Annotated in this window: 55 protein-coding genes (1 of these 55 cut by a window edge); 29 read left to right on the forward strand and 26 right to left on the reverse strand. The window is 61.3% G+C overall.

Annotated features, from left to right (window positions below):
- Window positions 1–315, forward strand: a 315-nt coding sequence (locus BLT65_RS35890; protein ID WP_143036547.1) for an integrase core domain-containing protein, incomplete at its 5' end; no start/stop codon positions are given.
- Between the two features lie 169 nt (window positions 316–484).
- Here the strand turns inward: BLT65_RS35890 and BLT65_RS35895 are convergent.
- Window positions 485–1,222, reverse strand: a complete 738-nt coding sequence (locus BLT65_RS35895) for a FadR/GntR family transcriptional regulator (protein ID WP_091787263.1) — start codon at window positions 1,220–1,222, stop codon at window positions 485–487.
- Window positions 1,223–1,418: 196 nt separating this feature from the next.
- Between BLT65_RS35895 and lhpH the strand changes: the two genes are divergently transcribed.
- The 3 genes from lhpH (at window position 1,419) to zwf (ending at window position 5,060) form a co-directional block, all read left to right on the forward strand.
- Window positions 1,419–2,426, forward strand: coding sequence for a trans-3-hydroxy-L-proline dehydratase (gene lhpH / locus BLT65_RS35900; protein WP_091787267.1), 1,008 nt, complete (start codon window positions 1,419–1,421; stop codon window positions 2,424–2,426).
- A gap of 22 nt (window positions 2,427–2,448) precedes the next feature.
- Window positions 2,449–3,366 carry a bifunctional Delta(1)-pyrroline-2-carboxylate/Delta(1)-piperideine-2-carboxylate reductase gene (gene lhpI / locus BLT65_RS35905; RefSeq protein WP_091787270.1) on the forward strand — a complete coding sequence of 306 codons (918 nt, stop codon included), beginning with the start codon at window positions 2,449–2,451 and terminating at the stop codon, window positions 3,364–3,366.
- Window positions 3,367–3,575: 209 nt separating this feature from the next.
- Window positions 3,576–5,060 (forward strand): glucose-6-phosphate dehydrogenase, encoded by a 1,485-nt coding sequence (zwf, locus tag BLT65_RS35910; RefSeq protein WP_042313903.1) that lies wholly within the window; start codon window positions 3,576–3,578, stop codon window positions 5,058–5,060.
- Window positions 5,061–5,216: 156 nt separating this feature from the next.
- On the opposite strand, the gene BLT65_RS35915 is transcribed toward zwf, so the two are convergent.
- From BLT65_RS35915 to BLT65_RS35930, 4 genes are all read right to left on the reverse strand, one after another.
- Window positions 5,217–5,549 carry a low molecular weight protein tyrosine phosphatase family protein gene (locus tag BLT65_RS35915; protein ID WP_091787273.1) on the reverse strand — a complete coding sequence of 111 codons (333 nt, stop codon included), beginning with the start codon at window positions 5,547–5,549 and terminating at the stop codon, window positions 5,217–5,219.
- A 68-nt stretch (window positions 5,550–5,617) separates the two neighbouring features.
- Window positions 5,618–5,986 (reverse strand): hypothetical protein, encoded by a 369-nt coding sequence (locus tag BLT65_RS35920; protein ID WP_143036622.1) that lies wholly within the window; start codon window positions 5,984–5,986, stop codon window positions 5,618–5,620.
- Between the two features lie 196 nt (window positions 5,987–6,182).
- Window positions 6,183–7,268: a GlxA family transcriptional regulator gene (locus tag BLT65_RS35925; protein WP_091787278.1), complete on the reverse strand. Its 1,086-nt coding sequence runs from the start codon at window positions 7,266–7,268 to the stop codon at window positions 6,183–6,185.
- Between the two features lie 28 nt (window positions 7,269–7,296).
- Window positions 7,297–7,533: a hypothetical protein gene (locus BLT65_RS35930; RefSeq protein WP_091787281.1), complete on the reverse strand. Its 237-nt coding sequence runs from the start codon at window positions 7,531–7,533 to the stop codon at window positions 7,297–7,299.
- A 106-nt stretch (window positions 7,534–7,639) separates the two neighbouring features.
- On the opposite strand from BLT65_RS35930, the gene BLT65_RS35935 reads away from it, so the two are divergent.
- The 7 genes from BLT65_RS35935 to BLT65_RS48140 are packed head-to-tail and all read left to right on the forward strand — an operon-like array spanning window position 7,640 to window position 15,023.
- Complete coding sequence (locus BLT65_RS35935; RefSeq protein WP_091787284.1) at window positions 7,640–9,028, forward strand: L-serine ammonia-lyase; 1,389 nt, start codon at window positions 7,640–7,642, stop codon at window positions 9,026–9,028.
- A gap of 28 nt (window positions 9,029–9,056) precedes the next feature.
- Complete coding sequence (locus BLT65_RS35940; protein WP_042313915.1) at window positions 9,057–10,301, forward strand: sarcosine oxidase subunit beta family protein; 1,245 nt, start codon at window positions 9,057–9,059, stop codon at window positions 10,299–10,301.
- Window positions 10,302–10,323: 22 nt separating this feature from the next.
- On the forward strand, window positions 10,324–10,623 hold the full coding sequence (locus BLT65_RS35945) for a sarcosine oxidase subunit delta (protein WP_042313995.1): 300 nt from the start codon (window positions 10,324–10,326) through the stop codon (window positions 10,621–10,623).
- Window positions 10,620–13,619, forward strand: a complete 3,000-nt coding sequence (locus BLT65_RS35950; RefSeq protein WP_091787287.1) for a sarcosine oxidase subunit alpha family protein — start codon at window positions 10,620–10,622, stop codon at window positions 13,617–13,619. Before BLT65_RS35945 ends, BLT65_RS35950 begins: the two co-directional genes overlap by 4 nt.
- Entirely contained in the window at window positions 13,609–14,259 is a 651-nt protein-coding gene (locus tag BLT65_RS35955; RefSeq protein WP_091787291.1) for a sarcosine oxidase subunit gamma, read from the forward strand. Before BLT65_RS35950 ends, BLT65_RS35955 begins: the two co-directional genes overlap by 11 nt.
- Window positions 14,256–14,723 (forward strand): dihydroneopterin aldolase, encoded by a 468-nt coding sequence (locus tag BLT65_RS35960; RefSeq protein WP_425273189.1) that lies wholly within the window; start codon window positions 14,256–14,258, stop codon window positions 14,721–14,723. Before BLT65_RS35955 ends, BLT65_RS35960 begins: the two co-directional genes overlap by 4 nt.
- Before the next feature lie 9 nt (window positions 14,724–14,732).
- Window positions 14,733–15,023 (forward strand): hypothetical protein, encoded by a 291-nt coding sequence (locus BLT65_RS48140; protein ID WP_042313919.1) that lies wholly within the window; start codon window positions 14,733–14,735, stop codon window positions 15,021–15,023.
- Window positions 15,024–15,093: 70 nt separating this feature from the next.
- Here the strand turns inward: BLT65_RS48140 and BLT65_RS35970 are convergent, their stop codons facing one another.
- The 5 genes from BLT65_RS35970 to BLT65_RS35990 all read right to left on the reverse strand — a co-directional run bounded on the left by BLT65_RS35970 (window position 15,094) and on the right by BLT65_RS35990 (window position 18,654).
- Window positions 15,094–15,381, reverse strand: coding sequence for a hypothetical protein (locus BLT65_RS35970; RefSeq protein WP_091787294.1), 288 nt, complete (start codon window positions 15,379–15,381; stop codon window positions 15,094–15,096).
- Window positions 15,378–15,860, reverse strand: a complete 483-nt coding sequence (locus tag BLT65_RS35975; protein ID WP_091787297.1) for a DUF2778 domain-containing protein — start codon at window positions 15,858–15,860, stop codon at window positions 15,378–15,380. Before BLT65_RS35975 ends, BLT65_RS35970 begins: the two co-directional genes overlap by 4 nt.
- A 13-nt stretch (window positions 15,861–15,873) precedes the next feature.
- Window positions 15,874–16,356 (reverse strand): type VI secretion system tube protein TssD, encoded by a 483-nt coding sequence (gene tssD / locus BLT65_RS35980; RefSeq protein WP_042313927.1) that lies wholly within the window; start codon window positions 16,354–16,356, stop codon window positions 15,874–15,876.
- Between the two features lie 96 nt (window positions 16,357–16,452).
- On the reverse strand, window positions 16,453–17,412 hold the full coding sequence (locus BLT65_RS35985) for a LysR family transcriptional regulator (RefSeq protein ID WP_091787300.1): 960 nt from the start codon (window positions 17,410–17,412) through the stop codon (window positions 16,453–16,455).
- A gap of 189 nt (window positions 17,413–17,601) precedes the next feature.
- Window positions 17,602–18,654, reverse strand: a complete 1,053-nt coding sequence (locus BLT65_RS35990) for an NAD(P)-dependent alcohol dehydrogenase (protein WP_091787303.1) — start codon at window positions 18,652–18,654, stop codon at window positions 17,602–17,604.
- Window positions 18,655–19,022: 368 nt separating this feature from the next.
- On the opposite strand from BLT65_RS35990, the gene BLT65_RS35995 reads away from it, so the two are divergent.
- Window positions 19,023–20,003: an AraC family transcriptional regulator gene (locus BLT65_RS35995; protein ID WP_091787482.1), complete on the forward strand. Its 981-nt coding sequence runs from the start codon at window positions 19,023–19,025 to the stop codon at window positions 20,001–20,003.
- A 22-nt stretch (window positions 20,004–20,025) separates the two neighbouring features.
- On the opposite strand, the gene BLT65_RS36000 is transcribed toward BLT65_RS35995, so the two are convergent.
- Window positions 20,026–20,418: a VOC family protein gene (locus tag BLT65_RS36000; protein ID WP_091787306.1), complete on the reverse strand. Its 393-nt coding sequence runs from the start codon at window positions 20,416–20,418 to the stop codon at window positions 20,026–20,028.
- 141 nt (window positions 20,419–20,559) lie between these two features.
- Here BLT65_RS36000 and BLT65_RS36005 point away from each other — a divergent pair, with 141 nt between their 5' ends.
- Window positions 20,560–20,874, forward strand: a complete 315-nt coding sequence (locus BLT65_RS36005; RefSeq protein WP_091787309.1) for a VOC family protein — start codon at window positions 20,560–20,562, stop codon at window positions 20,872–20,874.
- A 22-nt stretch (window positions 20,875–20,896) separates the two neighbouring features.
- On the opposite strand, the gene BLT65_RS36010 is transcribed toward BLT65_RS36005, so the two are convergent.
- Window positions 20,897–22,369 (reverse strand): sensor domain-containing diguanylate cyclase, encoded by a 1,473-nt coding sequence (locus BLT65_RS36010; protein WP_091787312.1) that lies wholly within the window; start codon window positions 22,367–22,369, stop codon window positions 20,897–20,899.
- Window positions 22,370–22,536: 167 nt separating this feature from the next.
- Window positions 22,537–23,727, reverse strand: coding sequence for a polysaccharide pyruvyl transferase family protein (locus BLT65_RS36015; RefSeq protein ID WP_167306605.1), 1,191 nt, complete (start codon window positions 23,725–23,727; stop codon window positions 22,537–22,539).
- 339 nt (window positions 23,728–24,066) lie between these two features.
- Between BLT65_RS36015 and BLT65_RS46755 the strand changes: the two genes are divergently transcribed.
- The 3 genes from BLT65_RS46755 to BLT65_RS36030 all read left to right on the forward strand — a co-directional run bounded on the left by BLT65_RS46755 (window position 24,067) and on the right by BLT65_RS36030 (window position 25,694).
- The gene (locus BLT65_RS46755) at window positions 24,067–24,267 is read left to right on the forward strand and encodes a hypothetical protein (RefSeq protein ID WP_143036623.1); all 201 of its coding nucleotides are present in this window, start codon (window positions 24,067–24,069) and stop codon (window positions 24,265–24,267) included.
- A 229-nt stretch (window positions 24,268–24,496) separates the two neighbouring features.
- Window positions 24,497–25,318, forward strand: coding sequence for an alpha/beta fold hydrolase (locus BLT65_RS36025; RefSeq protein WP_091787317.1), 822 nt, complete (start codon window positions 24,497–24,499; stop codon window positions 25,316–25,318).
- 112 nt (window positions 25,319–25,430) lie between these two features.
- Window positions 25,431–25,694, forward strand: coding sequence for a DUF2164 domain-containing protein (locus BLT65_RS36030; RefSeq protein WP_091787320.1), 264 nt, complete (start codon window positions 25,431–25,433; stop codon window positions 25,692–25,694).
- 16 nt (window positions 25,695–25,710) lie between these two features.
- Here the strand turns inward: BLT65_RS36030 and BLT65_RS36035 are convergent, their stop codons facing one another.
- Complete coding sequence (locus BLT65_RS36035; protein ID WP_091787323.1) at window positions 25,711–26,622, reverse strand: LysR family transcriptional regulator; 912 nt, start codon at window positions 26,620–26,622, stop codon at window positions 25,711–25,713.
- 154 nt (window positions 26,623–26,776) lie between these two features.
- On the opposite strand from BLT65_RS36035, the gene BLT65_RS36040 reads away from it, so the two are divergent.
- From BLT65_RS36040 to BLT65_RS36065, 6 genes are all read left to right on the forward strand, one after another.
- The gene (locus tag BLT65_RS36040) at window positions 26,777–27,790 is read left to right on the forward strand and encodes an aldo/keto reductase (protein WP_091787326.1); all 1,014 of its coding nucleotides are present in this window, start codon (window positions 26,777–26,779) and stop codon (window positions 27,788–27,790) included.
- Window positions 27,791–27,866: 76 nt separating this feature from the next.
- Entirely contained in the window at window positions 27,867–28,379 is a 513-nt protein-coding gene (locus BLT65_RS36045; RefSeq protein WP_091787329.1) for a DUF1697 domain-containing protein, read from the forward strand.
- A gap of 93 nt (window positions 28,380–28,472) precedes the next feature.
- On the forward strand, window positions 28,473–29,405 hold the full coding sequence (locus BLT65_RS36050) for a 2-hydroxyacid dehydrogenase (protein WP_091787332.1): 933 nt from the start codon (window positions 28,473–28,475) through the stop codon (window positions 29,403–29,405).
- A 28-nt stretch (window positions 29,406–29,433) separates the two neighbouring features.
- Window positions 29,434–29,913 carry an OsmC family protein gene (locus BLT65_RS36055; RefSeq protein WP_091787335.1) on the forward strand — a complete coding sequence of 160 codons (480 nt, stop codon included), beginning with the start codon at window positions 29,434–29,436 and terminating at the stop codon, window positions 29,911–29,913.
- 608 nt (window positions 29,914–30,521) lie between these two features.
- Window positions 30,522–31,865, forward strand: coding sequence for a sigma-54-dependent transcriptional regulator (locus BLT65_RS36060; protein ID WP_091787338.1), 1,344 nt, complete (start codon window positions 30,522–30,524; stop codon window positions 31,863–31,865).
- A gap of 244 nt (window positions 31,866–32,109) precedes the next feature.
- Window positions 32,110–33,255: a metallophosphoesterase gene (locus BLT65_RS36065; RefSeq protein WP_091787341.1), complete on the forward strand. Its 1,146-nt coding sequence runs from the start codon at window positions 32,110–32,112 to the stop codon at window positions 33,253–33,255.
- 6 nt (window positions 33,256–33,261) lie between these two features.
- Here the strand turns inward: BLT65_RS36065 and BLT65_RS36070 are convergent, their stop codons facing one another.
- From BLT65_RS36070 to betI, 5 genes are all read right to left on the reverse strand, one after another.
- Complete coding sequence (locus tag BLT65_RS36070) at window positions 33,262–33,480, reverse strand: hypothetical protein (RefSeq protein WP_091787344.1); 219 nt, start codon at window positions 33,478–33,480, stop codon at window positions 33,262–33,264.
- Window positions 33,481–33,734: 254 nt separating this feature from the next.
- On the reverse strand, window positions 33,735–35,150 hold the full coding sequence (locus BLT65_RS36075) for an MFS transporter (protein ID WP_091787346.1): 1,416 nt from the start codon (window positions 35,148–35,150) through the stop codon (window positions 33,735–33,737).
- A 162-nt stretch (window positions 35,151–35,312) separates the two neighbouring features.
- Entirely contained in the window at window positions 35,313–37,031 is a 1,719-nt protein-coding gene (betA, locus tag BLT65_RS36080; RefSeq protein ID WP_091787349.1) for a choline dehydrogenase, read from the reverse strand.
- Window positions 37,032–37,042: 11 nt separating this feature from the next.
- Complete coding sequence (betB, locus tag BLT65_RS36085) at window positions 37,043–38,512, reverse strand: betaine-aldehyde dehydrogenase (protein WP_091787351.1); 1,470 nt, start codon at window positions 38,510–38,512, stop codon at window positions 37,043–37,045.
- Between the two features lie 41 nt (window positions 38,513–38,553).
- Entirely contained in the window at window positions 38,554–39,144 is a 591-nt protein-coding gene (betI, locus tag BLT65_RS36090) for a transcriptional regulator BetI (RefSeq protein WP_091787354.1), read from the reverse strand.
- A gap of 197 nt (window positions 39,145–39,341) precedes the next feature.
- On the opposite strand from betI, the gene fdhA reads away from it, so the two are divergent.
- Window positions 39,342–40,541, forward strand: a complete 1,200-nt coding sequence (fdhA, locus tag BLT65_RS36095; RefSeq protein ID WP_042313979.1) for a formaldehyde dehydrogenase, glutathione-independent — start codon at window positions 39,342–39,344, stop codon at window positions 40,539–40,541.
- 133 nt (window positions 40,542–40,674) lie between these two features.
- Here fdhA and BLT65_RS36100 read toward each other — a convergent pair whose 3' ends face one another.
- The 3 genes from BLT65_RS36100 to BLT65_RS36110 all read right to left on the reverse strand — a co-directional run bounded on the left by BLT65_RS36100 (window position 40,675) and on the right by BLT65_RS36110 (window position 42,992).
- Window positions 40,675–41,172 carry a hypothetical protein gene (locus BLT65_RS36100; RefSeq protein ID WP_244186895.1) on the reverse strand — a complete coding sequence of 166 codons (498 nt, stop codon included), beginning with the start codon at window positions 41,170–41,172 and terminating at the stop codon, window positions 40,675–40,677.
- 328 nt (window positions 41,173–41,500) lie between these two features.
- A complete protein-coding gene (locus BLT65_RS36105) occupies window positions 41,501–42,616 on the reverse strand; it encodes a TadG family pilus assembly protein (protein WP_091787360.1) in 1,116 nt (371 codons plus the stop codon).
- A gap of 10 nt (window positions 42,617–42,626) precedes the next feature.
- Complete coding sequence (locus BLT65_RS36110; protein WP_229514539.1) at window positions 42,627–42,992, reverse strand: TadE/TadG family type IV pilus assembly protein; 366 nt, start codon at window positions 42,990–42,992, stop codon at window positions 42,627–42,629.
- A 728-nt stretch (window positions 42,993–43,720) separates the two neighbouring features.
- Here BLT65_RS36110 and BLT65_RS36115 point away from each other — a divergent pair.
- Window positions 43,721–44,089 carry a hypothetical protein gene (locus BLT65_RS36115; RefSeq protein WP_042314009.1) on the forward strand — a complete coding sequence of 123 codons (369 nt, stop codon included), beginning with the start codon at window positions 43,721–43,723 and terminating at the stop codon, window positions 44,087–44,089.
- 319 nt (window positions 44,090–44,408) lie between these two features.
- Here BLT65_RS36115 and BLT65_RS36120 read toward each other — a convergent pair whose 3' ends face one another.
- The 4 genes from BLT65_RS36120 to BLT65_RS36140 form a co-directional block, all read right to left on the reverse strand.
- Window positions 44,409–44,627, reverse strand: coding sequence for a hypothetical protein (locus BLT65_RS36120; protein ID WP_091787365.1), 219 nt, complete (start codon window positions 44,625–44,627; stop codon window positions 44,409–44,411).
- A 50-nt stretch (window positions 44,628–44,677) separates the two neighbouring features.
- A complete protein-coding gene (locus BLT65_RS48145) occupies window positions 44,678–45,076 on the reverse strand; it encodes a hypothetical protein (RefSeq protein ID WP_091787368.1) in 399 nt (132 codons plus the stop codon).
- 631 nt (window positions 45,077–45,707) lie between these two features.
- Window positions 45,708–48,284, reverse strand: a complete 2,577-nt coding sequence (locus BLT65_RS36135) for an adenosylcobalamin-dependent ribonucleoside-diphosphate reductase (protein ID WP_244186897.1) — start codon at window positions 48,282–48,284, stop codon at window positions 45,708–45,710.
- A 927-nt stretch (window positions 48,285–49,211) separates the two neighbouring features.
- Window positions 49,212–50,231, reverse strand: coding sequence for a GlxA family transcriptional regulator (locus tag BLT65_RS36140; RefSeq protein WP_091787374.1), 1,020 nt, complete (start codon window positions 50,229–50,231; stop codon window positions 49,212–49,214).
- A gap of 534 nt (window positions 50,232–50,765) precedes the next feature.
- Here BLT65_RS36140 and BLT65_RS36145 point away from each other — a divergent pair.
- From BLT65_RS36145 to BLT65_RS36165, 5 genes are all read left to right on the forward strand, one after another.
- Window positions 50,766–52,040, forward strand: coding sequence for a serine hydroxymethyltransferase (locus tag BLT65_RS36145; RefSeq protein ID WP_091787376.1), 1,275 nt, complete (start codon window positions 50,766–50,768; stop codon window positions 52,038–52,040).
- Between the two features lie 43 nt (window positions 52,041–52,083).
- Window positions 52,084–53,055 carry a dipeptidase gene (locus tag BLT65_RS36150; RefSeq protein WP_042314023.1) on the forward strand — a complete coding sequence of 324 codons (972 nt, stop codon included), beginning with the start codon at window positions 52,084–52,086 and terminating at the stop codon, window positions 53,053–53,055.
- A gap of 31 nt (window positions 53,056–53,086) precedes the next feature.
- Window positions 53,087–53,632: a DUF5943 domain-containing protein gene (locus BLT65_RS36155; protein ID WP_042314027.1), complete on the forward strand. Its 546-nt coding sequence runs from the start codon at window positions 53,087–53,089 to the stop codon at window positions 53,630–53,632.
- Window positions 53,633–53,716: 84 nt separating this feature from the next.
- Window positions 53,717–55,780: an NADH:flavin oxidoreductase gene (locus tag BLT65_RS36160; RefSeq protein ID WP_042314030.1), complete on the forward strand. Its 2,064-nt coding sequence runs from the start codon at window positions 53,717–53,719 to the stop codon at window positions 55,778–55,780.
- Between the two features lie 2 nt (window positions 55,781–55,782).
- On the forward strand, window positions 55,783–56,263 hold the beginning of the coding sequence (locus BLT65_RS36165; protein WP_091787378.1) for a (Fe-S)-binding protein. 1,439 nt of this gene lie beyond the right edge of the window; 481 of the gene's 1,920 nt are visible here — the first part of the coding sequence; the start codon lies at window positions 55,783–55,785; its stop codon lies beyond the right edge, outside the window.

The raw sequence follows: 56,263 nt of genomic DNA on the forward strand, positions 1-56,263 counted from the left end.
CAGGGATGCCAGTACACCAGCAACGCTTTCCGGGCCTTCCTCGGCAAGAACCGCATCACACAGAGCATGAGCCGCAAGGGCAACTGCTGGGACAACGCAGTGGTAGAACGCTTCTTTCGAAGCCTGAAGACGGAGCGCGTGAGACTACGTCCATACCCTGACTATCTCACTGCAAAGTCCGATGTCACCGATTACATCGTGACGTTCTACAACCACGAGCGGCTACATTCGGCGGCCGGCAACATGCCGCCCGCCGAATATGAAGTAACCAGCAAGAAAAGAGGGAAAGCAGAAAAAGTGTCCAGGATTACTTGACCACTTCATGCCGCCCCGCACAGGGGCGACGCTTGAAGCACGCTAACAAAACGCGGATGCCAACGAAAACACGAGCAAACCAAGCCAAACCGTCCGCGCCACGAAACCAAACCGCGGATGCCAGCAAAACCACAAGCAAACCACCCCAGCGTCCGCAGACAAAAAACCCCTACTTAGGCGCTATATCCCTCCGCACTCGCCTGATGTGCTGCTCGACATAAAACGCAGCCGCGTCGGCATCACCATCAACAATGGCCTCATAGATCAACCGATGCTCAGAAACATAAAGCCTGATCCGCCCAGGATCATGAATCCCATCATCCTTTAGCCGTTTCCACAAAGGCTGATCCATCGCCTTAGCCACTTCATCGGCGATCTTGACGAGCAGGGCATCGCCCGTCATCACAGCAAGCTGCCGATGAAACAAACGATCGCTATCGTTCCATAGCGCGCGCTGCACGGCATCGGAGACATCGTCGATCGAATCCATCTGCGCAAGGTAGTGCTCGGCAAGCTCGTCACGCTGCGCATTGGCGGCCGCGCGGCGCGCGATGGCAGGCTCCAGGATCAAGCGGACGTCGAGCGCGGACGTAGGGCTGAAGTCAGCGTCGCCTGAGACATCGCCAGAAGCGGGCGCCGCCGCCAACCGCTGCAACGCGTCCGCGCACACGTAAGTGCCCGAATTGCGCCGCGTAACGACCAAACCCTCGTTCTGCAACGCGCCCAGCGCCTCCCGCACGGCAGGCCGTCCAACGCCAAACCGCGCCGCGAGATCGCGCTCCGAAGGCAACCGCGCTTCAGGCGCAAACTGCCCGTTGCGGATGTCGCCGCGCATGCGCTCCGCGACCTGCTCGTAAATCTGCTTCGGGCGAAACGCGCGTTCCAGTGCGAATGAGGTCGAGGCCATGGATAGATACCGTGCGACAGATGACAGTGTGATGTGTGCCAGGTTCAAACCAGTTTGACGGATAAATTTTGAAACTGGTTGATCGCTAACCAAAGCTGGTCTACATTTCGATCCAGTATAAAACAAAGATGATGGAGCGAGACAATATGTTGGACAGGCAACGACCCGAAGCTTTCTTGCGAGGAACGAACGCATCATGAAGCTGAACCGCATGATCAGCACGGTCGAAGTGCACACGGGCGGCGAACCGTTCCGCATCGTCACGAGCGGGCTGCCGAAGATGCCCGGCAAGACCATCGTCGAGCGGCGCGCGTGGCTCAAAGAGCACGCCGATCATCTGCGCCGCGCGCTGATGCTGGAGCCGCGCGGCCACGCCGACATGTACGGCGGTTATCTGACCGATCCCGTCACGGAAGGCGCGGACTTCGGCATCATCTTCGTTCACAACGAGGGCTATAGCGACCATTGCGGCCACGGCGTGATCGCGCTGGCGACAACGGCCGTCTCGCTCGGCTGGGTCGAGCGCACAGAGCCGGAAACGCGCGTCGGCATCGATGCGCCTTGCGGCTTCATCGAAGCATTCGTCAAATGGGACGGCGATCACGCCGGCAGCGTACGCTTCGTCAACGTGCCGTCGTTCATCTGGCAGCGTGACGTGAGCGTCGAGACGCCGACTTTTGGCACCGTGCGCGGCGACATCGCGTTCGGCGGCGCGTTTTACTTCTACACATCGGGTGAACCGTTCGGACTCGATGTGCGCGAAAACCAGGTGGACCGGCTGATCCAGTTCGGCGCCGAAGTGAAGCGCGCGGCGAACGAGGCGTTCAAGGTCGAACATCCGCATATCCCCGAGATCAATCACATTTACGGCACGATCATCGACAACGCGCCGCGTCACGCGGGCTCGACGCAGGCCAATTGCTGCGTGTTCGCCGACCGCGAAGTGGACCGCTCGCCAACGGGCTCCGGCACGGCGGGGCGGGTCGCGCAACTGTATCTGCGCGGGCAACTGGGCAAGGACGAAACGCTCGTCAACGAGTCGATCATCGGCACGGTGTTTCGTGGGCGTGTGTTGTCCGAGACGAAGCTCGATCGCTTCGACGCCGTGATTCCCGAGATCGAAGGCGACGCGCATATTTGCGGCTTCGCGAACTGGCTCGTCGATGAGCGCGATCCGCTGACGTATGGTTTTCTGGTGCGCTGAACGCGCAAGGAGCAGCCCCGACATGAGCAGCACGCCGATTTTCGACGCCGCCGGCACGGCGCGCCTGATTCCGTTTCGCGCGCTCGTCGACGCGCTGAAGACAGCCGCCGCCGACTACGCGGCCGGACGCGTCGCGAGCCCCGAGCGGCTCGTCGTGCCGCTGAACGACAACGGCATCATGCTGTCGATGCCCGCCGCGGCCTCCGATCTCGCGATCCACAAGCTTGTCAACGTCTGCCCGCGTAACGGCGAGCGCGCGCTGCCGACCATCCACGGCCAGGTGATGGCGTTCGACCCGGACACGGGCAAGACGCTGTTCATTCTCGACGGGCCGACCGTCACGGGACGCCGCACGGCCGCGATGACGATGCTCGGCATCGAGACGCTCTCGCGCGACGCACCGAAAGACATTCTGCTGATCGGTACGGGCACGCAGTCCGCAAGCCATCTGCGGGCGATCGGCGAGTTGTATCCGGAGGCGCGCGTGCGCGTGCGGGGCACATCGGTGGCGCGGGCGCAGGCGTTCTGCGACGCACAGCGAGGCACGGTGCGTGATCTGCAAGCCTTGAGCGAGGCGACGATTCCCGATTCCGTCGATACCGTCATCGCGCTGACGACGAGCCGTCAGGCCGTCTACGACGAGGCGCCGCGCGCGGGACGGCTCGTGATCGGCGTCGGCGCGTTCACGCCGCAGATGTGCGAGATCGGCGCGCGCACGCTCGCGGGCAGCTCGCTGTATGTCGACGATCTCGCGGGCGCGAAACACGAAGCGGGGGACTTCATCCAGGCGGGCATCGACTGGTCGACGGTGACGGGCATCAAGGACGCGCTGGCGAGCCAGCCATCGTTCGATACGGCCATCGTATTCAAGACCGTCGGCTGCGCGGCGTGGGATCTGGCGGCGGGGCGTGTTGCGCGGGCGGCGCTGGGCGCGGGTTGAAATTTCGCAGATCCCTTGTTGCCGCAGACCGGGTGAAAGTGAGAAGCGAAACGAACGTGCGTGCCGTGTCACGACAGTAAGCGTGCAAACAATCCTAAAACGTTGCAACATAGTCGTCTCGCGCAAACCTGCCCGATTTCAGCGCTGCCTGAAAGGTTGGTCCGGGCGGGCTTGCGTATTTCCCAGCAGTTAATTTTTGCGACCGCGCTATGACGACTTCCACCGCTCCTGCTTCGCCGGACCGCCCGCTCGACATGATCATTTTCGGCGGCGCCGGCGACCTGTCAGCCCGCAAGCTGCTGCCCGCGCTGTATATGGCGCATACGCACGGCAATTTGCCCCCCGAAACGCGCATTCTCGCAATCGGCCGCCGCGAATGGGTGCGTGACGACTATCTGAAATGGATGGACGAGCAGAGCCGTCCGTTCATCGAATCCGGCGCATATGAATCGGGCGCATGGGATCGCTTCCTGTCGCTGTTCGAATACGTGCGCGTCAATGTCGACCAGGCCGCCGATTACGAGCGCCTTGCCGAGGCATCGCGCCCGAATGCGCTGCGCGTGTTCTATCTGTCGACGTCGCCGGAACTGTTCACGACGATTTGCGACAACCTCTCATCGCACGGTCTGCTCGACGAGTATTCGCGCGTCGTGCTGGAAAAGCCGCTCGGTCACGATCTGGCGTCGGCACAGGCGATCAACGATTCCGTCGGCAAGCATTTCTCCGAGCATCAGATCTACCGGATCGACCACTATCTCGGCAAGGAGACGGTGCAGAACCTGATGGTGCTGCGCTTCGGCAACGCGATCTTCGGGCCGCTGTGGCAGGCGCCGTATATCCGCAGCGTGCAGATCACGGTGGCGGAGTCGGTCGGCGTGGGCACGCGCGCGGGCTTCTACGACCATACGGGCGCGATGCGCGACATGGTGCAGAACCACTTGCTGCAACTGCTTTGCATCGTCGCGATGGAGCCGCCCGTTTCGCTCGACGCTGATGCCGTGCGGGACGAGAAGCTGAAGGTGCTGCGTTCGCTGCGTCCGATGACGGCCGAGGACATCTCGCGCGATACGGTGCGTGGGCAGTACACGGCGGGCGCTGTCGGCGGCGAGCCGGTGAAGGGTTATCTGGAAGAAGCGAACGTGCCCGCCGATAGCCGTGCGGAAACCTTTGTCGCGTTGCGCGCGCATATCAACAACTGGCGCTGGGCGAACGTGCCGTTCTATCTGCGCACGGGCAAGCGGATGGCGAAGAAGCTGTCGGAGATCGTGATCGAGTTCGCGGATCTGCCGTTTTCGATCATGCCGAATAGTCCTTGTGGTCCGCGCAACTGTGGGAACCGGTTGGTGATCCAGTTGCAGCCGAATGAATCGATCCAGCTGCAGATGCTTGCCAAGGAGCCGGGTAGTGGAATGCGGACGTTGCCCGTCAATCTGAATCTCGATCTGGAGCAGGCGTTCACGAGCCGTCGCGCGGAAGCGTATGAGCGTCTGTTGATCGACGTCGTGCGTGGCAGGCTCACTCACTTCATGCGCCGCGATGAACTGGAAGCGGCATGGACGTGGGTCGATCCCATCATCGAAGCGTGGAAGCGGAATGGCGACAAGCCGAGGGGCTATACGGCGGGGACGTTCGGGCCGGGGGCTTCGACGGCGATGATGGCGCGGGATAATATGGTTTGGTCGGAAGAGTCGTAGGACTTTCGGGTCAAGCGGTAGTACGCGAAGGCGGAGAGAATGATGCTCTCCGCCTTTTTTCTTTTGCGGAGAACTTTGAAAGAGAGAAAGTGAGGTGCGGGCTAGCCTCATTTTCTGTAAGCAGATGGCATTGGGTTCTCAAGCAGAAGCAGATGATCAATGCTGGTTTCGACGCAGGTACTTGCCTGCCGTCCGTTCCAGGATGGTAATCAGTTCCGGCTGCATGAAGGTGTATTTGTCGGGGATGTCGAGACAAATGATCTGTTTGCTCTTGAGCGAGGTGCCGAATTTTTTCGACAATCTGGCCTTATGCACGCGTTCCATCACAAAGATCATATCGGCCCATAAGACTTGCTCCATCGAGACAATCATCGCTGCGTCAGGAGCGAGACCCGCGGAATCCGTTTCAACACCGGGCCAACTGGAAAACAGTGCCTCCGCTGTAGGACTTCGCAGACGATTTCGGCTACAGATGAATAGTGCTCGCATCGAATGCCGCCGATATTAGGCGTGCTTCTATCAGGTGGATAAGTACGGTTTCCGCTTGCCTGGTCAATTTAGTCAATTCCTGAACTCTTATCAGGCAACTGAGCAATTTGAAAGCGTGTCAAACATTGCGGCCATGTTGCCGCTACACCGTTTGATGCAATCATTACGAAGCGGTTGAAGGCGCGATCGGCAATTCGGATCTGGCTTTTTCCAACATTCTCGACAATATAGTCGAGCGCCTGTTCTGACTGTAGAAAATCGCCGATCGTCCGGCGAATGTGAATGAGCAGACAATCGGACTCAATCGTAGAGAGTATTTTTCCGAGCAACTCACGATCGACAGTGCCATCTCGAAAAAGATGTATCCACTCGCACATGACCAGATCAATTTTTGGGAAGTGTTTCTCAAAGAGCGAGTGGACGCGTCTTGGATTCATGTGGTGATAACGAAGATCTCGCTAGCTGTGCGGTTGAATTTATTGCTTCGCATCTTGTACTGGAAAAACTGTCCTGCCGACTTCAATCGGGCGGGTGCCGATTCTCGCAATTTGGGCTGTGCGGCGCAAGCGTTGCGTTTTGCCGTACAGCGCTTACGACTCGCTAATAACCGGACAACCCAGTTCGTGATCGAGATCAAAACACATCCACCCTCCCCGGAAACGTCTCCTCATAAGCGACCGCCGCGTCCCCCTCAACCGGCGTTCCCCCACGCTGCTCTCTAAACATCACAGGCGGCATCCCAAACTCCTTCCTGAACTCCCGCCCCAGGTGCGACGCATCAGAAAACCCGCAACTCGAAGCGATATCCGCGACCGTCCGATCCGAACTCGTCAACAACCACGCCGCCGTTCTCAACCGAACCTGCTTCGCAAACGCCTGCGGACTTTTCCCCGTCTCTGCCTTGAACAGCCGTTCAAGCTGCCGCGGCGACAGATCCAGCTTGCAAGCCAGTTCCTCCAGCGGCAACGTACGCCCGACATGTTGCTCCATCAACAAAATCGCGCGCTTGACTTTGGGATGCGTCGCCGGCTCCAGCCCAGGCGGATGCGGCTGCGGCGCATTCCCTTTCTGCATTTCGCCGACAAGCAGAATCCGCAGCGCCTTTTGAACGGTCGCCGTCTCGAAGTGACGCAGCAAAATCGCCGCTGCCACATCGATCGAAGCCCGTCCTCCCGAGCACGTAATCCGTCGACGGTCGATCACGAACAGCCGGTCTGCGATCAGCGCATCCGAATTGACGGAAGGAAAGCGCTCGACGAAATCCCAGTAGTGAAACCAGCTCACGCAAATCCGGTGCTCGTCGAGCACGCCCGCGCGCATCAGCGCGAACACGCCCGTGCAGATGCCGACCAGCGTCGTAGTTCCGCGCGCCGCAGCACGAATGAACTGCAAGGTCTCGTCGTTCGCCTGCGGCCCTGAATGCAACAGCCCGCCGACGACGACCACATAGTCGAACGGCTCCGCATCGGCGAATGTCTCCCAAGGCGTGATCTGGATGCCGCAACTCGCGCGCACGGGCGCGAGCGTGTCGCCGATCACGCTCCACGAGCAGCGCACGGGCTTGCTGTAATCGCCTTCGTCGGCGGATAGACGCAGCATGTCGACGAAGCCGGAAAACGCCGTCAGCGTGAAGTTCGGCAGCAGGATGATGCCGAAGCGGATGCGCTCTTTGGGCAGCGCATCGATGGAAGTCAACGGTAGCGAATCAACGATGGTCATGGCGCGATGGCGCAGTGGTCCGGCAAGTTCAATCGGCTGATAACAAAAAAGCGAAACCCAAACGCGCCCGCACGCGGGATAACCCTAGCGTCGCCGATTCGCGCTTGCGGCTCTTGTCCTTTTCCGACACCGACTTGCGCAGATGCGAAGCGCGTTCATCCCCGCGTGGCTTGGGCTCCGGCGGATCGACCCGGCGACCGGACTTGCGTTTTTCCGTCACTGAGTTGCGGAGAAACGAAGTCCAGGCGCCATCTGGCGTCGCCATCCCACGTCGATGCCGTTTTTGTTCTATCGGCGGATTTTACGCTTTGGTGTACTGGCGTCACTGCGGAGTTCACGCGTTTCCGCCCACCTACCTGAGCAAGGTTTCCATGAACGTCAGCGTTTTCGACCTGTTCAAGATCGGCATCGGCCCATCGAGTTCGCACACAGTCGGCCCGATGATCGCCGCCTGCCGCTTCGCTTCCCATATCGAGGACGCGAACCTGCTCGCGTTCGTGCGCCGCGTGAAAGTCGAGCTGTACGGCTCGCTCGGCGCGACGGGCAAGGGCCACGGCACCGACAAGGCCGTGCTGCTCGGCCTCGAAGGTCATCTGCCCGACACCATCAATCCCGACCTGATCGAACCGCGCCTGGTCGATATCCGCAAGGGCAAGCGCCTGTCGCTGCTCGGCAAGCACGAGATCGGCTTCGACGAAAAGGAGCACATCGCGTTCTTCCGCCGTTTGATGAGCGGCACGGGCAGCGTCGTGCATCCGAACGGCATGCGCTTCCAGGCCTTCGACGAGAACGGCCAGCTGCTCGTCGAGAAAGAGTATTACTCGGTCGGCGGCGGCTTCGTCGTGAACCGCGAAGGCGATCGCGTGAACGGCGTGCGCGCGGGCGGCGAAGTGCCGTATCCGTTCCGCACCGGCGACGACCTGATGCGCGTGTGCCGCGAAAGCGGCCTGTCCGTCGCGCAGGTGACGTTCGCCAACGAATGTGCGTCGCGCGCCCCGGAAGACGTCCGCGAAGGGCTGCTGACGATCTGGCGCACGATGGCCGCCTGCGTCGAACGCGGCTGCAAGATGCACGGCGAACTGCCCGGCCCGATGCGCGTGAAGCGCCGCGCAGCCGATCTCACCGTGCAACTGCGCACGCATTCGGAAGAGTCGCTGCGCGATCCGCTGTCGATGCTCGACTGGGTCAACCTGTATGCGATGGCCGTCAACGAAGAGAACGCTGCCGGCGGCCGCGTCGTCACCGCGCCGACCAACGGCGCAGCGGGCGTGATTCCCGCCGTGCTGCACTACTACGTGAAGTTCGTGCCGGGCTCGAACGAAAACGGCATCGTCGATTTCCTTCTGACGGCGGCCGCCATCGGCATCATCTACAAGGAAACGGCGTCGATCTCGGGCGCGGAAGTGGGCTGCCAGGGCGAAGTGGGCGTTGCGTGCTCGATGGCGGCAGCGGCGCTCGCGGCCGTGATGGGCGGCACGCCGTCGCAAGTCGAGAACGCCGCCGAAATCGGCATGGAACACAACCTCGGCATGACGTGCGATCCCGTCGGCGGCCTCGTGCAGATTCCGTGCATCGAGCGCAACGCGATGGGCGCGATCAAGGCGCTGAACGCATCGCGCATGGCGCTCAAGGGCGACGGCCAGCACTACGTGACGCTCGACAACGTCATCAAGACGATGCGCGAAACGGGCGCCGATATGAAAACGAAATACAAGGAGACGTCGCGCGGTGGTCTCGCCGTGAACGTCATCGAATGTTAATGGTAACGCGCAACGAGGGGTCTGCAAGATGAGCCGCTATTCGATATTCAGTCTGTTCCGCAACGGGTTGTCGTATCACGAGAACTGGGAGCGACAGTGGAGAAGCCCGGAACCGAAGAAGGAATACGACGTCGTGATCGTCGGCGGCGGCGGGCATGGTCTTGCGACGGCGTATTACCTTGCCAAGGAACACGGCGTGAAGAACGTCGCGATTCTGGAGAAGGGCTGGATCGGCGGCGGCAACACGGCGCGCAACACGACAATCGTGCGTTCGAACTATCTGTGGGACGAATCGGCGGCGCTGTACGAGAAGGCGATGAAGCTGTGGGAAGGTCTGTCGCAAGACCTCAACTACAACGTGATGTTCTCGCAGCGCGGCGTGCTGAACCTCGCGCACACGCTGCAGGACGTGCGCGACACCGAGCGCCGCGTGAATGCGAACCGGCTGAACGGCGTCGATGCCGAATTCCTGACGCCCGAGCAGATCAAGGAAATCGAACCGACGATTAACCTGAATAGCCGTTATCCCGTGCTCGGCGCATCGATTCAACGTCGTGCCGGCGTCGCGCGTCACGATGCCGTTGCGTGGGGCTTCGCACGCGGTGCGGATCAGGCGGGTGTCGACATCATCCAGAACTGCCAGGTGACGGGCATTCGCCGCGACGGCGGCCGCGTGACGGGCGTCGATACGGTGAAGGGTTTCATCAAGGCGAAGAAAGTCGCCGTCGTCGCAGCAGGCAACACGACGACGCTCGCCGACATGGCTGGCATCCGTCTGCCGCTCGAAAGCCATCCGCTGCAAGCGCTGGTATCCGAGCCGATCAAGCCCGTGGTCAACTCGGTGATCATGTCGAACGCGGTTCACGCGTACATCAGCCAGTCCGACAAGGGCGATCTGGTGATCGGCGCGGGTGTCGATCAGTACACGGGTTTTGGCCAGCGCGGCAGCTTCCACATTATCGAAGGCACGCTGCAGGCGATCGTCGAAATGTTCCCGGTGTTCTCGCGCGTGCGGATGAACCGCCAGTGGGGTGGCATCGTCGACGTGTCGCCGGATGCGTGCCCGATCATCAGCAAGACCGACGTGAAGGGTCTGTACTTCAACTGCGGCTGGGGCACGGGCGGCTTCAAGGCGACGCCGGGCTCGGGCTGGGTGTTCGCGCACACCATTGCCAACGACGAACCGCATCCGCTGAACGCGGCGTTCTCGCTGGACCGCTTCTATACCGGCCATCTGATCGACGAACACGGCGCTGCTGCCGTGGCCCACTGACCGCACTTTCCTGGAAACCATCATGCTGACAATCGAATGCCCGTGGTGCGGTCCGCGCGCCGAGTCCGAATTTAGCTGCGGCGGCGAAGCCGATATTGCACGTCCGCTCGACACCGACAAGCTCACCGACCGCGAATGGGGCGAGTACCTGTTCATGCGCAAGAACCCGCGCGGCGTGCATCGCGAGCAATGGATGCACACGCAGGGCTGCCGACGCTGGTTCATGGCGACGCGTGACACCGTCACCTATCAGATTCAAGGTTACGAAACGTTCAAGATGGGCAACACGTCCGCCGACGCACAAGAGGGCAAAAAGCAATGAGCCAGAAGAACCGCCTCGGCGCCGGTGGGCGCATCAACCGCGCGATTCCGCTGACCTTCACGTTCAACGGTCGCACGTATCAGGGCTTTCAGGGCGATACGCTTGCGTCGGCGCTGCTCGCGAACGGCGTGCATTTCGTCGCACGCAGCTTCAAGTATCACCGCCCGCGTGGCATCGTCACGGCTGACGTCGCGGAACCGAATGCCGTCGTGCAACTGGAGCGCGGCGCATACACGGTGCCGAATGCGCGCGCGACGGAAATCGAGCTGTATCAGGGGCTCGTTGCGACCAGCGTGAATGCCGAGCCGAATCTCGAGCACGACCGCATGGCGATCAACCAGAAGTTCTCGCGCTTCATGCCCGCGGGCTTTTACTACAAGACGTTCATGTGGCCGGCAAAGTTCTGGCCGAAGTACGAAGAGAAAATTCGTGAAGCGGCGGGTCTCGGCAAGTCGCCCGAAGTGCTCGATGCCGATCGCTACGACAAGTGCTACGCGCATTGCGACGTGCTGGTGGTCGGCGGCGGCCCGACGGGTCTTGCGGCGGCACACGCGGCGGCCGTGAGCGGCGCGCGCGTGATTCTCGTCGACGATCAGCGCGAACTCGGCGGCAGCCTGCTCTCGGGCAAGACGGAGATCGACGGACGCGCGGCGTTGAGCTGGGTCGAGAAGATCGAAGCGGAACTGTCGCGCATGCCGGATGTGACGATCCTGTCGCGCAGCACGGCGTTCGGCTATCAGGACCACAACCTCGTCACGGTGACGCAGCGTCTGACGGACCATCTGCCCGTGTCGATGCGCAAGGGCACGCGCGAACTGCTGTGGAAGATCCGCGCCAAACGTGTGATTCTCGCGACAGGCGCGCACGAGCGTCCCATCGTGTTCGGTAACAACGATCTGCCAGGCGTGATGATGGCGTCGGCGGTCTCGACGTATATCCATCGTTTTGGCGTGTTGCCGGGCCGCAATGCTGTCGTGTTCACGAACAACGACGCGGGCTACCAGTGCGCGCTCGACATGAAGGCGTGCGGCGCAAGCGTGACGGTCGTCGATCCGCGTGCCCAGGGCAGCGGCGCATTGCAGGCGGCGGCGCGGCGTCATGGCGTGAAGATCCTCAACAACGCGGCCGTGATGACGGCGCACGGCAAGCTGCGCGTCACGTCGGTTGAAGTGGTCGCGTATGCGAACGGCAAGACGGGTGCGAAGCAGGCGGACCTGCCGTGCGATCTCGTCGCGATGTCGGGTGGCTACAGCCCTGTGCTGCATCTGTTCGCGCAATCGGGCGGCAAGGCGCACTGGAACGACACGAAGGTGTGTTTCGTGCCGGGCAAGGGCATGCAGCCGGAAACGAGCATCGGCGCGGCAGCGGGCGAATTCAGCCTGGCGCGCGGTCTGCGTCTTGCCGTCGATGCGGGCGTCGAGGCGGTGAAGTCGATCGGTTACGCGGTGACGCGTCCGCAAGTGCCGCAGGCCGCGGAAGTCGCCGAGTCGCCGTTGCAGCCGCTGTGGCTGGTCGGCAGCCGTGCGGAAGCGGCGCGCGGCCCGAAGCAGTTCGTCGATTTCCAGAACGATGTGTCGGCGGCGGACATTTTGCTGGCGGCGCGCGAAGGCTTCGAATCCGTCGAGCACGTGAAGCGTTATACGGCGATGGGCTTCGGCACCGATCAGGGCAAGCTCGGCAACATCAACGGCATGGCGATTCTTGCCGATGCGCTCGGCAAGACGATTCCCGAAACGGGCACGACCACGTTCCGTCCGAACTACACGCCCGTGACTTTCGGCACGTTCGCGGGCCGCGAACTCGGCGACCTGCTCGACCCGATCCGCAAGACGGCAGTGCATGAATGGCACGTCGAGAACGGCGCAATGTTCGAGGACGTCGGCAACTGGAAGCGGCCCTGGTACTTTCCGAAGAGTGGTGAAGATCTGCATGCGGCCGTGAAGCGCGAATGCCTCGCGGTGCGCAACAGCGTTGGCATTCTCGATGCGTCGACGCTCGGCAAGATCGACATTCAGGGGCCCGACGCGGCGAAGTTGCTGAACTGGATGTACACGAATCCGTGGAGCAAGCTCGAAGTCGGCAAGTGCCGCTACGGCCTGATGCTCGATGAAAACGGCATGGTGTTCGACGACGGCGTGACCGTGCGCCTCGCCGACCAGCACTTCATGATGACCACCACGACGGGCGGCGCGGCGCGCGTGCTGACGTGGATGGAACGCTGGCTGCAGACGGAATGGCCGGACATGAAGGTGCGCCTCGCGTCCGTCACCGATCACTGGGCGACGTTTGCCGTCGTAGGTCCGAAGAGCCGCAAGGTCGTGCAGAAGATTTGCAGCGATATCGACTTCGCCAACGAGGCGTTCCCGTTCATGTCGTATCGCAACGGTACGGTCGCAGGCGTGAAGGCGCGCGTGATGCGGATCAGCTTCTCGGGCGAGCTTGCCTACGAAGTGAACGTGCCGGCGAACATGGGCCGCGCGGTGTGGGAAGCGCTGATGGCAGCGGGCGCGGAGTTCGATATCACGCCGTACGGCACGGAAACGATGCACGTGCTGCGCGCGGAGAAGGGCTACATCATCGTCGGCCAGGATACGGATGGCTCGGTTACGCCGCACGATCTCGGCATGGGCGGACTGGTCGCGAAGACGAAAGACTTCCTCGGACGCCGTTCACTGGCGCGCTCGGATACCGCGAAGGATGGGCGCAAGCAGTTCGTCGGCCTGCTCACCGACGACCCGCAGCTGGTGCTTCCCGAGGGCAGCCAGATCGTCGCCGGTCCGTTCCAGGGCGACACGGCGCCGATGCTTGGACACGTGACGTCGAGCTACTACAGCCCGATTCTGAATCGTTCGATCGCGCTCGCCGTGGTCAAGGGCGGCCTGAACAAGATGGGGCAAAACGTGACGATTCCGCTGGCGAGCGGCAAGCAGATCGCCGCGAAGATCGCCAGCCCCGTTTTCTACGACACCGAAGGAGTGCGTCAACATGTGGAATGAAGCTAGGAACAATGCACCGGGCGCAACATCGGCTGTCGCGAACCGGGTGGCGGGACAACCGTGGCAGGAGTCGCCGCTTGCTGGTGTCGGTGAACTGGTGAAGAAGCATGTGGCCGCGCCGTCGAAGAAGTTTCATCTGCGCGAAAAGGCGTTTTGCGATCTCGTGAATCTGCGGGGCGATGTGGGTGATGCCGGGTTTCTCAGCGCAGTCGAAAGCGTGACGGGTTGCCGTCCGCCCGCGAAGCCCAATACCGTTGCGCGCGGCAATGGCTATGACGTGCTGTGGCTCGGGCCCGATGAATGGCTCGTGCGATCGCAGCAACCTCAGGCGCCTGTTGCCGAGGACAAGCTGGTCGAAGCGCTGCAAGGGCAGTTTGCTTCGGCGGTGGATATCGGCAGCGGCTGGACGCTGCTCGAAGTGAGCGGCGAGAAGGTGCATGACGTGATTGCGCGCGGCTGTCCGCTGGATCTGCATCCCCGCATTCTTGCACCGGGGCAGTGTGCGCAGAGTCATTACTTCAAGGCGTCGATCGTGCTCGTGCCTGTTGCGGATGATGCGTATGAGATCGTCGTGCGCCGTAGTTTCGCCGATTACTTCGTTCGTATCATGCTCGATGCGGCTGAGCCGCTGCTGTCGTGAAGCCGTTCGAGGAGCCGTTGGCGGCTTATATGCGTGCTGCTTCTGATGCGCGTGGCACGGCTAGAGGCAAGGGCTGGCGTGTGTTTATCGATGAGCTTGTCGTGGCGACGCGAATTGGTATTCATGCGCATGAGCATCTTGCGGCGCAGCCTGTCGTGATTGATGCGAGTCTTTCTTATCGCTGCGAGCCTTCGGAGGAGGGTTCGCACGCGATGATCGACTATGAGCGGTATTGCAATCGCGTGAGTGAGTTTCTTTCTACGAAGCCGCATACGCGGATGCTGGAGACGCTTGCTGTTGAGATTGCTCTGCTTTCGTTCGCGGAGTGGCCTGCGCTTGAAGCTATTACGCTGGCTTTGCATAAGCCCAAAATTCGTGAGGGCACGAAGCGGATTGGGGTTGAACTGGACTGGACGCGGGGCGATTTTGAAGCGCATTCGGCTTCGGCTTCGGTTTTGGGCTGAACGGTTGATATGTCGCGTGCGCAAACGTCCGAACTGGTCAAGCGCGCGTATGCGGCGGGAGACGCCGATGCCGCCGTCGCGCTGCTCGATCAGAGTATTGCGCTTGGGCATCGGCGGATTGCTTTGATTCGGTATTTGCAGGCGCAGTATCTCGAGGCGGTGCTTGATGCCAGGCATCATGAGTATGTGAGGGGTGTTGCTGCGCGGATGAGTCCGGATACTTTGGCTAGAGTTGTGGGGGAGGCGCGGGTGAGAAGAGGGCGCCAAAGCGTAGATGAACACGACGAGTGCCCGGGTTGACCTGAACCCGGGCGTCGCGCTCCACACGTTCACACGCATTCGAAACCGACGATACTGAGGTGCCGTGAAGTCAAAGTCGATGCGAATGTCTTTGTCGGCGGCGAATGAATAGCATGACAATCCACGTCGTGAGAGCGGCGAATACCCAGCACGCCGCGATCAGGCACAAGAGGCCAAGGGTTTGAATGTCCTCGGGATTGTCGAGTTTGTCAAAGCCGCTGATAGCTATCGAGCGACGGATGAAGTGGTACAGGAACACCGGCATCTCGAACGGAAACGATGTGGCGATGCACGCCAGCAACCAGCCGCCGGCACAGGTACAGGCGAAAAAAATTGTGATAGACAGCAGTCGTCTCACCAGACCTCCAGTGTGCCGTACGCGCGGAATGCCGCGCCCGGCACAGGAAGCTCGGGCGGCCGCGCGCGAATATATCGCGCGAGCGATTCAAAGTCGGGCGGATACAGGACGGTTACGCAACCGTGACTCAGACCGAGCGGACCTCTGGGGTGCAGCCGGAACGAACCTCGCTTGATTCCATTGATGTTCGTCGTGTCGCCGCCGCTCGGATTCCAGAGCATGAACCATTTGGAGCGGTCTGTCGTGCCAATTCCGTGTTCGCCGGCCCAATCGTATAACCATCCCATCATCCCACCAGACTGGCGGTCGACGATGTAGTAGGTCCCGCGCGGCAAAGGGCCGACATCAGGCATTGCAGTTGCATCCGGATTGTCCCGCCCACGCCCCGCACCGGAAAATGCTTTGACCGTGCCGTATCCGGAACAGTAGAGATCCGATGTGTCCTGGTTATTGAGTGAGAACGTACAGTGTACGGGCATTGCGTCGTCTCCCTCAAAGCAGGTTCCATGCATCTTTGAACTTCAGATTTCCGTCGAGATAGCACCACGTGATTTCCTCGTAACGGAATTCGACCGCTTCAAAGTGATTGTGGTGGGCTGAAGTCTGCTCCTTGATATTGAGTAATTTCGGTGTGACCGAGACGACCTTCACCTGTTGCAGCAAGATGTTGAAGTACTCTTCTTCGCGCCCTGCATCGTTGATGCGATACCACTTGAGTTCGGCCGATTGCAAGGTCGCACCACGTGCGATTGCCATGTAGAGCAGCGGTGAAGAACGATCAAGCTCCTTTTCTATGGTTAGCGGGCGGTGCGTCCGCCCGCCAATCAGCTTGCCGGTCGAGTGATCGGTACCCGCGTGCAGGCCATGCGTGAGGCTCAGTACTTCGATGCTTCCTTCACGTCCAGCTACCTGACTCGATCCGCGGATTTCCGCCCCGCGTTCATCTTTCAGCCATAGATGCAATGGGATTGCCATAGAGCCGATCTCCTTCTTCTTTTTGATTGGAGATCAGGCTTTTAGCATCGAGTGGAGAGCGGATTGAAAAAAAGTGTTGTGAAGTACAGGGCGCATTCACGCTGCATGCAACCCACCCCGAATTAACATCCTCACCCGCGACAAATCCGCCTCAACATGCCCTTGATGTTCAAACAGTTCAGCGAGCCAATCAACAAACGCCCTGACTCGCGGCGAAACCCGCCGCCCTTTCACATAAGCAACCGAAACGGTCATCGGCACAGGCTTCCACTGCGGCAAAACCTCGCGCAGCAAGCCCTTGTCCAATAGAGCCTGCGCAGCAATCCTCGCTGGCTGAATCAGTCCAAGCCCTTGCAGCCCGCAGGTCAGATAAGCATGTTCATTGCTGACCTTGATAAACCCATCCACCTTCACGGTAAGCGGACTCCCACCAACATCAAAATCGAAGTCCACAGCACGCCCAGTAATCATCGACATACAGTTCACGGCGACATGCCCGGAAAGATCATCAAGACTCTCAGGCATCCCATATCGCTCAAGATAAGCCGGACTAGCACACGTCACATGCTCCAATGTCCCGAGCCGCTTGGCAGCCAGCCCTGAATCCGGCAACTCACCAAGTTGAATACTGCAATCCACAGCCTCACCGACAAGATCCACATTGCGATGACTCACACCAATCGCGAGATCAATCCCCGGATAACGCTCATGAAAATCATCGAGCGCGGGCAGCACGATAGAAGTCGCCACAGCCCCAGGCATCTCCACCCGCAAACGCCCGCTCGGATTATCGAGCGTTTGACGCAGCGTCGCTTCCATCTCATCGATATCAGCAAGGATCTGCGCGCAGCGCTCGTAATAAGCAGCGCCTTCCGGCGTGAGATTAAGACGCCGCGTCGTACGCACAAGCAACGTCGTGCCAAGCAGGGCTTCCAGATTCTGAACAATCGTTGTTGCCGTCGCCCGCGGAATCTCGAGAGACTCGGCGGCGCGTGTAAAGCTATTGGTATCGACGATACGCATGAACGTGCGCATCGCCTGGATACGATCGATCACGGAACTCTCCAAAAACGGGACATTCCAGAAAATGACAACGAGCGGAAAACACCACGGCACACCCCGTCCCGATAGGGAGGCGCGCCGATACGGCACATGCAATGACTGATGCGAGGCGGGAAGCAGGGACAGGCCGCCGTCCTGCGCGGCCTGGATGGAAGGGGTAAAGCGGTTGGGTCCTGCTGCCCGTTACTTCCGGAGCGAGTCGAGATCGATGACGAAGCGGTACTTCACATCGCTCTTCAACATGCGCTCATATGCTTCATTGATCTGCTGCATCTGAATCATCTCGATGTCAGACGTGATGCCGTGCTTGCCGCAGAAGTCCAGCATTTCCTGCGTCTCGGCAATGCCGCCGATCAACGATCCCGCCAGACGACGGCGCTTCATGATCAGGTTAAATACCTGCGGTGACGGATGATCGTGCTCCGGCGCACCTACCAGCGTCAGCGTGCCATCGCGCTTCAACAGGTTGATGAACGGATTCAGATCGTGCTGCGCCGCGACCGTGTTGACGATCAGGTCGAAGCTGTTCACATGCGCTTCCATCTCCGCCGGGTTCTTCGAGATCACCACTTCATCCGCGCCGAGGCGCTTCGCGTCTTCGATCTTCGATGCCGACGTCGTGAACAGCACGACATGCGCGCCCATCGCGTGTGCGATCTTCACGCCCATGTGGCCGAGGCCGCCCAATCCGACGATGCCGACCTTCTTGCCCGGCCCCGCGCCCCACGTGCGCAGCGGCGAATACAGCGTGATGCCGGCGCACAGCAGCGGCGCGACGCCAGCGGGGTCGAGGTTCTCCGGCACGCGCAGCACGAATTCCTCATCGACGACGAGTTGCGTCGAATAGCCACCGTACGTCACGGCGCCCGTCTGCCTGTCGTTGCCGTTGTACGTGCCGACGAAGCCGTTCTCGCAATACTGCTCGAGGCCTTCCTGGCAACTCGGGCACGTGCGGCACGAATCGACCAGACAACCAACGCCGACCAGCTGACCAACCTTGTACTTCGTTACTTGCGACCCAACGTTTGTCACACGGCCGACGATCTCATGGCCCGGGACGACGGGGAAAATCGTGTTCTTCCATTCGTTGCGAGCCTGGTGCAGGTCCGAATGACAGACCCCGCAAAACAGGACTTCCATCTGTACATCGTGTTCGCGCAGGTCGCGACGCTGAAATTCGAACGGCGCGAGCTTCGATTGCGCGTCGGTTGCGGCATAGGCGTAGGTCGTGGACATGAGGGCTCCAGCTTGTAGATGCAATTGCGCGAGGCGCCGCGCAGCATGCTTGCGCGGCGGTTGAATCTGTCGTGCGCCGAGGCACGCGGAATGTCCGCCGTGAGGTCCGTCCGATAGGCGTAAGCGCTGCATGCAAGCGGCAACGCAAGGTTGGCAGGCCTCGTGCGAGGCGCCGGACGGTGTGTCGCGGACAGGCAGCGGGCTTTGCGACAGGGTTCCCATGTTAGGGACCGGGCGCCTCCCAGGGAATACCTGAACGTCTTGAAGGCTTGCCTATTTCTCCTGGAGCCGTCCGTCGTAGGCCATTTAATGCTAGATTTCAAGCCATATTCTCTGGCGGCACATGTTTTCGCCGAATGGATTTCATCATGTCCGACACAAAACTTTCAAATAGCGCGCCGGGTGCCGAGCGCTCGCCGCAGCAGCGCATGGTCGAATTGCTGCGCACGCTCGCGCCCGCCGAAGGCATGACGGACGCGCCGCTCGAAGGCGTCAAGTTCCTGCGCGCGAATCACCCCATGCCGCGCCGCCCGGTGATGTATGAGCCGAGCATCGTGATCGTCTGTCAGGGCCGCAAGCGCGGTTACCTCGGCGATCACGCGTACATTTATGACGCGCAGCAGTATCTCGTGCTGTCCGTGCCGCTGCCGTTCGAATGCGAGACGGAGGCGAGCGTAGACGAGCCGTTCCTCGGCATTTCGGTTCGCGTCGATCTGACGATGGTCGCCGAGTTGCTGATGCTGCTCAACGAAACCCACGGCGCCGTCGACAGCGAGCCGCGCGGTATCTACTCGACGCCGCTCGACCAGCCGCTAAGCGACGCCGTGCTGCGTCTGCTCGAAGCGCTGGTCTCGCCTGTCGACGCGCGCATTCTCGCGCCGTCGATCGTGCGCGAGATCTGCTATCGCGTGCTGACGGGCGTGCAGGGCAACGCGATACGCGCGGCGCTCACGCATCAGCATCACTTCGGCCGTATCGCGAAGGCATTGCGCCGCATCCACACCGAGTACGACGGCGATCTCGACGTCGAGACGCTCGCGCGCGAATCGGGCATGAGCCTCGCGGTCTTTCACGCGCAGTTCAAGAACGTCACGTCGACTTCACCGATGCAGTATGTGAAGACGACACGTCTGCATCACGCGCGTCTGTTGATGGTGCAGGACGGGCTGAACGCGGGCGCGGCGGCAGCGCGCGTCGGTTATGAAAGCGCGTCGCAGTTCAGCCGCGAATTCAAGCGTCTGTTCGGTCTGAGTCCCGTCGATGAAGTGAAGCGCATGCGCGGCACGCTGGACCCCGTCGTGCCGCCTCAGCCGCAACGCGCCGTCCCGAAGTACGTGACGACGAACTGACGCGGCGCACGAAGTGATGCTGTCACGCCGCGTCGTGGCAGCACACGCAAAGCTTGTTGTCGTCGGAGTCGCGAAAGTACGCGCCATAGTAATTCGCGTGATATTCGGGGCGCAGCCCTGGCGGCCCTTCGCACGCGGCGCCATGCGCAAGGGCCGTCGCATGCACGCGATCGACTGTGACACGGTCCGCCGCCAGCAACGCGACCATATGCCCATTGCCCGCAACGGCCGGCGCGGCGTCGAACGGCTTGCCGACGAGAAACAGCGGCCGCGCGACGCCCGGCTTCATCCATCCCGCCCAGGGTCTGTCGTCCTCGCGAAACTTCAGTACGAGTCCCAATTCGGCGAGCACCGCCGAATAGAAAGCAAACGCCCGCTCGAAATCGTTGACGCCGATGAATACGTGAGAAAGCATCGAATACGGCTCCTTTCAGGCGGCAATCGGGCAAGGCAGGTAACGCCGATACCAGCATGACTGCTGATCTGGCTACGCTTTTGCGTGGTGGCTACGATGGCTGCGCTGTCTATTCAAAGATCACTCACGGAGCCCACCATCATGAAGCGTTTTCACATCGCGCTCGCCGTTGCCAATCTCGACGAATCGATCACTGACTATAGCGAGCGTCTCGGACAACCGCCCTCGGCTGTCGTGCCGGGTCAGTACGCGATGTGGCGCACCGATCTGCTCAACTTCTCGATCAACGAAAAACCCGAAAAAGCGGGGCAGTTGCGCCATGTCGGCTTCGAGGACGACGCGGTCGAAGGCTATTCGAGCAGTCGCGACGTCAACGGGCTCGAATGGGAGTTGTTCTCCGCGGCCGAACAGGACAGACGCATCGTCAGTACGTACGGCGTGCCCGTGAAAAGCTGACTACGTCGAGAAACACACAAGCTTACTTCTGCGCGCCGCTCGCTTCCTGCGTTACGTAATGCGCGCGCTTTTCCTCATACATCAGCAGGTCGGCGCGCTGCACGCCAGCCTCGATCCGTTCGCCGCGCTGCACGGTCGCCATCCCCATCGAGAAGCTGATCGGCGAGCCCGGATAGAACTGGTTGTTCAGATCGACCAGCTGGCGGATCGTCTCGATCATCGTCGCGCCGCCGCGCTCGTCGGTGCCGGGCAGCAGGACCGCGAACTCGTCGCCGCCGATGCGCGCCGCATTGAACGGCGTCTCCATCGCTTTTGCGAGCACTTCTCCGGCGCGGCGCAGCAGCGCGTCGCCCGCCGCGTGGCCGAGCTGATCGTTCACGCGCTTGAGGCCATTGAGGTCGGCCATGATGACCGTCACCGGGAATGGCCCCTTGCGTTCGAGCCGGTTCAGTTCGTCCACATAGAACGAGCGGTTGCGCAGCTTGGTCAGCACGTCGTGCTTGCCGAGGAACTCCAGATATGCCTCGGCCTTCTTGCGCGCGGTGATGTCGGTGAGCGCGACGAGCACGAGGTCCCACGTGCGCTCGTGTCCCGGTAACACGGAGAACTGCAGATGCACGTGTACCTCATTCGCTTCGAGCGAATAGTTGAGCACTTCGCGCTGCTGGAACAGCTTGCCGTCCCACAGGTCGATCAGCTGCTCGCGGAAATGCGGGCGCATGTCGTCGCGGAACACTTCGGGAAGGCGCGACAGCAGCGTCTTCTTGTCGGGCGCAGCGAACATCTCCAGCGTGTGCTGGTTGACGTCGAGCACATGAATCTCGGCCATGCAGCGCTCGACGAACTCCGGATGTACGTCGGTGAAGGTGCGGAAATCGGTGATGCCTGCCGCGCGTGCGTCGTCGAGCAGATGCTTGACGGCGCTGAAATCCTCGACCCACAGCGACACGGGCGAATACTCGAACAGCCCGCGCACGTATTGTTCGGCCGCCGTCACGCGATGGCGCGCCCCTTCCAGTTCCGTAATGTCTTCGGTCGATACCAGCACCCGGTCCCAGCGTTCCTCGTGACCCGGCAGCACTTTGCCCTTGAGCAGCACGTCCAGGCGCCGGCCGCCCAGCGTGTAGTTGACTGTCTGGCTCGTGAAGTGAGGCTGGCCGGACCACAGCTGGCACAGCTCTTCCAGGTGCGTCTTCAGCATGTCGTCGCGAAAGACCGCCGACAGGTTGTCCGTCAGCGCGCTGAAATCCGCCGCTTCGAACAGCGACAGCGTCTGCTGGTTGACCTTGATGACGCGGATGCGGCTCGCGCACTCGGCCACGCGCTTGATGTCCTCGCCGATGTGCGCGCGCAGATCCGTCACGCCTTTCGCGCGCCAGTCTTCGAACAGCGCCTTCACGCCGCTGAAGTCTTCGAGCCAGAGCGCGACGGGCGCGAGATCGAACATTTCCGAGTCGTCGTCGGCTGTGGAGCGCGGGCCAGGGTGGTTGGGCATGACAGGTCCAGAATCGAATTTCTCGCTATTCTACGGTGCCAATTGGGCCCGGAGAAAATGTCGGGTGTCCGATATCGGCTCGGCCGGATGCGGCCGCAACCGTTATAACGGCAAATTCCAGCCATTCTGCAGGCGTCGCGCGGAACTTGAATCGAGGCGACGCGTGCTTATCCCGAGAGCGCTGAAACAGTTGTTTGAAACGCATCGCGGCAAAGCGCGACGAGCCGCGTCGCGGTCTGCTTCGCCCGTGCTGGATTGACGGACAGCGCGTTGTCGATTCCTTCAGCAATCCCGCTCACGTTCACGGCGATGGGCTGGTCCGCTTCTTCCCACGTTTGCGCGAAAGCCGTCTGCTTGCAGGGCCGCGCGAAGTCTCGGTCGTGCAGCAGATTGATGCGCGGCAACGCGTGCGCCATTGCGACGATCCGGCCATGCAGGCTGCTGCCGATATAGCCGCGGCTGTGCGCGAGCAGCGCGCAAATGTCCCAGATATTCAGCGAATCGAAGAGATGCACGGACGGCGCGCGCATGCGCGCAGCCGTACGCGCGAAGCACGACAGATCGTCGTGCCACGGCGCCGCGCCTGCGCGGAAGAACACGATAGCGAGGTCATGCGCGTGCGCGGCTTGGTCCAGTTGTGCGGCGATCTGTTCGAGCGTCGCGTCGTCGCCGAAGTCGGCGCTGAATTGCACGGCCAGATATCCGCGCGGCGCAGCTTCGCGTATCCGCGCAACGGCCTGCCTCGATGCATGCGCGCGGATCGTGTCGCCGAACAGTTCGGCGACCATCACCGCGCAATCGGGCGCGAGCCGCGCTTCGATGCCCGACTTCGCGAGCAACGCTTGAGTGTGGAGGTCGCGCACGCTGATAACGTCGGCGCGCGCGAGCTTGGTGAGCACTTCGTCGCGCATCCTGTCGTCGTGCTCATCGAGCGTCACGCCGCCGATCGCATTGAACAGAACCCGTGTGGCGCGCGGCCATGCATCGTTCGACACGACATACGGCGCAAGCTCGCGCGTGCCGAGCACACGTTGTGCCCATTCTGATCGATCGTGCTGCTGCGACGCGATGATCCGTTGCGCGTCCTGGTTCGATTGCAGCATCAGGGCGGCATCCCACGCATCGCAGGCGAGAATCTCTCCGCCGACGTGAAGCAGATCGACCGCACGTTCGTGCAACTGTCGAAGTGCCTGAACGCGATGCCCGCCTTGCGCGCGCAGATCGCGCGCCACGAGTCCCGCGAAACGCACTTCGCGACCCGCGAGCATGCGCGCAACGACATGAGGAAACAGCATGTCGCCGAAGTTGTGCCGGTCGAACGCGCCGAACAGTACGACGGGTAATGGATGCGCACTCATCGATCTTTTCCGCCATTACTTGGCACGCGCCACGTATGGCACGATCGCGAGTTGACTTTCGCATTTCGATGCCCTACGAATCGAATTAACCGGTCGTCGGTTATATCGGTGCCAAGCTTCATACAAGTCACTGAATTCTGTTCGGAGGGTACACGCAATTCCCAATTGGCCGCGCGAACATGCATCGCGGCACTGCACGCGAGCGGCACGCGCAATACGAGGAAGACGTGTTTTCCGGTGAAGGCATTCGACGCGCTTCGCCGTGAAGCGGGCGACGATCAGTCTGCAATGCGCCGGCGTGCCGGTGCGTCTCATCATGCCTTGAAGCAGAGAACTGTCATGTTCGCCTACATCATCGTCGTCGCCGTGTCGGCCTTCATTCCCTATGTTGCGACGCCTGCCGCGGAAGCGGGCGTCAAGGCCATCGTCTCGCATCACAACGATATGGAAACCAGCGACGCGGCCGTCACGCCGACGCTCGTCGCGCAGGATGCACCCGTCACGTCCGTGGCCAATACGCAGCCTCGCGAAGCGCATTGAAGCAGCGTATTGCGCGGTTTCATCACCTGACTGCACGGAGCGGGCCGCGGGCCCGCCGTGCATGCATTGCGACGGCGCGTCCTGATCGACCGCGCCGCGCCAGCGCTCGTCCGTAATGATGCCCTTCGTCTGAAGGATGTTTTATCGGCCTGTAACATGGGTGTCGATAATGATCGATCCAGCCGCCGCGCGGCGGCTTCATGCGTCACCACCGAAGGAGTGCAACCGAATGAGCACGATCACCACGAAGGACGGCACGCAGATTTACTACAAGGACTGGGGCTCGGGCCGTCCCGTCGTCTTTTCGCACGGCTGGCCGCTCAACGCGGACGCGTGGGATGCGCAGATGCTGTTCCTGCTGCAAAACGGCTTTCGCGTGATTGCGCATGATCGTCGCGGACACGGCCGCTCGGATCAGCCGTCGAACGGCAACGACATGGACACCTACGCTGACGATCTCGCCGCGCTGCTCGACGCGCTCGACATCCAGGGTGCGACGCTCGTCGGCCATTCGACGGGCGGCGGCGAAGTCGCGCACTACATCGGCCGGCACGGCACGAAGCGCGTCGCGATGGCCGTGCTGATCGGCGCGGTGCCGCCGTTGATGCTGAAGACGGAAGCGAATCCCGGCGGCCTGCCGATGGACGTGTTCGACGGCATCCGCAAGGGCGTCGCCGACAACCGCTCGCAGTTCTACAAAGACCTCGCAATCCCGTTCTTCGGCTTCAACCGGCCGAACGCGAAGGTTTCGCAGGGCACCATCGACGTGTTCTGGGCGCAGGGCATGGCAGGCGGCATTCACGGTCACTACCTGTGCATCCGCGAGTTCTCCGAGGTCGACTACACGGAAGACCTGAAGAAGATCGACGTGCCGACGCTGATCCTGCACGGCGACGACGACCAGATCGTGCCCATCGACGCAGCGGGCAAGCTGTCCGCGAAGATCGTCAAGAACGCGACGCTCAAGATCTATGAAGGCGCGCCGCACGGCATGTGCGTGACGGAAGCCGACAAGGTCAACGCCGATCTGCTCGCGTTCATCAACAGCTGAAGTCCAGGCAATGCGCAGAAAGCGGCGCGCCCTTGCGGGACGCGCCGCTTTGCTGTTTCATCCGCAGTGTGCTGCATCGCCCGATGCCGCTGACGAAAGGATGACCTCACGCATGACAATCGAACTGGACAAGGACGTGCGCAGCGAAGCGATTGCTTCGTTGCAACGCTACTTCGCGGAGAACATGGACGAGCCGATCGGCAATATCCAGGCGGGCGCGCTGCTCGGCTTCTTCATCGAGGAAATCGGCCCGGTGATCTACAACCTCGCCGTGCAGGACGCGCAGGAACGCATGCACGCGCGGGTGGCGGAACTCGATATCGAGTGTCACCAAGACGCGTTCGGCTACTGGAAGAAGTACGGCAAGCGGCGCTGAGCCGCGCCCGTCCGCTTCATGCCGCGTCGCGGCTGCGATTGTCGCGCAGCACGAAATCGACGAAGGCGCGCAGCGGCGCGGGCATGTGCTCGCGGCTCGCGTAGTAGAGACGCGGCCCGGTGAACGATTGCCACCAGTCGTGCAGGATCGGCACGAGCGTGCCGTCGTCGAGCGCGGGGCGCAGGAGTTCGTCGAACGAATAGACGATGCCAAGCCCGTCGACAGCCGCACGCCGCTCGATATCGATCACGGACGCGATGAGCGGCCCATTCGGCACGATTCGCACGGCTTCGTCGCCGCGCGTGAACTCCCATACTGCCAACACGCCGCTTTCGAAGCGGTGGCCGATGCACGCGTGCCGCACCAGTTCATCGGGGTGTTTCGGCTCGCCATGCTGTTTCAGATAGGCGGGTGACGCGGCGGCGACGAAGCGCTGCATCGGCGGACCGATGGGCACGGCGATCATGTCGCGCTCGATGCGTTCGTCGTAGCGGATGCCCGCGTCGAAGCCGGCCGCGAGGATATCGATGAAGGTGTCGTTCGACGCGACGTCGACGGTGATGCCCGGATGTTCGGCCAGAAAGCGCGACAGCAGCGCGGGCAGAACTTCGCGAGCGGCGATCGACGGCACGTTCAGCCGCAGCGTGCCAGTGGGACTGTCGCGGAACACGTTGATCGCATCGAGCGCCGTCGAGATTTCGCCGAACGCGGGCGCGAGCCGCTCGAACAGGCGCTGGCCGGCTTCCGTTGGGGTGACGCTGCGCGTGGTGCGGTTCAGCAGGCGCACGTCCAGTTGCTGCTCAAGGCGCCGCACGGCTTCGCTCAGTGACGACGCCGACACGCCGCGCGTGGAGGCGGCGTTGCGGAAGCCGCGCGCGGCGGTGACGGCGACGAAGGCTTTCAGATCGCTCAGATCGGGTTCGACCATTGTTCGGAATTCCGCACGGGGCATTCGGATTGGGTGGGATTATCGCACGGTCGGTTTGCGCAGATACTGCGTCTCGAGCGTCGCGCAGCGTGTTCGACCCGCGAAGCCGCCAAGGCGCGACAGACGTTTCAACGAATCCACGGAGAGCACTCAGATGAAGCAACTGCAACTTGGCAAGACAGGCCCGGCGAGTTCGGCGCTCGGCCTGGGCTGCATGGGCATGTCGGGCATGTACGGACCGGCGGACCGCGCCGAAAGTATCGCGACGATCCACGCGGCACTGGAGGCGGGCATCACGCTGTTCGATACGGGCGACTTCTACGGCATGGGCCATAACGAGATGCTGCTCGGCGAAGCGCTCAGGAGCGCACCCGCGTCGCGTCGCGACAATGCCCTCGTCAGCGTGAAGTTCGGCGCGATGCGCGATCCGGCGAGCGGCTGGTCGGGGTACGACGCGCGCCCCATAGCCGTGAAGAATTTCCTTGCGTATTCGTTGCAGCGACTCGGCGTGGATCATATCGACATCTATCGTCCGGCTCGGCTCGACCCGAACGTGCCGATCGAAGACACCGTCGGCGCCATCGCGGAGATGGTGAAGGCGGGCTTCGTGCGGCACGTCGGCCTCTCCGAAGTGGGCGCGGCGACGATGCGTAAGGCCGCATCCGTTACGCCGATTTGTGATTTGCAGATCGAGTACTCGCTGATTTCGCGCGGCATCGAAGACGAAATCCTGCCGACGCTGCGCGAACTCGGCATCGGCGTGACGGCTTACGGCGTGCTGTCGCGCGGGTTGATCAGCGGACACTGGCAGAAAGATTCGGCGGGCAAGGGCGATTTTCGCGCGATGAGCCCGCGCTTCCAGGGCGAGAACGCCGAGCGCAACCTTGCGCTCGTCGATGCGCTGCGCAAGGTCGCGGACAGCAAGGGCGTGTCGGTGGCGCAGATCGCGATTGCGTGGGTCGCCGCGCAAGGCGATGACATCGTGCCGCTGGTCGGCGCGCGGCGGCGCGAGCGGTTGACGGAAGCGCTCGGCGCGCTTGACGTGACGCTCGACGCGCAGGAGCTTGCTGCGATCGAGAAAGCGGTGCCGAAGGGCGCGGCAGCGGGTGAACGCTATGCGGCTGCGCAGATGGCGCATCTCGACAGCGAGAAGGGTGGCGCGCATTGATGCGTTGAACGTCGACGCTATCGCTGCAAAGCAGATGCGGTAGCATCGAACGCAATCGCGACTCTATATTCCGCCCATGACCACTTATGTTGCGTTGCTGCGTGCCGTCAATGTCGGCGGCACCGGCAAGCTTCCGATGACCGAGCTTCGCAAGATGTGCGAGGCAGCGGGCTTCACCAACGTGCGCACGTACATCGCGAGCGGCAACGTCGTGTTCGACAGCACGCTGGTGAAACGCGCGGTGCAGCAGACGCTCGAACGCAGCCTCGAGGCGTATGCGGGCAAGCCGGTCGGCGTGCTGATTCGCACCGGCAAGGAGATGGCCGCCGTGCTGGACGCGAATCCGTTTCGCGACGAAGCACCGAATCGCACGGTAGCGATCTTCCTCGACGCAGCGCCACCCGCCGACACGCTCGAACACATAGCCGGACAGCAGAACGAACAGGTCGCACTCGGCAAGCACGAGATTTACGTGTACTACGGTGACGGCATGGCAAAGACGAAGCTGAAAATTCCCGCCGCGAAAACAGGCACCGCGCGCAACATCAACACGATCGCGAAACTCGCGGAGTGGGCCACGCAATCATGACGAAGGGCGCTGCGTAGAACGGGGCTTGTTGCTACACTGCGCGTTGCCCAGTACTTCGTAGCAGCACTTCTCATCCTTCGCTTGCGTCGAGTCATGAAACCTTCCCTGCTCATCCTGATTCCACTTGGCGACGACAGTCGCGCGCGCATTTCAGCATCCTTCGATATTCATTACGCCCCCACGCACGAAGCACGCGTTCAATCCATTGCGAAAGAAGGCGCGGCGATTCGCGCCGTGCTGACTAACGGCACGACAGGTCTCACGGCCGATGAAATGGACCAGATGCCTGCGCTCGAATTCGTCAGCGCGCTCGGCGCGGGCTATGAAAACATCGCGACTGCGCATGCAAGAGCACGCGGCATCGTTCTCGCGAACGGCGCAGGCACGAACGACGATTGCGTCGCCGATCACGCGATGGCCTTGTTGCTGGCCGTCGTGCGCGATGTGCCGCAACGCGACCGCGCGACCCGCGAAGGCATCTGGCGCGACACGTTGCCGATGCGGCCTTCCGTGTCGGGCAAGCGGCTTGGCATCGTGGGCCTTGGCAATATCGGGCTGAAGGTTGCGCGGCGCGCGGCCGGCTTCGATATCGACGTTGCCTATCACAACCGCAAGCCGCGCGACGGCGCGACGTTGCTCTATATCGACAACCTGCACGAACTCGCGCGCTGGAGCGACTATCTCGTCGTTGCAACGCCGGGCGGTCCGGACACCCAACATCTGATCGATCGCACCGTGCTCGAAGCACTGGGGCCGAAGGGCTTTCTGGTGAACGTGTCGCGCGGCAGCGTCGTCGATACGGCCGCGCTTGCCCATGCGCTCGCGAACGGCGTGATAGCGGGCGCGGGCCTCGATGTGTACGAAAGCGAGCCGCAGCCGCCGCAGGCGCTGGTGCATCTGACGAACGTCGTGCTTACGCCGCATGTGGCGGGCACGTCACCGGAAGCGATCACGGCTTCCGTCGATAACTTCATCACGAACGCGACGCGCCACTTCGCGGGCGAAGACGTATTGACACCCATCTGATCGTTTACAACACGAGGACCTTTCGCGCATGGCAAAGCATACGGCACTCATCGAATGGAGCAGCAACGGCAGCAAGTTCACCGACAACCGCTATAGCCGCGCGCATCAATGGACGTTCGACGGTGGCGCAGTGGTACACGCATCGAGTTCGCCGCATGTCGTGCGCGTGCCGTTCTCCGATCCGGCGGGCGTCGATCCTGAAGAGGCGTATGTGGCCGCGCTATCGAGTTGCCATATGCTGTGGTTTCTGTCGATTGCCGCAGAGCAAGGTTATGTCGTCACGTCGTATCGCGACGAAGCCGAGGGTACGATGGCGAAGAACGATGCGGGCAAGGAAGTGGTCACGCGTGTCGTGCTGAAACCGGCCGTTGCATTTGCGGGCGCAAAAGCACCGAGCGATGAAGCGCTCGCGCATCTGCATCATCTCGCGCACGACGCGTGTTTTCTTGCCAATTCGGTGAAGACAGTGATCGATGTTGAAGGGAGTTGGAGTTTCGAACAGGTTTGATTTGCGTTCAGGTGCAATAGCCAGACACATAAGTCTGTGTAGCAAGCTTGACCTGTTTCTTTCATATCGGCGCGGCCAAACGATTCGCATCAGCGTGCCTTAAGCTTTGCGCCTTATGATGCGATCCCTTGTTTGGCGACAGCGCCGGTAAGCATGTCGCTTTTCGCCAGGTTTAATCCACCATTACCGGTTCTTTCGACTTGCATTCCAACGCGGCACGGTATTTTTGTCGTGATTCAGAATGCTAATAAGGAACAAGTTCAGCATTCAAATCACCACGAATTACCGGTGTGTTCAGATCGCCACAGTCACTCCCGCTGAATGTAAAGGATCGTTACTCACGTAACGGGCGAAATGGCGGACGAGTACCGCGCCTTCCTTCTTCTCACGTCCTCTACAGCGCGGCTCGCGCAATGCCTCCCGTCATCACGCACACGCAATCGCCAACCTGCCGTTGCACGTAGACGTTTTCAAACAGTAACAACCCGCGATATCGGCGAGACCATGATTCCATTAACTTTTTGAGTAACCGATCGCGGCCGTTGTACGGGGGGCGTGAAGCAGTCGGTACTTGTTCGATCAATTCGAGGCGGGCAACCGATCACATCATGAACCTGAATCTGAAAAGGCTCTATCACGTATGCAATCCCGAGCGCGCATGTCTCGACGGCAATCTTCCGTCGCTGCAATGGCGCATTCGTTGCATCGATATCCGCGAACGCCAGGGCGCCGCATTGCTTGCCAATGATCGCGCCGCGGGTCTGATCGAATTTCCGTCGTTGAGCATTCCCGCCGATCTGAACGAAGTCGACGAACTCACGCGAACCAGCGCGGCGATCAACTGGGTGGCTGTCGTCACCAATGCGCATCTCAATGATCCGGAAATCGGACGGATCGTGCGCACGCGCTGCGTGAGTTATATCCGCTTGCCCGCGGCGGCGGAGATGGTCGCTCAGGAACTCGATCGTGCGTACGAGATGTCAGCGAGCGACGGGGGTGAACATACGAGCGCGAACGCGGGAGCGGTCGCACTGATCGGCGCGTGCGCGGCGATGAGCGACGTGCGTGCGGCAATACGCAAAGCGTCGGAACATGAACGGCCTGTGACGTTTATCGGCGAATCGGGGAGTGGCAAGACGCTGGCGGCGTCGTCGATCCATCGGGGTTCGTCGCGCCGCGAAGGGCCGTTCGTTTCGATTGATTGCGCGGCCTTCTCACCGGAACGCGTGGAAACGGAATTGTTCGGGGAATCGGCTCTCGAGGAGACCAAAGTCGAAGAGGGCAATCAGCGCTCCCGCCTCAGCATGGCGGAGGGCGGCTCACTGTATATCGATGGTATCTGCGAACTGCCGCTGTCGGCACAGCGGCGTCTCGCGGACGTGCTCGATACGGGGGCGCGCAACGTGCGCATCATCTGCTCGACACATATCGACTTGCAGCGCGCTGCAGACGAACGTCGTCTGCACGCGCGTCTTTTCTCGCGGCTTTCGCCCGACACGATCACGATTCCGCCGCTGCGCGAACGCGGCCCCGATATCCGCTTGCTCGCCACGCATCTGCTGAAGAGCTTTCGCTCTGATTCCCGTCATGGGATGCAAGGTTTTTCCGTGTGCGCGTGGGAAGCGTTCGACGCCCACACCTGGCCCGGCAATCTGCAGGAAATGATCAATCGCATCCGTCATGCAATCGTTGCCAGCAATGGCCCGCTGATCACAGCCGCGGATCTGGGTTTCGATCAGACCGCGAGCGTACCGATGATCAGCGCCTCCGACGATAGCGACGACATTCCCGAGTGGGACGCCGTCGAACTGGCCATCGCGCGAAATCAGGGCCGGCTCGATGCGGCCGCGACGGAGTTGCACATTTCCAGGGTGTTGCTCGCGCGCATGCTGGCCTCGGATTCCCGTCGGTCGGTGGCGACACCGGGCGAGTTGCGGATGGATTCCGCCTAGCAGCCGGAAAGGGCGCTCGCCTGCGAACTGGTGATAACCGCAATGCGCTTCACGAACAGTTACACAAACGTTTTTTGTGTAGCACCTTGTCACCTTTCTGCGCGCTATGCTTGCCGTCAACGTCGCGGCGCAGTTTTCAAGCGTACCTACCCTGATTATTTTCGCTTCGTTATTGGCTATTTTTTGCGGATTTTTTTATTCCGTCCTATGTGGTATTTCGAATTTCCGGAACCTTCACTGACCCATGAAAGAGCCCTATCGCGCCGTTCACCGCTATCCGCGTAACGACTCGGGACGTGACTTCGTCGTGGGCGATCTGCACGGCTGCTTCGCGCAATTGCGCGCGGAGCTGGAGGCGCGCCATTTCGACCCGCAGCGCGACCGGCTGTTCGCCGTCGGCGATCTCGTCGATCGCGGGCCGCAATCGGATAGCGTGCTGGAGACCGTCGAGCAGCTCGGGATCAAGTCGGTGAAGGGCAATCACGAGGACGTGATCGTGCGCTGGCATGCCGGCGAGGAGCAGTCGCTGTCGCTGCTGGGCAACGGCGCCGACTGGCTGCTCGACAGAGCCGATGACCGGGACTGGGTCAAGGCGATCGCCGCTTACATGGCGTCGCTGCCGTATCTGATCGAGATCGAAACCGAGCACGGGCTGGTCGGCATCGTGCATGCGGATTCCCCCGTTTCGGACTGGAACCGGCTGGTTGCCGATATCGAAAGAGAACGGTCGGACGGCAAGACGCGCCGCAAGGCAATCTGGTCGCGCACGCGCTGGAAGGCGCATCAGCCGCATCCTTCGCCGTCGCGCAACACGTTGCGCAGTCTGCTGGACAAGGCGAGGCACAGTGTTCGCGGAGAGGCGCATGTGGTAGGGCGGATCGAGAACGTGACGGCCGTGTTTGTCGGTCATACGCCCGTAACCGGCGTCACCGTGAAGGACAACGTGATCAACATCGATACGGGCGCCGTCTATGGCGGCAAGCTCACGATCATGGATCTTGCCGATCTGCCGCAGTGGGTCGACGTGTCGCCGCGTTCCTCTGTCGCGGACGAGCCAGGTTGGCGCGAGCCGGTTATGGCTCGCAGTGCCACGATCGAACAAGCGCCTGTGGTGAATGTCGATACGGCAAGCGCTGACGTGGCTGCAAACGAGGCCGACGTCGCACTAGTAGAACATCCTGCACCGTCGGACATTCCCTCTGTAACGGCAGAGCGTCGTGACGACCTGCAAAACGAAGCGCCGCGTCTCGCGCCCGAATCCAGACCCGCGCCTGAACCGTTGACGTCGTTCGTGTCGAACGGCATGCACATCACTGTGCGCATGAGTATGCACAGCATGGTGAGCGAGCTGAAGCAGGGCGCGAATACCGTCGCCACGCGTCGGCGATAACCGCATTCAATTCGGCCGCGCGTGGCGCGCCGTATCCATTCCAAGCCGTCTGAGCAGATCGCGTCCACGCGCGCTGATCTGCAGTGCGGCAATGCCACCGCGAACCTCGTGTACTTCGACGAGTTCGTAATGGCGTAATGCGAGCACATCTGGGTCGAGCGATTCGATACGGCGTTCATTGCCATTCAACAGCATGAGCGTCGCCAGTTCGTGAGGGCTCAACATCAGGACACCTCCGTGGACAAGTGAGCGAGCAGTCCGGACATGCTAGTCGGATGACACGACAGTTTGACTACGGGTGTGTTTCATCACGTTACGCGGTTACGTGTTTGACGGTGGCGAAAGGCAGCGGCTAGTCCCGCGCATGCGACGCATGCGCGAATGGAGCCGCGATAAATCAATGATGAGCGTGTAACAGGCTTACGCGCGGGTAAGCCCGCTACAGCATCTGGAAAGCACGCGCGCCTGGTTGCGCGGCATTAGCGTGCGTCGTCGGCAGCGACGCGCCAGGCGGGCGCTTCGTCATCGACATGCGACACCAGCGTTTCGAGCGACAGACCTTTCGTTTCGATACCCATCACCCACACGGCCAACGCGGCGACGCCGAACGACAGCGCGCCGAGCGTGAACACACCGCCTTGTCCGAAGATCGGCAGCACCACGCCGACCGCATAGGGGCCGATCAGCGAGCCGACACGGCCTATCGCCGATGCAAAGCCGGAGCCCGTCGCTCGCGCACCCGTGCCGTAGAGTTCGGGCGTGTACGTGTAGAGCACGGCCCACATGCCGAACAGGAAGAACTGCATCGCGAGGCCGGTGCAGATCAGCAGCGTCACGCTGTCCGCGTGCAACGCCGTCTGGCCGTATGCATAGGCCATCACGCCGCCGCCGACCAGCGACGCAATACACGTCGGCTTACGCCCCCAGCGTTCGACGAGCCACGCCGCACAGAGAAAGCCCGGCACGCCGCCAAGCGAGATGAGCACGGTGTAGAGCACCGATTTCGTAACCGCGAAGCCCGCCTGCTGCATCAATGCGCCGAGCCACGACGTCAAACCGTAGAAGCCGAGCAGCGCGAAAAACCACAGCGCCCATACCATGATCGTGCGCTGGCGGTAGGCTGCGCTCCAGATCTCACGGAACGCGCCGTGTTTCGAAGGCGCGGCCTGGTCGGCGAGCACCGACGGCGCGGGCAGCGAGCGTAGTCCTTTGGACTTCATCACCTTTGCTTCGATCTGGCCGAGCACGGCATCGGCCTGGGGAAGACGTCCGCGATGTTCGAGCCAGCGCGGCGATTCGGGCACGATGCGCCGCACGATCAGCACGAACACGGCGGGAATCGCGAGCAACGCGAACACGGTGCGCCATCCGAAATGCGGCAGCACGAAGAACGACACGCAGCCCGCCGTGATGAATCCGAGCGGCCAGAAGCCGTCCATCAGCGCGACAAGCCGTCCGCGCGATGCCGTCGGCACGAATTCGGACAGCAGCGTTTGCGCGATCGGAAACTCCATGCCCATGCCGATACCGAGCAGCACGCGATAGACGATCAGCGCATCGACGCTTTGCGCCGTCGAGCACAGATACGACGCGACGCCCCATAGCACCATACTCCACTGAAAGACCGGGCGTCGTCCGAAGCGATCCGCGAACAGTCCCGCGACGGCCGCGCCGAGCACCATGCCGAAGAAGCTCGCGCTCGCGACGAGTCCCGCCATTGCGCTCGACAAGCCGAACTCGGTCTTGATCGAGCCGAGCACGAAGGTCATCGTGCCGAGATCGACGGAATCGAAGAAGAACGCGATCGCGATGATGATGAAGATGGTGCGGTGATAGCCGGAAAACGGCAGGCGTTCGAGACGCGCGGCGGCGCTGGGTCGTGCGGTGGTCGGCATGTCATCCTCGGGTGGAGGTTGGAAGAGGCCGGTGGTCCAGCGAAGCACGCTTGCTTCGAGGGCCGGCTCGTTCCAGTAGATGCCGCCATTAATCCGTCATATAGAACAGATTCGGCATTGGGATGGAATGTGTGCGCCATTTGTAATGACGCACACGTGCGCTCATTGCGTATGTGCAGCCACGCTCCGTGCCGGTGCGCGTGCAACATGCTTTGCGCCGCGTGCCGGTGCGCCGTTCGCCACATAGTAGGGCGCGTTGGAGCGCGCGAGCGGATCGCGCCCGCGAATGCGGTCCGCGATTTTCTCCGCGAGCATGATGGTCGGCGCATTCAGGTTGCCCGTCGTGATGCGCGGCATGATCGACGCATCGACCACGCGAAGCCCTTCGAGACCATGCACGCGTCCTTCGCCATCGACGACGGCCATGTCGTCGTAACCCATCGCGCACGAGCACGACGGATGAAAGGCCGTCTCGGCACGCGCGCGCACGAACGCATCGATCTGCGCATCCGTCTGCAATTCAGCGCCGGGACTCAGTTCGCGTCCACGGAAGCGGTCGAGTGCCGGCTGCGCAATGATCTCGCGGGTCACGCGGATCGCGTCGCGGAATTCGCGCCAGTCGAGCGCTTCGGACATGTAGTTGAAGAGAATCGACGGATGCGCGTGCGGATCGCGTGAACGCAGCTTCACGCGCCCGCGGCTCGGCGAGCGCATCGAGCCGACGTGCGCCTGGAAGCCGTGCATCTTGATCGCATTGGTGCCGTTATAGTTGATCGCCACGGGCAGGAAGTGATACTGGATGTTCGGCCACGGGTCGTCGTCGCGCGTGCGGATGAAGCCGCCTGCTTCGAAATGATTGCTCGCGCCGATGCCCGTGCCTTTCAGCATCCATTCGATACCGATGGCGGGCTGATTGCGCAGCAGCAGTGCAGGGTAGAGCGACACGGGTTCCTTGCACTCGTACTGCATGTACATCTCAAGATGATCCTGCAGGTTCTGGCCGACACCCGGCAGATCGTGTACGACGGGAATGTCGAACTCGCGTAGCCATGCACCGGGCCCGACGCCCGAGCGTTGCAGGATTTGCGGCGATGCAATCGCGCCGCCGCACAGCAACACTTCGCGGCTCGCATGCACGGTGATGCGCGCGTCGCCGTCCAGATACACGACGCCTTGCGCGCGCTTGCCGCTGAATAGAATGCGGTCGGTGGTCGCGTGCGTGACGATCGTGAGGTTGGACCGCTGCTTCGCCTGGTCCAGATAGCCGCGCGCGGTGCTCGCGCGGCGGCCGTTCGCCGTCACCGTGCGGTCCATCGGACCGAAGCCTTCCTGCTGATAGCCGTTGAGGTCGTCGGTGCGCGGATAGCCCGCCTGCACGCCCGCTTCGACCATCGCTTGGAAGAGGGGATTCACGCCGGGCTTGCTGGTCGTCACATGCACGGGGCCGTCGCCGCCGTGATAGTCGTTCGCGCCGATATCGCGCGTCTCAGCCTTGCGGAAGTACGGCAGGCAATCCAGATAAGCCCAGTTTTCAAGGCCTTTTCGTTCGGCCCAGCCGTCATAGTCGAGTGCGTTGCCGCGGATATAGCACATGCCGTTGATCAGCGACGAGCCGCCGAGGCCTTTGCCACGCCCGCATTCCATGCGGCGATTGTTCATGAACGGCTCTGGGTCCGTTTCATAAGCCCAGTTATAGCGGCGTCCCTGCAGCGGATACGCGAGCGCGGCGGGCATCTGCGTGCGAAAGTCGAAGCGGTAGTCGGGGCCGCCCGCTTCGAGCAGCAGCACGGTCACGTCGCGGTCTTCCGTCAGACGCGTCGCGAGCACGTTGCCCGCCGAACCCGCGCCGATGATGATGTAGTCGTACTCTTTCGCTGCCATGCTGCGCTCCCTCAAAACACGGGCTGATATTTGCCCAGTTCGACCTGGATGGACTTGATGCGCGTGTAATGCTCGAGTGTCGTGATGCCGTTCTCGCGGCCCACGCCCGATTGCTTGTAGCCGCCCACGGGCATTTCGGCGGGCGACTCGCCCCACGTGTTGATCCAGCAGATGCCCGCTTCGAGCTGGTGAATCACGCGATGCGCGCGCGACAGGTTCTCTGTCACGACGCCTGCAGCGAGGCCGTAGATCGTGTCGTTCGCGCGCGCGATCACCTCGTCTTCGTTGGCGAAGGTCAGGATGCTCATCACAGGGCCGAAGATTTCTTCGCGCACGATCTTCATGTCGTCGCGGCAATCGGCGAATACGGTCGGCTGCACGTACTGTCCGCGAGCGTAATCGCCGTCGGTGACGCGCGCGCCGCCCGACACGAGCCGCGCGCCTTCTTTCTTTCCGCTTTCGATGTAGCCGAGCACCTTGTCCAGTTGCGCCGCGCTTGCGAGCGGTCCGAAATTGGTCGACGGGTCCGACGGCTTGCCGATCCGAATGCGCTTTACGCGCTCGATCACGCGTGCTTCAAAGGCCTGTTGAACCGATTGATGCACGAACACGCGCGTGCCATTCGTGCATACCTGTCCCGCGCTGAAGAAGTTCGCGGTGACGGCGATATCGGCGGCGCGGTCGAGGTCTGCGTCGTCGAATACGATCAGCGGTGACTTGCCGCCGAGTTCCATCGTCACTTCCTTCAGCGACGAGCCGCCCGCCATCGACATCACTTTCTTGCCCGTTTCGACGCCGCCCGTGAACGAAATCTTCGCGATGTCTGGATGCGCGCTCAGCATGGCGCCGACGCGGCCGTCGCCCTGCACGACGTTGAACACGCCGGGCGGCACGCCCGCTTCGAGGTAGATTTCCGCGAGCTTCGACGCGGACAGCGGCGTCACTTCGCTCGGCTTGAAGATCATCGCGTTGCCAGCAGCGAGCGCGGGCGCGGATTTCCAGCACGCGATCTGGATCGGATAGTTCCATGCGCCGATGCCCGCCGTTACGCCCAAGGGCTCGCGCCGCGTATAGACGAACGACTCGGCGCGCAGCGGAATCTGCTGGCCTTCGATGGCTGTCGCAAGGCCCGCGTAGTACTCGATCACATCCGCGCCCGTGACGATATCGACGGCGCGGGTTTCGACAATCGGCTTGCCCGTGTCGCGCATTTCGAGTTCGGCGAGCGCGTCGTTGTGCTCGCGCAGCAACTCGACGGCGCGGCGCAGGATGCGCGAACGCTGCATGGCCGTCATCGCGGCCCACACGCGCTGGCCTTCGCGCGCCGATTGCACGGCGCGGTCGATATCGGCTTCGCTGGCTTGCTGGACATGCGCGAGCAGTTCGCCCGTGGCGGGATCGAAGCTGTCGAAAGTGACGCCGCTCGTGGCGTCGACATATTCGCCGCCGATGTAGAGACGTTGCAGGCCGTATCCGGGCATCTGTTTTCTCCTTGAAATGCGGGTGTTCGTGGTGCGCTGCGTTATGAACCGTCTTGCGCGAGCAGCAGGTCGATGTAGTCGTTCGCGAGGCGCAGCGCCGCTTTGGTATCGAATGGATCGCCGGACAGCGCGCCGCGCAGCCACAAGCCGTCAATCATCGCGGCAAGACCGCTGGCGGCCCGCCGTGCCGACGCGCGTGGCAGTTCCTTTGCGAACTCCGCGCACAGGTTCGAATAGAGACGCCGTGTGTTCACGCGTTGCAGACGGCGCAGGGCGGGCTCGTGCATGCTTTCGGACCAGAACGCGAGCCATGTCTTCATTACCGGGCCGCTGACCTGCGAGACGTCGAAATTCGCTGCAACGACGGCGCGCAAACGCGCGCGCGGCTGCGGCTTCGCAGCGATGCGGCGGCGCGTGGTGGCCGCCCACAGGTCGCGCAGGATATGGCGCATGGTCGCTTCGAGCAGGCCGTCCTTGTCGCCGAAATAGTGGCTGACGATACCCGTCGAAATGTTCGCGCGCTGCGCGACGGAAGCGAGCGTCGTGCCCGACAGACCGGACTGGTCGATCGTGAGCAGCGTGGCGTCGATCAGTTGCGCGCGACGCACTTCGCGCATTCCGACTTTGGGCATAGGTGACTCGCAATGCTCCCGAAAGCCGTCACTCTAGTCGTTTTTTATTGAACGTTCAATCAACAAAAACCGTGTGAACCTGCTTTGTCGGTTTGAGGAAAGCGCGTGTCGGGTTTTGAACACTGGCCGATGGGGCAAAGGGACTAACCTCGACTCAGCGCCTATTTGCGCATTCAGACGAACATGGAGACGAGACGATGAGCAGCAATCGCGGTGTCGTGTATCTGGGCCAGGGCAAGGTCGAAGTGCAGTCGATCGATTACCCGAAGATGGTCGATCCGCGCGGTCGCGCGATCGGTCATGGCGTGATCCTGAAAGTGGTGTCGACCAATATCTGCGGCTCCGACCAGCATATGGTGCGCGGCCGGACGACGGCTGAAGTCGGTCTTGTTCTAGGGCACGAAATTACGGGCGAAGTGATCGAGGTGGGCCGCGACGTCGAGACGCTGAAGATCGGCGATCTGGTCTCCGTGCCGTTCAACGTGGCATGCGGCCGCTGCCAGACCTGCAAGGAACAGCATACGGGCGTGTGCCTGAACGTGAACCCGTCGCGTGCCGGCGGCGCTTACGGCTACGTGGACATGGGCGGCTGGATCGGCGGCCAGGCGGAATACGTGCTGGTTCCGTATGCGGACTTCAATCTGCTGAAGTTTCCTGACCGCGACCGCGCGATGGAAAAGATTCGCGACCTCACCTGTCTGTCCGACATTCTGCCGACGGGCTATCACGGCGCCGTGATGGCGGGCGTGAAGCCGGGATCGACGGTTTATATCGCGGGCGCGGGCCCCGTCGGCATGGCGGCTGCTGCGTCAGCGCGTTTGCTGGGCGCGGCCTGCACGATCGTCGGCGACATGAACGAAGAGCGGCTCGCGCATGCGCGTGCCGTGGGCTTCGAAACGGTCAATCTGTCGAAGGACGCGACGCTTGGCGAACAGATCGCGCAGATTCTCGGCAAGCCGGAAGTGGATTGCGCGGTGGACTGCGTGGGCTTCGAGGCGCACGGCCACGGCAGCCATGGCTCGCGCGAGGAAGCGCCTGCCACGGTGCTCAATTCGTTGATGGACATCACGAAGGTGGCCGGCGCAATCGGCATTCCCGGTCTTTACGTGACCGACGATCCGGGTGCTACCGATGCAGCAGCGAGGAAGGGCAGTCTGTCGATTCGCTTTGGCCTCGGCTGGGCGAAGTCGCATTCGTTCCACACGGGACAAACGCCCGTGATGAAGTACAACCGCAATCTGATGCAGGCGATTCTGTGGGACCGTTTGCCCATCGCGGATATCGTCAATGTGTCGGTTATTTCGCTGGACAACGCGCCCGATGGCTATCGTCAGTTCGATGGCGGTGCGCCGCGCAAGTTCGTGCTCGATCCGCATGGATTGCTGAAGGCTGCATGATGCGAACTGGAGGGTTCGCATTTCGCAGGTAGAGCTGGTCGAAGTCTCCTCTGTCCCGCTGGACGATGCTGCGTTTCCTTTCGCGAGGAGCGCAGCATTTTTTTGTCCTTCGACGCAAATGAAATGCCGACAGTTAAAAGTCGTGCCGAATCGAGAAAGTCGCGCCTCTTTCGTGCGCGTGATTGAGGTTCAAAAGCGGATCGGCCCTGAACCTCCATTCGTCGTCACTGGCGGCTGCGGGCGGCAGGTTCTGCGAGTCTGACGGAAGCCCGAAGCCATAGGGCAGGCCCGGCGGCTGGCCGGCCTGAACGCTGTCGAGCGGGGCGAGATAGGGGTTGCCCGGTGCATGCCCAACGCGGTACCGCTGCTTGCCCGGTGCGATGCCACCGTTGTCAGGCAGGCCATAAGCCGAACTAGCCAGTTGCATCGAGCTCTTCATGACGTAGCGATGCACATGACGTTGTGGCGCATACGCCGATGACGCAATGACGGGATATGAGTAAAACAGGATAAATGGGGAATGCCTTTCGGACGTTACGTGGACGTGGTCGTTCGCGAATGAAGTGCCGCTAATCAGAAGCAATAACGCACCGGCAATCCAGCGAGCTGGATTGCGGTGCGTCACGAACATGATCCAACCGAAGACGGAACTAATCACACTACCGGCCACCCTTGGTTCATTAGAACCCTTACCGGTTAAGGCATTCATAATCCATTTTAGTTCGTTTTATAAGTGCGTTTAATCAAGAGTTGAAGCAGGCGTCGCGCGGGCCGGCGTTGTCCGATGTAGTCGAGGGGTCGCTGTCGGTCTGCGAAGGCAATCGCACCCGTTCTACGTTGTGGCGAAAGGAAGTGGTCTGGTCATCCAGATTCAATACCTAGGAGCTCCATTCGGTAAAACCAACCTGCGCGTTCCGGCACGCGCAAAAATTCTCCGTCGCAGCGCAGACGTCGACGAGTCACTGAACCAGACGCGGCGGTGTGATGGCTCCATAGTTCGGCCCCACGCCGCCAGAATTAACCGCCTGACATTTATCCGGCTGATTGCTCATCTGTACGAGTATGTAAGGCTTCGATCCGTTATTCGCCTTGAGAATACGCACACATGCGAATGCCACGACTGGCTGATAGCCCGTCGCGACGTTATTGACGACTGGCACCGTTTCGTATTCGCAGGAGTGGTCCCCGTTAGCACTACAATTGTCGACGGACGTGTAGAGCGTGTTCTTTTCACCAGGCTGGATGTAGGTTCCAGGCTGTGATCCGATGCCAAGCGAATCCGTATTCTGGCCCGCGATCAGTCCTCTCACGAACGGGACATCGTTTTGCTGAGTGGTCAGCGTCGTCCACTGCCCCGCTTCGCAGCCGTTCGCCTGATACGTTGACGAAATCTGGAAGACGTACGGCGTGCTGGGCGTCTGATTCACTGTCTGTCCGCTGATAGGTGCGGTACTCGTGGCCAGCTTCGGCGAGTTGGTCGACGAATTCCAGTAGTTGTCGTAGAGGCATTTGGAGATCGCGACGGGAAAGAGACCACCGGGACCGACGTAACCCGGCCTCGACACGGCAGCTGTTGCCGTCGCGGTGGCCGACAGCGACGACACCCCCACGACCTCCGCCAGATAGACGGGTATGCTGCCGTTCGCATTAGCAGTGCTCTTCGTCATCGTCACCCGAATGGCAGGCAAGTCATTCACGCCAGGCGTAAAGGGCACTCCCTGCAGCGTGCCCGGCTGACCCGTCACGTTCCAGTAGCCTGAGCCGACCTGCGTGACCTTGATCGCTGTCCCCTGAACCTTGTTCGACGTTGAAGCCGTGGCAAAGCTGGATGCCTTTTGTGTCGCAGTGTTCCAGTCAGGTTCGACTGCCGTAGTGTTACTGCACTGCGCACGCTGATACAGACACGGTGCGCCCGCAAGGGCTGCAGCGTCCGCTGCATTCTGCAATTCGTTCCGCGCCACCAGCAGATTTCCAATATCGATCGCCAGTGCCGCGAACCCCAGCAGCGACACCAGACTCACTGCCGTGATCACGGCAACGGAGCCTCGCTGCTTCGCTCTGCTCATCACGTACATGATAGCCGTCTCACTCGTTGTTCATGATCGTGGTGGCCGTCATGACGATCGGCCCCGTAAACGCCGACAGCATTGCGCCCAGGCCCAACCCTGCGTACTGGTACGAGACGGTAACCGTGAGCGGAGTGCCGAACGTACCGCCCACGCCGGAGGGAACACTGACCGTTGGCGTATTGCTCGCGCCGAACGTAATCAGATAGTTCTGGCAATAGGCGAGGACCACGTTCGTGACGTCCTGTTTGCTCGGCTTCGGATTGCGCAGCACGACACCCGCGCGCGCGCCTTCGCGACTTGCATTCGTGATCATCGCCTTGTCGTACAGCGCTACGCCGAACTCGACGATGCTGAAGATGACCAGCAGCAGTAGCGGTAGCACGATCGCAAATTCCACCGCCGCTGCGCCGCGCTGCGCCTTGCGATTCGTCCGGCGCCGTCTGCTCGCTGCAGGCACATCTTCACAAACGCCACTGTCCCGAATCCCTTCGACGACGTTTCCCCGCAGGCACGAACGCCACATGGCGATAGACGGCCCGTGATCAAGCACACGATCTCGCTTCATGAATTCCCCCCGTAGTCGCTTCATTTTGTTGCCCGGCAAGGCTGGGCTTTCGTCACGTGCGCCCGGTACTGTTCAAAGCTCGCCGGCGCGGAGTACCCGTGAATTGGCAATTGATATGCCATCGTCGAGCGGGCCTTGTACATCTTGACGATGATCGACTGTCGCTCCGGATCCGGCACGCAGAAGTACCGAGGATGTTTCACGCCCGACACGCCTGAACGGCGAGAAAGACGCATGCAGGCGGCGTTTCGGTTGTTAAGGGCTTGATACGCAGAGGTGACGATAGATGCCCAAACCGTATCGGGCTTGAAACAGCGTGGGGAATCGCCGGGGGCAACAGCATCCTGATGGCTTAAGCAACCCTTAAGGAGCCACGGCTATAACCACTCTCAGATGGGCACATCATGCACATCCATTCTTCAGAAAAGTGGCTTCGGGCGAAAGACTGTTTAGTTGATTTGGCGCGGCAGGGACGACGGAAGTGTCGCTGCAGATGACAGACGCGATGCATGGCCACGTTCTCCGCGCGGCACAAGGAGCCGAGAATGCAAGTCATTCACAACGGTTTCGGTCATCAAAAGCCGATCAGCGTATTTTTCGTGCTGCTATTGTCGTCGGTCGACGCTTGTGCTGAATCGGTTTGTCCTGCCTATGTATCGCTTCCGACTGGCAGCATTTTCAATCTGGCGCGTCTGATTGCAGACGCAGGCTCCCCCGAACTTGCACTCAGGAAAATTCGGGCTGCGCTCGCGCAAGTGACAGCAGCGGGCGGATGTCCCAAAGCTGAAGAGCCGAATGCATGTCAGGAAACGCTGACCGTTGCAAGAAAGGCCATGGCCGCGCTTCAGGCTTGCACATCGACGGCGTCGCCCGAAGAAACCGCAGAGCAGAATGGTCAGGCGCCGTCGAAATAGCTTAACGCGCTGCTCGCAACAAACGCGCGTTAAGCGAACGCGCGGTTACGAGTGTGCTCGAAATACTTTAACTCGCAAGGCACGGTTCATCCAAACCACCGCTCGTTAGCAATTTCCCTTCTTAGCCTGACCGGGAGGGCAATAGCCATTGCCCGGCCCTCCCTGGGGCTTACCTTGCGGTACGACGACTGCATGAGGCTCATCTGGCACATACACTGCACAGCCAGACAGTCCAGCCACTGATGCCGTCAACAGAATCATGATTATTTTCATTTCGCGCGTCGGGGAAGATGTTTTAAGTCCCCTCGGTCCTCCCAGTTCAGAAGTTGAAATTGATGCCTGACTGGCCGCCCGCCGACACATTAGAACCCCGCGATTGAGTCGCTCCACTCGCACGGTCGGCTTCGACCGTATAGCTTCCAGTAGCACCGACTGCCTGCGACAGCGGGATCGAAAGGAATTCACGGAATGTCCCTGTCGTCGTTGCGGCCGCAGGCATTGCGAGCGCACACGCACCCGCTTCGAGATTGGCGTTCATCGATGCCAACTCGGACGAACAAGGGCGCCTGCGGCGCCTTCTTCGCTTTATCAGCTCGAATGGCTGATGGCAACGCGCTGGCTGTGGTGAAGATTCGCGCTGACCCGTGCATGCGAGTGCGAATGTGAGTGCTCTGCATGACCCGCGCGAACACCCGTCCGGCTCGTTTGCGCGTCGGCGCGATCTGCCTGCGTGTCCGATCGATCCGCCGCGCGGGCAAGGCCGGCATCGCGGTCGGCGGAATTAAAACCGTTGGTATTACTTTGCCCCTTGCTGCTCATGTGACCAGCGGACATGCCACCCGCGTTGCCGCCCAGCCCACCGTGTCCGGCGCCGCCGCCGCTTCCGCCTCCATTGCCGCCTCCACCGCCATTGCCGCCCGCTCCCGCAAAGGCCGACATGGACGCAAGTACCACGAGGCCCGCGGCAATCCACTGCACTGTTTTCATCTTTGCTTTTCCGAGGTCTGCCCGAATGGTTCGATTGTACGAACGGCGCGCACGTGTGACTCCGGGCAGTTGTAATCAACTGTAAATGGCCTGGTCGCGTAGCCACGGATCAGGCATTGATCCCAAGGCCGATTGCGATGGTTCGATTGGATAGACTCCGAACCGATAGCTGCCATCGTTAAGTCATATTCGACGCCTGCCCGCACGCGCCGTAGCACACTCGCAGTCATGTGCATGAGGGCGCTAACTACAAGAATAAGAGTGAAGGGAATCTGGCGTGTACGGCCGAGGTCGGTCCGTATACCGACCTGCGTTGTTTCATGAGGGGGCGGAAGGGAATCCAGGCACACCACATCGTCGCGATTGAGCACCTGGAAATAGTAAGTACAGATTATACCGAGGCAATGCCCCGGCTGTACTAATTCCAGAGAGTCTTCACCAAAAGGTTGTTAGCCCTCGCATCACCGCAGAGCAAAACTACCTTGGTGGGCGGCGGGGTGGAAAGGCACAGGCCATTCGCATTGCGAAGCGTATCTTCAGTTGAAGCAAGGTACTCGACATACCGCTCGCGCCACCAGCGGCCACCAAAATGGTACGCCGTCGGGTTGATCGAAGACCAGAATTCGGCCGACTATCCACACGCGCCAATTTCCCCACACGCCGTGCAAAAATCGCAACCATCCTTGCGTATCACCGCATTTGCGCCGCAATTACCGCATTTACGGCCGTGCATCGTGCGCAGTTCCTGAGCGCCGCGCTGTTCCTCCGCGGCGTCTTCGATTGCCGAGAGTGCGTGATCTGCCGTCGACGCATTGGGATTCGTATGCCCGAGCGGCAGCCGTGCGAGCATACGCGAGGGCACCTGGTTGCCTTCCGCATCGAGAAAGCCGCGCCGATGCAGTATCTGCTGAAGCGCGTAAGCGAGCGCGGCGACTTCCGAATCGTGCCAGCGCGGCGAATGGTGTCCATCGATCCGCTGCACCTCGCCGAGCCTGACCTGGCCTCGGTCCCACGACACCTTGCGCAGATCCTGCAAATTGCGCGCGACAAAACCGCCGCGCGCGGCAAGCGACAGCGAGCGCATCGTCGCGGTGATCCATTGCTGCGACTCGTCGCGCTGACCGGCGGGAATGAAGAACTCGATGGGCCGTTCGATCGTCACTTCCTCGCCGCCGACGCGTCCCGTCACTTCGATGAACGACACGGCCAGATACAACGACTTCTTGCCGGCAGCCGTCAGGTACTCCACTTTCTCGATGATCGCGGGCAATTCCCCTCTCGGTCGATGATCGATTGCAACGCGCAGCGGGTCGAGATCGATTTCCGCGAGGGCATCATCGGGCGTGGCGGCGGGTTCCTGCGTCACGCTGAGCACGGCGCCGAGCGTTTCGTTTGGCCGATACGTTGCAAGACCTTTCAGGCCGCTTTTCCATGCATCGAAATAGAGGCTTTCGAAAGCGTCGAACGGATAGTCGGCGGGTACGTTGACGGTTTTCGAAATGGACGTGTCGATATACGGTTGCACGGCCGCCATCATGTCCAGATGATCGCGCGCGGACATTTCGAGCGCGCTGACGAAATAGTCCGGCAGATGGGCGACATCGCCGCCAAGCTCGCGATAAAGACGGTACGCATGATCTTCGACCGCGAACTGCTCGCGGCTGCCGTTCGCCATCACCTTCATGCGCGTGTACGTCCACGAGAACGCCGGCTCGATACCGTTCGACGCGTTGTCCGCGAATGCCAGGCTGACCGTGCCCGTCGGCGCAATGGAAAGCAGATGGCTGTTGCGAATGCCGTGCGTGCGGATGGCATCCTTGATGTCATCGGGCAGGCGCGACGCGAACGTGCCTTCTTCCAGATATTGCTTCGCGTTGAAGAGCGTAAACGCGCCGCGTTCGCGCGCGAGTTCGACGGATGCGCGATACGCTTCGTCGCGCATCAGGCGCGCGATGCGTACTGCGAAATCGCGGCCTTCCTGCGAGTTGTAGCGCAGTCCCATCATCACGAGCGTGTCGCCGAGGCCTGTGAAGCCGACGCCGATGCGGCGCTTTGCGCGCGACTCATCGTATTGCTGCGGGAGCGGCCAGAGCGTCACGTCGAGCACGTCGTCTAGAAAGCGTACGTGGGTGCGCGTGCGTTGCGCGAGCGCGTCCCAGTCGAACGACGGCGTGCCGCCATGCCGCTGCGCGAACGGATCGCTTACGAAGCGCGTCAGGTTCAGCGGACCGAGGTTGCAACAGCCGTAGGGCGGCAGTGGCTGCTCGCCGCATGGGTTTGTCGCGCGGATCGTTTCGACGGCGCGCAGGTTGTTGTCGTCGTTCATGCGCGAGATGAATACGATACCCGGCTCTGCGATATCGTAGGTCGAGCGCATGATGCGATCGAAGATCTCTTTCGCGCGCCGTTCGCTGTAGACCCACATGCCGTCTTCGCGCTTATGCATGTCGTTGGCTGCACGCATGGCCGGAGTCGGTTCCGCGCGATGCACGAGTTGCCACATTTCGTCGTTCTCGACGGCGCGCATGAATTCGTCGCTGACGGCGACGGATACATTGAAGTTGTTCCAGCGGCCTTTCGAATGTTTGGCCTCGATGAATTCGAGCAGATCGGGGTGCGTGCAGTCGAGCACGGCCATTTGCGCGCCGCGCCGGGAGCCGGCGCTTTCAACGGTGCGGCAGGACGCGTCGAATACGTCGATATAGCTGCAGGGTCCTGACGCTGACGAACTGGTCGTTTTTACGCGGGCGCCGTGCGGGCGGATCGCCGAGAAGTTGTAGCCGACGCCGCCACCGCGGCGCATGGTTTCGGCGGCTTGCAGCAGGGCGACGTAGATGCCGGGCAAGCCCTGTTCGTCGACGCCTTGGATACTGTCGCCGACCGGTTGCACGAAGCAGTTGATCAGCGTCGCGGCGATGCCTGAGCCTGCGGCGCTCATGATGCGGCCTGCACCGAGTGCGCCGTTCTGGAGGTTCTCGACGAAGCGCGCTTCGATTGCGGGGCGCAGGGCTTCGGGCTCGGCCATCGCGACGCCGCGTGCGACGCGGCGGTAGACATCGTCGGCGGTTTGTTCGTCGCCCTTGGCGTATTTTTCTTGCAGGACGTCGAGGGAGAATTGCTGCGGCGCGATGGGGGTTTGGCGTTTGTCTGGGCGTTGTCGTTGTTGTGGTTGCTGCAGTTGCGTCGGTTCGTTGTCGGTGTCAGCCATGAGGAGCCTCAGAGGCAGTGGTGCGCGACGCCCGGTCGCTGTGAGGGTTCACCTTATCTCACTACGCAGGGGTGTGCAAACCGCACACGGACGGTTTTTGATGTGGGGTGAATGATTTTGGGTTTTTCGCTTGGATCCGCCGATGGCGGTGTTTGCTGCGCACGCTGTTTGGTTTATTTGCCTTTGCGCTGGCATCCGCGAATTGTTAGCGTGCTTCACGCGTCGCCCCTGTGCGGGGCGGCACCTACTTTTCTTTGCCGCCGCAAAGAAAAGTAGGCAAAAGAAAGCGGCTAACACCGCCAGTTCTTGTGTTTGCCTGAGGGCCCCCACAGGGTCTTATGCTTCACACGGAAGCATCTCTGTTCGCGTTCGTTGCCAACGTTTCGAATGAACGCCTCACCCGCTTCGAATACTTGTACTCGGGCAAGCGGCAGCGAATGGTATGTGCCGCCCAGGTGGCAAACTGTGTGTAGGTTGTCGCGTCGTACAGGGTAGCGCTCTAACAGGGTGGAACGCGTGCGCTATCGGTCCGAAGTGAGGCGCGTGGAGCACAAGGGGCCGACACACAGTTTGCCACCTGGGCGGCGGTGGAATAGCTGGCGTGGCATACGGTACTGCGGGAGTTTGAAGCGGGTGAGGCGCCGATTAAGAGCGCTGGCAACGAGCGTGAGCCATGTGGTTGCCGTGTGAAGCGTAAGACCCGTTGGGGGCCCTCAGGCAGGAAGAAGAGTTGGCGGTGTGAGCCGCATTCTTTTGCCTACTTTTCTTTGCGGCGGCAAAGAAAAGTAGGTGCCGCCCCGCACAGGGGCGACGCTTGAAGCGAGCTAACGAATCGCGGATGCCATCGCAAACACAAGACCACCAAACCGCTTGCACAGCAAAAACCGCTACAAAAACCACCCAGCGTCGCAGACAACAAAAAAGCCATCATGCATGCACAGTAACCCCACCAATCGAATTACTAATCACCGCATGCGCAAGAGGCGCGACTTGCTTGCGCCGCTCCCGCGTAGGAGCAGTACCAAACGCATCCCGATAGCTCTTACTAAAATGACATGCCGACTGAAACCCACAAGCCATAGTGATATGCATGATAGACATATCAGTCTGCAACAAAAGCTCCCGCGCGCGCCTTAACCGCAAAGTCAGATAGTAATGAGTCGGCGTCATCCCAAGATGCTCACGGAACAGCCGCTGCAACTGCCGTTGCGACATATTCGCAAGCCTCGCGAGTTCCTCCCGCGAAAGCGGCTCTTCGATATTGTTCTCCATCAAGGCAATGACTTCGAACAACGACTTGTTCGCCGACCCAAGCCGCGCCACCAATGGCATCCGTTGCTGCGCGTTGTTGTCGCGCACATGCTCGACGATGAACTGCTCGGCAATCTGCGTGACACGCGGCGTGCCGACGCGCGCGGCAATCAGGTTCAGCATCATGTCGAGCGGCGCGACCCCGCCCGTGCAAGTCACCCGGTCGCGATCGATTACGAAAAGCTCTTTCAGAAACCGGATGTCGGGAAACTCTTCCTTGAGCGCCGACATGTTCTCCCAGTGAATCGCGCACGCATAACCTGCGAGTAATCCCGACTTGGCGAGCGCATACGTGCCCGTGCATAGGCTACCCAGTGCGACACCCGCCCGCGCGAAGCGGCGCAGCGCCGACAGATGCTCGGGCGTGGTCACGCGTTGAACGTCGATGCCGCCGCATACGAACACGATATCGGGCGTACCCACGCAATCGGCCGGGCCAGTATCCACAGACAGACCGTTGCTTGCGCTGACAGGGCCCCCGTCCGGGCTGATGACCGACCAGCGGTAGAGCGTTTGCCCGCTCAGATAGTTGGCCATGCGCAGCACCTCGATCGCATTCGTGAACGCGATCATCGTGAAGTTGGGCAGCGGCATGAACGCGAAGTGCGACAACGACGCGGTTCGATCGGGGGACATGGTTCGGGCGTTCCTTCTGCTCGATGTTCTGTTACGGCCGAGTGGGGAGACGGCCTTTCTTATTCTGCGAGTGAGCGCAACAAGCATGCCATACGGCTAAACCCTGGCTGGATAACCTCGATGCGGCAGTGCATTCGCGCGATCGCACCGGCGCTGTGCAATGCCCGCACTGTCTGCGAGCCTGTCGCGCTCTCAAGCGGTGCCGTTTGCGCGAACAAATAGTAGCCGGGCGCTGCGATGCACCATGGCGTAAACACATCAATTTACTCCATTGACACTGCTGATAAGCACGACCGGTCGCTTTCCGTCACTTGTCCAAAACGGACTTGCATGGCGGAAAAGGCAAAGAACGCGTCTGAAATCATAAATTGACGGGTCAGGCGAAAGACAAGAATAGAGTCGTCGGTGGAGGTGGTGCAAAGCCAGTCCAGTCAAGGGATAGCGCGGAATCGGACAGTCGGCCTCGCACTCGCTTTTCGCTTTTCAGTCATTAAATGTCCACTGAAGGTCAACCAGGTCAACTGAACGGAAGCCATGTCGAACGCCAACCCATTCTTCTCGCAGACCCTCGCCGAGCGCGACGCAGCCGTACGCAAGTCGGTGCTCAAGGAACTCGAACGCCAGCAGTCGCAGGTCGAACTGATCGCGTCGGAAAACATCGTGTCGCGCGCTGTGCTCGAAGCACAAGGCTCGGTGCTGACGAACAAGTACGCGGAAGGCTATCCCGGCAAGCGCTACTACGGCGGCTGTGAGTTCGTCGATGAAGTGGAAGCGCTCGCCATCGAACGGATCAAGAAGCTCTTCAACGCAGGTTTTGCCAACGTGCAGCCGCACTCGGGCGCGCAAGCCAATGGCGCCGTGATGCTCGCGCTCGCAAAGCCGGGCGACACGATCCTCGGCATGTCGCTCGACGCAGGCGGCCACCTGACGCACGGCGCGAAGCCCGCGCTGTCCGGTAAGTGGTTCAACGCGGTTCAGTACGGCGTGGATCGCGAAACCTTGCGCATCGATTACGACCAGGTCGAAAAGCTTGCGCACGAGCACAAGCCGTCGATGATCATCGCGGGCTTCTCTGCTTATCCGCGCGTGCTGGATTTCGCGCGCTTCCGTGCGATCGCCGATAGCGTCGGCGCGAAACTGATGGTCGACATGGCGCACATCGCAGGCGTGATCGCGGCAGGCCGTCATCCGAATCCGATCGAACACGCGCATGTCGTGACGTCGACCACGCACAAGACGCTGCGCGGTCCGCGCGGCGGCTTCGTGCTGACCAACGACGAAGACATCGCGAAGAAGATCAACTCGGCCGTATTCCCCGGTCTGCAAGGCGGTCCGCTGATGCACGTGATCGCCGGCAAGGCCGTCGCATTCGGCGAAGCACTCGAAGATAACTTCAAGACCTATATCGACAACGTGCTGGCGAACGCGCAGGCGCTCGGCGAAGTGTTGAAGGAAGGTGGCGTCGATCTCGTGACGGGCGGTACCGACAACCATCTGCTGCTCGTCGATCTGCGCCCGAAGGGCTTGAAGGGCACGCAGGTCGAACAGGCGCTCGAGCGTGCTGGTATCACGTGCAACAAGAACGGCATTCCGTTCGATACGGAAAAGCCGACGGTCACGTCGGGCATTCGTCTCGGCACGCCGGCGGGCACGACGCGCGGCTTCGGCGTTGCCGAGTTCCGCGATATCGGCCGCCTGATTCTCGAAGTGTTCGACGCGCTGCGCACGCATCCCGATGGCGACGCGGCAACGGAACAGCGCGTGCGCCGCGAGATCTTCGCGCTGTGCGAACGCTTCCCGATCTACTGAGCCGCTCGATCTACACGAAAGCCCCACAGCTACGGAGTCAAACATGAGCAACCTGCACGACAGCAGCATCATCATCGACGGTCTGAACATTTCGAAGTTCGACCGCTCGGTGTTCGAAGACATGAGAAAGGGCGGCGTCACCGCGGTCAACTGTACGGTCTCCGTGTGGGAAGACTTCCAGAAGACCATCGACAACATCGCGGAAATGAAGCAGCAGATCCGTGAGTACAGCGAGATTCTCACCCTGGTGCGCACGACGGATGACATTCTGCGCGCCAAGAAAGAGAACAAGACGGGCATCATCTTCGGCTTCCAGAACTCGTATGCGTTCGAGGACAACCTCGGCTATATCGAAGTGTTCAAGGAACTCGGCGTGAACGTGGTGCAGCTTTGCTACAACACGCAGAACCTGGTCGGCACCGGCTGCTATGAGCCGGACGGCGGTCTCTCAGGCTATGGCCGCGAAGTGATTCAGGAGATGAACCGCGTCGGCATCATGGTCGACCTGTCGCATGTGGGCGGCAAGACTTCTTCCGATGCTATCGCCTGCTCGAAGAAACCCGTCACGTATTCGCACTGCTGCCCGTCGGGTCTCAAGGAGCATCCGCGCAACAAGAGCGACGAGCAACTGAAAGAGATCGCCGACGCGAACGGTTTCGTCGGCGTGACGATGTTCGCGCCGTTCCTCAAGCGTGGCCCGGATGCGACCGTCGAGGACTACCTCGAAGCGATCGACTACGTAATCAACGTAATCGGCGAAGACAAAGTGGGCATTGGAACGGACTTCACGCAAGGCTACTCGACTGAGTTCTTCGACTGGATCACGCACGACAAGGGCCGCTATCGCCGTCTGACGAACTTCGGCAAGGTCGTGAACCCGGAAGGCATTCGCACGATCGGCGAGTTCCCGAACCTGACGGCTGCGATGGAAAAGGCAGGCTGGAGCGAATCGCGCATCAAGAAAGTGATGGGCGAGAACTGGCTGCGCGTGTTCGGCGAAGTCTGGAACGTCTAAGCGAAAACCTGAGAGAACAAGGAAACCTGCAATGCAACCGCAACTGCCCATCGACGTCGATCCGAACACGGGTGTCTGGACCACCGACGCGCTGCCGATGCTCTACGTGCCGCGTCACTTCTTCACGAACAATCACGCTGCCGTCGAAGAAGCGCTCGGCGTCGAAGCGTATGCCGAGATTCTCTACAAGGCCGGCTACAAGTCCGCGTACTACTGGTGCGACAAGGAAGCGAAGCAGCACGGCATCAGTGGCATGGCTGTGTTCGAGCACTACCTGAACCGCCTGTCGCAACGCGGCTGGGGTCTGTTCAAGATCATCGAAGCCGACCCGGCGACGGCGCACGCGAAGATCGAACTGCGCTATTCGTCGTTCGTGCTGCAGCAGCCGGAGAAGAGCGGCAAGCTCTGCTACATGTTCGCCGGCTGGTTCGCAGGCGCGATGGACTGGGTCAACGACACGACGGAAGGCGGCAAGAAGGCGCCGCGCAGTCAGTCGAAGGAAGCGCAGTGCGCGGGCGAACATCACGACCACAAGCACGACCACTGCGTATTTGAAGTATCCCCGCTTGCAGCTTGACAACAGAAGTACAGGCACGCGGCCGCTCGCTGGCTGCGTGACTGAAACAAGAGACTGAATCGAACCCGCTCGAGGTCGCCCGCAATGCGTTACCCCAATCTGTTCAAACCCTTGACGCTCAATCAGCTGACGCTGCGCAACCGCATTGTCAGCACCGCGCATGCCGAGGTGTATGCCGAACCGGGCGGTCTGCCCGGCGACCGCTATATCCGCTATTACGAGGAAAAGGCCAAGGGCGGTGTGGGCCTCGCCGTGTGCGGCGGGTCGAGCCCGGTGTCGATCGACAGTCCGCAGGGCTGGTGGAAGTCCGTCAACCTGTCGACGGACAAGATCATCGATCCGCTCTCGCGTCTCGCTGAAGCGATGCATCGCCACGGCGCGAAGATCATGATTCAGGCGACGCACATGGGCCGCCGCTCCGCATTTCATGGCGAGCACTGGCCGCATCTGATGACGCCTTCCGGCGTGCGCGAGCCCGTACACCGTGGCAACGCGAAGATTATCGAAGTGGAAGAAATCCGCCGCATCATCAGCGACTTCGCGGCGGCTGCGAAGCGCGTGAAGGACGCGGGCATGGACGGCATCGAAATTTCGGCTGCGCACCAGCATCTGATCGATCAGTTCTGGAGCCCGCGCACGAACTTCCGCACCGACGAATGGGGCGGCTCGCTCGAAAACCGTCTGCGCTTCGGCGTCGAAGTGTTGCAGGCGGTGCGCGAAGCGGTCGGCAAGGACTTTTGCGTCGGTCTGCGCATGTGCGGCGACGAGTTCCATGAAGACGGCCTCGATCACGAGCAGCTGAAGGAAATCGCGCAGGCGATGTCGGAAAAAGGGCTGATCGATTACATCGGCGTGATCGGTTCCGGCGCGGATACGCACAACACGCTCGCCAACTGCATGCCGCCGATGGCGCTGCCGCCCGAGCCGTTCGTGCATCTCGCGGCGGGCATCAAGTCGGTGGTCAAGCTGCCCGTGATGCACGCGCAAAGCATTCGCGATGCGGGGCAAGCGGAACGTCTGCTCGCGAACGGCATGGTCGATCTGGTCGGCATGACGCGCGCGCAGATCGCCGATCCGCACATGGTCATCAAGATTCGCGATGGCCGCGAAGATGAAATCAAGCAGTGTGTCGGCGCGAACTACTGTATCGACCGCCAGTACAACGGTCTCGATGTGTTGTGCGTGCAGAACGCGGCGACCTCGCGTGAAGCGACGATGCCGCATGTGATCGAGAAAACGCGTGGACCGCGCCGCAAGGTGGTCGTGGTCGGCGCGGGTCCGGCGGGACTGGAAGCGGCGCGCGTTGCGCGTTCGCGCGGTCACGATGTCGTGCTGTTCGAGAAGAGCGATGCTGTGGGCGGGCAGATCATGCTGGCCGCGAAAGCGCCGCAACGCGAGCAGATGGCGGGCATCGTGCGCTGGTTCGACATGGAAACGAAGCGTCTCGGTGTCGACCGGCGTCTGGGCGTCGAAGCCGACGAGAAGATGATTCTCGCCGAGAAGCCGGACATCATCGTGCTCGCCACGGGCGGCACGAGCTTCACGCAGCAAGTACCTGCATGGGGTGTCGAAGAAGGTCTCGCCGTGAGTTCGTGGGACATTCTGTCGGGCAAGGTCGAGCCGAAGCAGAACGTGCTCGTCTACGACGGCGTGAGCACGCATGCAGGTGCGGGCGTGGCCGACTTTATTTCGAGCCGCGGCTCGAAGGTCGAGATCGTCACGCCGGACGTGAAAGTGGCCGACGACGTGGGCGGCACGACGTTCCCGATTTTCTATCGGCGCCTATACGCGCAAGGCGTGATCCACACGCCGAACTACTGGCTCGACCGCGTGTACGAGGAAGACGGCAAGAAGATCGCCGTGATTCGCAACGAGTACACGGAAGAACAGGAAGAGCGCGTCGTCGATCAGGTCATCATCGAAAACGGCAGCACGCCGAACGACGCGCTGTACTGGAAGCTCAAGTCCGAATCGGTGAATCGCGGGCAGGTGGACGTACACAAGCTCTTCGCGGCGGAACCGCAACCGTCGCTTTCGGAAGAACTCGGCAATGGACGCTTCCTGCTGTTCCGTGTCGGCGACTGCATCTCGATGCATAACATTCACGGCGCGATCTACGACGCGCTGCGTCTCTGCAAGGACTTCTGACGATGAGCCCGGCGTTTCTCATCACCGCGTTGTTGTGGGTCTCGGTCGCCGGCCTTGCGTTCGCGGTCGCAAAACGGGCGGCTTACTGGCGTCTCGGAAGGGCAACGGCAGCTGGCGCATTCGGCTGGACCAACCTGCTGACCATTCCGAAGCGCTATTTCGTCGATCTGCATCATGTCGTGGCGCGCGATCCGTACATCGCGAAGACGCACGTCGCGACGGCGGGCGGTGCGATTGCGGCTTTCGCGCTCGTGTTCATCAACTACGGCCTGGCGATCTATTCGCCGTGGCTCGACCGGCTGATCTTTCTGGCTGCGCTGATCATGCTGGTGGGCGCCGTGTTCGTATGGCGCCGGCGTCACGCGAAGGATGTGCCCGCGCGCCTGTCGCGTGGCCCGTGGAATACGCTGCCCTGGCTGCTTGGCTCGTTCTCGCTCGGCCTGTTGCTGTACACGCTGTTGCCGGCCTCGGCGATGTCGGGTG

Origin of the sequence: Paraburkholderia steynii (assembly GCF_900100565.1) — a bacterium.
In the GTDB taxonomy this organism is placed as follows: Bacteria; Pseudomonadota; Gammaproteobacteria; order Burkholderiales; family Burkholderiaceae; genus Paraburkholderia; species Paraburkholderia terrae.

What these genes read in the sequence shown, in the direction of transcription:
- BLT65_RS35895 (WP_091787263.1), bottom strand. Translation starts at nt 1,222, where the DNA reads ATGGCCTCGACCTCATTCGCACTGGAACGCGCGTTTCGCCCGAAGCAG.
- lhpH (WP_091787267.1), top strand. Translation starts at nt 1,419, where the DNA reads ATGAAGCTGAACCGCATGATCAGCACGGTCGAAGTGCACACGGGCGGC.
- lhpI (WP_091787270.1), top strand. Translation starts at nt 2,449, where the DNA reads ATGAGCAGCACGCCGATTTTCGACGCCGCCGGCACGGCGCGCCTGATT.
- zwf (WP_042313903.1), top strand. Translation starts at nt 3,576, where the DNA reads ATGACGACTTCCACCGCTCCTGCTTCGCCGGACCGCCCGCTCGACATG.
- BLT65_RS35915 (WP_091787273.1), bottom strand. Translation starts at nt 5,549, where the DNA reads ATGCGAGCACTATTCATCTGTAGCCGAAATCGTCTGCGAAGTCCTACA.
- BLT65_RS35920 (WP_143036622.1), bottom strand. Translation starts at nt 5,986, where the DNA reads ATGAATCCAAGACGCGTCCACTCGCTCTTTGAGAAACACTTCCCAAAA.
- BLT65_RS35925 (WP_091787278.1), bottom strand. Translation starts at nt 7,268, where the DNA reads ATGACCATCGTTGATTCGCTACCGTTGACTTCCATCGATGCGCTGCCC.
- BLT65_RS35930 (WP_091787281.1), bottom strand. Translation starts at nt 7,533, where the DNA reads ATGGCGACGCCAGATGGCGCCTGGACTTCGTTTCTCCGCAACTCAGTG.
- BLT65_RS35935 (WP_091787284.1), top strand. Translation starts at nt 7,640, where the DNA reads ATGAACGTCAGCGTTTTCGACCTGTTCAAGATCGGCATCGGCCCATCG.
- BLT65_RS35940 (WP_042313915.1), top strand. Translation starts at nt 9,057, where the DNA reads ATGAGCCGCTATTCGATATTCAGTCTGTTCCGCAACGGGTTGTCGTAT.
- BLT65_RS35945 (WP_042313995.1), top strand. Translation starts at nt 10,324, where the DNA reads ATGCTGACAATCGAATGCCCGTGGTGCGGTCCGCGCGCCGAGTCCGAA.
- BLT65_RS35950 (WP_091787287.1), top strand. Translation starts at nt 10,620, where the DNA reads ATGAGCCAGAAGAACCGCCTCGGCGCCGGTGGGCGCATCAACCGCGCG.
- BLT65_RS35955 (WP_091787291.1), top strand. Translation starts at nt 13,609, where the DNA reads ATGTGGAATGAAGCTAGGAACAATGCACCGGGCGCAACATCGGCTGTC.
- BLT65_RS48140 (WP_042313919.1), top strand. Translation starts at nt 14,733, where the DNA reads ATGTCGCGTGCGCAAACGTCCGAACTGGTCAAGCGCGCGTATGCGGCG.
- BLT65_RS35975 (WP_091787297.1), bottom strand. Translation starts at nt 15,860, where the DNA reads ATGCCCGTACACTGTACGTTCTCACTCAATAACCAGGACACATCGGAT.
- tssD (WP_042313927.1), bottom strand. Translation starts at nt 16,356, where the DNA reads ATGGCAATCCCATTGCATCTATGGCTGAAAGATGAACGCGGGGCGGAA.
- BLT65_RS35990 (WP_091787303.1), bottom strand. Translation starts at nt 18,654, where the DNA reads ATGTCCACGACCTACGCCTATGCCGCAACCGACGCGCAATCGAAGCTC.
- BLT65_RS35995 (WP_091787482.1), top strand. Translation starts at nt 19,023, where the DNA reads ATGTCCGACACAAAACTTTCAAATAGCGCGCCGGGTGCCGAGCGCTCG.
- BLT65_RS36000 (WP_091787306.1), bottom strand. Translation starts at nt 20,418, where the DNA reads ATGCTTTCTCACGTATTCATCGGCGTCAACGATTTCGAGCGGGCGTTT.
- BLT65_RS36005 (WP_091787309.1), top strand. Translation starts at nt 20,560, where the DNA reads ATGAAGCGTTTTCACATCGCGCTCGCCGTTGCCAATCTCGACGAATCG.
- BLT65_RS36010 (WP_091787312.1), bottom strand. Translation starts at nt 22,369, where the DNA reads ATGCCCAACCACCCTGGCCCGCGCTCCACAGCCGACGACGACTCGGAA.
- BLT65_RS36015 (WP_167306605.1), bottom strand. Translation starts at nt 23,727, where the DNA reads ATGAGTGCGCATCCATTACCCGTCGTACTGTTCGGCGCGTTCGACCGG.
- BLT65_RS46755 (WP_143036623.1), top strand. Translation starts at nt 24,067, where the DNA reads ATGTTCGCCTACATCATCGTCGTCGCCGTGTCGGCCTTCATTCCCTAT.
- BLT65_RS36025 (WP_091787317.1), top strand. Translation starts at nt 24,497, where the DNA reads ATGAGCACGATCACCACGAAGGACGGCACGCAGATTTACTACAAGGAC.
- BLT65_RS36030 (WP_091787320.1), top strand. Translation starts at nt 25,431, where the DNA reads ATGACAATCGAACTGGACAAGGACGTGCGCAGCGAAGCGATTGCTTCG.
- BLT65_RS36035 (WP_091787323.1), bottom strand. Translation starts at nt 26,622, where the DNA reads ATGGTCGAACCCGATCTGAGCGATCTGAAAGCCTTCGTCGCCGTCACC.
- BLT65_RS36040 (WP_091787326.1), top strand. Translation starts at nt 26,777, where the DNA reads ATGAAGCAACTGCAACTTGGCAAGACAGGCCCGGCGAGTTCGGCGCTC.
- BLT65_RS36045 (WP_091787329.1), top strand. Translation starts at nt 27,867, where the DNA reads ATGACCACTTATGTTGCGTTGCTGCGTGCCGTCAATGTCGGCGGCACC.
- BLT65_RS36050 (WP_091787332.1), top strand. Translation starts at nt 28,473, where the DNA reads ATGAAACCTTCCCTGCTCATCCTGATTCCACTTGGCGACGACAGTCGC.
- BLT65_RS36055 (WP_091787335.1), top strand. Translation starts at nt 29,434, where the DNA reads ATGGCAAAGCATACGGCACTCATCGAATGGAGCAGCAACGGCAGCAAG.
- BLT65_RS36060 (WP_091787338.1), top strand. Translation starts at nt 30,522, where the DNA reads ATGAACCTGAATCTGAAAAGGCTCTATCACGTATGCAATCCCGAGCGC.
- BLT65_RS36065 (WP_091787341.1), top strand. Translation starts at nt 32,110, where the DNA reads ATGAAAGAGCCCTATCGCGCCGTTCACCGCTATCCGCGTAACGACTCG.
- BLT65_RS36070 (WP_091787344.1), bottom strand. Translation starts at nt 33,480, where the DNA reads ATGTTGAGCCCTCACGAACTGGCGACGCTCATGCTGTTGAATGGCAAT.
- BLT65_RS36075 (WP_091787346.1), bottom strand. Translation starts at nt 35,150, where the DNA reads ATGCCGACCACCGCACGACCCAGCGCCGCCGCGCGTCTCGAACGCCTG.
- betA (WP_091787349.1), bottom strand. Translation starts at nt 37,031, where the DNA reads ATGGCAGCGAAAGAGTACGACTACATCATCATCGGCGCGGGTTCGGCG.
- betB (WP_091787351.1), bottom strand. Translation starts at nt 38,512, where the DNA reads ATGCCCGGATACGGCCTGCAACGTCTCTACATCGGCGGCGAATATGTC.
- betI (WP_091787354.1), bottom strand. Translation starts at nt 39,144, where the DNA reads ATGCCCAAAGTCGGAATGCGCGAAGTGCGTCGCGCGCAACTGATCGAC.
- fdhA (WP_042313979.1), top strand. Translation starts at nt 39,342, where the DNA reads ATGAGCAGCAATCGCGGTGTCGTGTATCTGGGCCAGGGCAAGGTCGAA.
- BLT65_RS36100 (WP_244186895.1), bottom strand. Translation starts at nt 41,172, where the DNA reads ATGTTCGTGACGCACCGCAATCCAGCTCGCTGGATTGCCGGTGCGTTA.
- BLT65_RS36105 (WP_091787360.1), bottom strand. Translation starts at nt 42,616, where the DNA reads ATGTACGTGATGAGCAGAGCGAAGCAGCGAGGCTCCGTTGCCGTGATC.
- BLT65_RS36115 (WP_042314009.1), top strand. Translation starts at nt 43,721, where the DNA reads ATGCAAGTCATTCACAACGGTTTCGGTCATCAAAAGCCGATCAGCGTA.
- BLT65_RS36120 (WP_091787365.1), bottom strand. Translation starts at nt 44,627, where the DNA reads ATGAACGCCAATCTCGAAGCGGGTGCGTGTGCGCTCGCAATGCCTGCG.
- BLT65_RS48145 (WP_091787368.1), bottom strand. Translation starts at nt 45,076, where the DNA reads ATGAAAACAGTGCAGTGGATTGCCGCGGGCCTCGTGGTACTTGCGTCC.
- BLT65_RS36135 (WP_244186897.1), bottom strand. Translation starts at nt 48,284, where the DNA reads ATGGCTGACACCGACAACGAACCGACGCAACTGCAGCAACCACAACAA.
- BLT65_RS36140 (WP_091787374.1), bottom strand. Translation starts at nt 50,231, where the DNA reads ATGTCCCCCGATCGAACCGCGTCGTTGTCGCACTTCGCGTTCATGCCG.
- BLT65_RS36145 (WP_091787376.1), top strand. Translation starts at nt 50,766, where the DNA reads ATGTCGAACGCCAACCCATTCTTCTCGCAGACCCTCGCCGAGCGCGAC.
- BLT65_RS36150 (WP_042314023.1), top strand. Translation starts at nt 52,084, where the DNA reads ATGAGCAACCTGCACGACAGCAGCATCATCATCGACGGTCTGAACATT.
- BLT65_RS36155 (WP_042314027.1), top strand. Translation starts at nt 53,087, where the DNA reads ATGCAACCGCAACTGCCCATCGACGTCGATCCGAACACGGGTGTCTGG.
- BLT65_RS36160 (WP_042314030.1), top strand. Translation starts at nt 53,717, where the DNA reads ATGCGTTACCCCAATCTGTTCAAACCCTTGACGCTCAATCAGCTGACG.